This is a genomic window from Pontibacter silvestris (assembly GCF_020907275.1).
Taxonomy (GTDB): Bacteria; Bacteroidota; Bacteroidia; order Cytophagales; family Hymenobacteraceae; genus Pontibacter; species Pontibacter silvestris.
In genome coordinates this window covers 1-57,671 of the sequence record NZ_JAJJWI010000016.1, presented here as the reverse complement: position 1 = coordinate 57,671, position 57,671 = coordinate 1, and the positions used below count along the sequence as shown (strand labels likewise).

The 57,671-nt window shown below is 41.5% G+C and carries 47 protein-coding genes and 1 pseudogene (1 of these 48 running past the window's edge); 24 read left to right on the top strand and 24 right to left on the bottom strand.

The features are described from left to right. On the bottom strand, positions 1-162 hold the beginning of the coding sequence (locus LN995_RS14945) for an SDR family NAD(P)-dependent oxidoreductase (RefSeq protein ID WP_229961887.1). 546 nt of this gene lie to the left of the window's left edge; 162 of the gene's 708 nt are visible here — the first part of the coding sequence; the start codon lies at positions 160-162; its stop codon lies off the left edge, out of view. Between the two features lie 102 nt (positions 163-264). Between LN995_RS14945 and LN995_RS14940 the strand changes: the two genes are divergently transcribed. After that, positions 265-996 carry an MlaE family ABC transporter permease gene (locus LN995_RS14940; RefSeq protein ID WP_229961886.1) on the top strand — a complete coding sequence of 244 codons (732 nt, stop codon included), beginning with the start codon at positions 265-267 and terminating at the stop codon, positions 994-996. Positions 997-1,022: 26 nt separating this feature from the next. After that, on the top strand, positions 1,023-1,796 hold the full coding sequence (locus LN995_RS14935) for an ABC transporter ATP-binding protein (protein WP_229961885.1): 774 nt from the start codon (positions 1,023-1,025) through the stop codon (positions 1,794-1,796). Between the two features lie 124 nt (positions 1,797-1,920). On the opposite strand, the gene LN995_RS14930 is transcribed toward LN995_RS14935, so the two are convergent. The 4 genes from LN995_RS14930 to LN995_RS14915 all read right to left on the bottom strand — a co-directional run bounded on the left by LN995_RS14930 (position 1,921) and on the right by LN995_RS14915 (position 5,672). Next, the gene (locus LN995_RS14930) at positions 1,921-3,219 is read right to left on the bottom strand and encodes a NupC/NupG family nucleoside CNT transporter (RefSeq protein WP_229961943.1); all 1,299 of its coding nucleotides are present in this window, start codon (positions 3,217-3,219) and stop codon (positions 1,921-1,923) included. Positions 3,220-3,324: 105 nt separating this feature from the next. Next, positions 3,325-3,930: a bifunctional nuclease family protein gene (locus tag LN995_RS14925; protein WP_229961884.1), complete on the bottom strand. Its 606-nt coding sequence runs from the start codon at positions 3,928-3,930 to the stop codon at positions 3,325-3,327. 16 nt (positions 3,931-3,946) lie between these two features. After that, a complete protein-coding gene (locus tag LN995_RS14920) occupies positions 3,947-4,927 on the bottom strand; it encodes an electron transfer flavoprotein subunit alpha/FixB family protein (protein WP_229961883.1) in 981 nt (326 codons plus the stop codon). A gap of 4 nt (positions 4,928-4,931) precedes the next feature. Further along, entirely contained in the window at positions 4,932-5,672 is a 741-nt protein-coding gene (locus LN995_RS14915) for an electron transfer flavoprotein subunit beta/FixA family protein (protein WP_229961882.1), read from the bottom strand. A gap of 67 nt (positions 5,673-5,739) precedes the next feature. Here LN995_RS14915 and LN995_RS14910 point away from each other — a divergent pair, with 67 nt between their 5' ends. Continuing rightward, entirely contained in the window at positions 5,740-6,072 is a 333-nt protein-coding gene (locus LN995_RS14910; RefSeq protein ID WP_229961881.1) for a tetratricopeptide repeat protein, read from the top strand. Between the two features lie 371 nt (positions 6,073-6,443). Here the strand turns inward: LN995_RS14910 and LN995_RS14905 are convergent, their stop codons facing one another. The 6 genes from LN995_RS14905 to LN995_RS14880 all read right to left on the bottom strand — a co-directional run bounded on the left by LN995_RS14905 (position 6,444) and on the right by LN995_RS14880 (position 12,672). Continuing rightward, positions 6,444-6,743 carry an antibiotic biosynthesis monooxygenase family protein gene (locus tag LN995_RS14905; protein ID WP_229961880.1) on the bottom strand — a complete coding sequence of 100 codons (300 nt, stop codon included), beginning with the start codon at positions 6,741-6,743 and terminating at the stop codon, positions 6,444-6,446. Between the two features lie 511 nt (positions 6,744-7,254). After that, positions 7,255-7,743: an Rrf2 family transcriptional regulator gene (locus LN995_RS14900; protein ID WP_229961879.1), complete on the bottom strand. Its 489-nt coding sequence runs from the start codon at positions 7,741-7,743 to the stop codon at positions 7,255-7,257. A gap of 18 nt (positions 7,744-7,761) precedes the next feature. Continuing rightward, the gene (gene hmpA / locus LN995_RS14895) at positions 7,762-8,979 is read right to left on the bottom strand and encodes an NO-inducible flavohemoprotein (protein WP_229961878.1); all 1,218 of its coding nucleotides are present in this window, start codon (positions 8,977-8,979) and stop codon (positions 7,762-7,764) included. A gap of 319 nt (positions 8,980-9,298) precedes the next feature. After that, positions 9,299-10,594: a serine hydrolase gene (locus tag LN995_RS14890; RefSeq protein WP_229961877.1), complete on the bottom strand. Its 1,296-nt coding sequence runs from the start codon at positions 10,592-10,594 to the stop codon at positions 9,299-9,301. Positions 10,595-11,255: 661 nt separating this feature from the next. Next, on the bottom strand, positions 11,256-11,966 hold the full coding sequence (locus LN995_RS14885) for a pirin family protein (protein ID WP_229961876.1): 711 nt from the start codon (positions 11,964-11,966) through the stop codon (positions 11,256-11,258). A gap of 166 nt (positions 11,967-12,132) precedes the next feature. Further along, positions 12,133-12,672, bottom strand: a complete 540-nt coding sequence (locus LN995_RS14880; RefSeq protein WP_229961875.1) for a YceI family protein — start codon at positions 12,670-12,672, stop codon at positions 12,133-12,135. A 342-nt stretch (positions 12,673-13,014) separates the two neighbouring features. Between LN995_RS14880 and LN995_RS14875 the strand changes: the two genes are divergently transcribed. Then, positions 13,015-14,472, top strand: a complete 1,458-nt coding sequence (locus LN995_RS14875; protein ID WP_229961874.1) for an aldehyde dehydrogenase family protein — start codon at positions 13,015-13,017, stop codon at positions 14,470-14,472. Positions 14,473-14,679: 207 nt separating this feature from the next. On the opposite strand, the gene LN995_RS14870 is transcribed toward LN995_RS14875, so the two are convergent. After that, a complete protein-coding gene (locus LN995_RS14870; RefSeq protein ID WP_229961873.1) occupies positions 14,680-16,014 on the bottom strand; it encodes an NAD(P)/FAD-dependent oxidoreductase in 1,335 nt (444 codons plus the stop codon). 265 nt (positions 16,015-16,279) lie between these two features. Further along, a complete protein-coding gene (locus LN995_RS14865; RefSeq protein WP_229961872.1) occupies positions 16,280-16,717 on the bottom strand; it encodes an acyl-CoA thioesterase in 438 nt (145 codons plus the stop codon). A gap of 254 nt (positions 16,718-16,971) precedes the next feature. Between LN995_RS14865 and LN995_RS14860 the strand changes: the two genes are divergently transcribed. Next, positions 16,972-18,144: an acetamidase/formamidase family protein gene (locus LN995_RS14860; RefSeq protein WP_229961871.1), complete on the top strand. Its 1,173-nt coding sequence runs from the start codon at positions 16,972-16,974 to the stop codon at positions 18,142-18,144. A 74-nt stretch (positions 18,145-18,218) separates the two neighbouring features. On the opposite strand, the gene LN995_RS14855 is transcribed toward LN995_RS14860, so the two are convergent. Continuing rightward, positions 18,219-18,659: a nucleoside deaminase gene (locus LN995_RS14855; RefSeq protein WP_229961870.1), complete on the bottom strand. Its 441-nt coding sequence runs from the start codon at positions 18,657-18,659 to the stop codon at positions 18,219-18,221. A gap of 283 nt (positions 18,660-18,942) precedes the next feature. Here LN995_RS14855 and LN995_RS14850 point away from each other — a divergent pair, with 283 nt between their 5' ends. From LN995_RS14850 to LN995_RS14835, 4 genes are all read left to right on the top strand, one after another. Continuing rightward, complete coding sequence (locus LN995_RS14850; protein WP_229961869.1) at positions 18,943-21,192, top strand: ATP-binding protein; 2,250 nt, start codon at positions 18,943-18,945, stop codon at positions 21,190-21,192. 174 nt (positions 21,193-21,366) lie between these two features. After that, the gene (locus LN995_RS14845) at positions 21,367-21,843 is read left to right on the top strand and encodes a DinB family protein (protein ID WP_229961868.1); all 477 of its coding nucleotides are present in this window, start codon (positions 21,367-21,369) and stop codon (positions 21,841-21,843) included. Between the two features lie 1,096 nt (positions 21,844-22,939). Next, positions 22,940-23,623, top strand: coding sequence for a hypothetical protein (locus LN995_RS14840; protein ID WP_229961867.1), 684 nt, complete (start codon positions 22,940-22,942; stop codon positions 23,621-23,623). A gap of 280 nt (positions 23,624-23,903) precedes the next feature. After that, a complete protein-coding gene (locus LN995_RS14835) occupies positions 23,904-24,095 on the top strand; it encodes a cold-shock protein (protein ID WP_229961866.1) in 192 nt (63 codons plus the stop codon). 884 nt (positions 24,096-24,979) lie between these two features. Here the strand turns inward: LN995_RS14835 and LN995_RS14830 are convergent. Next, on the bottom strand, positions 24,980-25,687 hold the full coding sequence (locus LN995_RS14830; RefSeq protein ID WP_229961865.1) for a DUF2490 domain-containing protein: 708 nt from the start codon (positions 25,685-25,687) through the stop codon (positions 24,980-24,982). Between the two features lie 1,018 nt (positions 25,688-26,705). Between LN995_RS14830 and LN995_RS14825 the strand changes: the two genes are divergently transcribed. Beyond that, positions 26,706-28,019 carry an ammonium transporter gene (locus LN995_RS14825; RefSeq protein ID WP_229961864.1) on the top strand — a complete coding sequence of 438 codons (1,314 nt, stop codon included), beginning with the start codon at positions 26,706-26,708 and terminating at the stop codon, positions 28,017-28,019. Positions 28,020-28,153: 134 nt separating this feature from the next. On the opposite strand, the gene LN995_RS14820 is transcribed toward LN995_RS14825, so the two are convergent. After that, positions 28,154-29,881, bottom strand: coding sequence for a glycoside hydrolase family 15 protein (locus LN995_RS14820; RefSeq protein WP_229961863.1), 1,728 nt, complete (start codon positions 29,879-29,881; stop codon positions 28,154-28,156). Positions 29,882-29,925: 44 nt separating this feature from the next. Continuing rightward, positions 29,926-30,897, bottom strand: coding sequence for an arsenosugar biosynthesis arsenite methyltransferase ArsM (gene arsM / locus LN995_RS14815; protein ID WP_229961862.1), 972 nt, complete (start codon positions 30,895-30,897; stop codon positions 29,926-29,928). Between the two features lie 333 nt (positions 30,898-31,230). On the opposite strand from arsM, the gene LN995_RS14810 reads away from it, so the two are divergent. After that, positions 31,231-31,731, top strand: coding sequence for a hypothetical protein (locus LN995_RS14810; protein ID WP_229961861.1), 501 nt, complete (start codon positions 31,231-31,233; stop codon positions 31,729-31,731). Between the two features lie 107 nt (positions 31,732-31,838). Here LN995_RS14810 and LN995_RS14805 read toward each other — a convergent pair whose 3' ends face one another. Both LN995_RS14805 and LN995_RS14800 read right to left on the bottom strand, forming a co-directional pair. After that, positions 31,839-32,147, bottom strand: a complete 309-nt coding sequence (locus LN995_RS14805; RefSeq protein ID WP_229961860.1) for a hypothetical protein — start codon at positions 32,145-32,147, stop codon at positions 31,839-31,841. Between the two features lie 83 nt (positions 32,148-32,230). Further along, a complete protein-coding gene (locus LN995_RS14800) occupies positions 32,231-32,569 on the bottom strand; it encodes a hypothetical protein (RefSeq protein ID WP_229961859.1) in 339 nt (112 codons plus the stop codon). A gap of 408 nt (positions 32,570-32,977) precedes the next feature. Between LN995_RS14800 and LN995_RS14795 the strand changes: the two genes are divergently transcribed. After that, positions 32,978-33,853, top strand: a complete 876-nt coding sequence (locus LN995_RS14795) for a DUF6340 family protein (RefSeq protein WP_229961858.1) — start codon at positions 32,978-32,980, stop codon at positions 33,851-33,853. Between the two features lie 9 nt (positions 33,854-33,862). Here LN995_RS14795 and LN995_RS14790 read toward each other — a convergent pair whose 3' ends face one another. From LN995_RS14790 to LN995_RS14780, 3 genes are all read right to left on the bottom strand, one after another. Next, positions 33,863-34,450: a DUF3109 family protein gene (locus LN995_RS14790; protein ID WP_229961857.1), complete on the bottom strand. Its 588-nt coding sequence runs from the start codon at positions 34,448-34,450 to the stop codon at positions 33,863-33,865. Between the two features lie 221 nt (positions 34,451-34,671). Continuing rightward, complete coding sequence (locus LN995_RS14785) at positions 34,672-35,910, bottom strand: glycosyltransferase family 87 protein (protein ID WP_229961856.1); 1,239 nt, start codon at positions 35,908-35,910, stop codon at positions 34,672-34,674. A gap of 186 nt (positions 35,911-36,096) precedes the next feature. Continuing rightward, entirely contained in the window at positions 36,097-37,701 is a 1,605-nt protein-coding gene (locus LN995_RS14780; RefSeq protein ID WP_229961855.1) for an ankyrin repeat domain-containing protein, read from the bottom strand. Between the two features lie 317 nt (positions 37,702-38,018). Here LN995_RS14780 and LN995_RS14775 point away from each other — a divergent pair, with 317 nt between their 5' ends. The 3 genes from LN995_RS14775 (at position 38,019) to murA (ending at position 42,451) form a co-directional block, all read left to right on the top strand. Further along, on the top strand, positions 38,019-40,256 hold the full coding sequence (locus LN995_RS14775; RefSeq protein WP_229961854.1) for an ATP-dependent helicase: 2,238 nt from the start codon (positions 38,019-38,021) through the stop codon (positions 40,254-40,256). Between the two features lie 221 nt (positions 40,257-40,477). Then, positions 40,478-41,140, top strand: coding sequence for a DUF4290 domain-containing protein (locus LN995_RS14770; protein WP_229961853.1), 663 nt, complete (start codon positions 40,478-40,480; stop codon positions 41,138-41,140). A gap of 6 nt (positions 41,141-41,146) precedes the next feature. Next, a complete protein-coding gene (murA, locus tag LN995_RS14765; protein WP_229961852.1) occupies positions 41,147-42,451 on the top strand; it encodes a UDP-N-acetylglucosamine 1-carboxyvinyltransferase in 1,305 nt (434 codons plus the stop codon). 69 nt (positions 42,452-42,520) lie between these two features. Here murA and LN995_RS14760 read toward each other — a convergent pair whose 3' ends face one another. Continuing rightward, positions 42,521-43,696, bottom strand: coding sequence for a THUMP domain-containing class I SAM-dependent RNA methyltransferase (locus LN995_RS14760; RefSeq protein ID WP_229961851.1), 1,176 nt, complete (start codon positions 43,694-43,696; stop codon positions 42,521-42,523). 221 nt (positions 43,697-43,917) lie between these two features. Here LN995_RS14760 and LN995_RS14755 point away from each other — a divergent pair, with 221 nt between their 5' ends. The 3 genes from LN995_RS14755 to LN995_RS14745 all read left to right on the top strand — a co-directional run bounded on the left by LN995_RS14755 (position 43,918) and on the right by LN995_RS14745 (position 47,747). Next, positions 43,918-45,675 carry a sodium:solute symporter family protein gene (locus LN995_RS14755; RefSeq protein ID WP_229961850.1) on the top strand — a complete coding sequence of 586 codons (1,758 nt, stop codon included), beginning with the start codon at positions 43,918-43,920 and terminating at the stop codon, positions 45,673-45,675. A 122-nt stretch (positions 45,676-45,797) separates the two neighbouring features. After that, entirely contained in the window at positions 45,798-46,814 is a 1,017-nt protein-coding gene (gene murB, locus LN995_RS14750; protein ID WP_229961849.1) for a UDP-N-acetylmuramate dehydrogenase, read from the top strand. Positions 46,815-47,294: 480 nt separating this feature from the next. Further along, positions 47,295-47,747 carry a lipocalin family protein gene (locus LN995_RS14745; RefSeq protein ID WP_229961848.1) on the top strand — a complete coding sequence of 151 codons (453 nt, stop codon included), beginning with the start codon at positions 47,295-47,297 and terminating at the stop codon, positions 47,745-47,747. A gap of 33 nt (positions 47,748-47,780) precedes the next feature. On the opposite strand, the pseudogene LN995_RS14740 reads toward LN995_RS14745, so the two are convergent. Continuing rightward, positions 47,781-48,550 (bottom strand): annotated as a pseudogene (locus LN995_RS14740) (transposase). Between the two features lie 354 nt (positions 48,551-48,904). Between LN995_RS14740 and LN995_RS14735 the strand changes: the two are divergent. The 6 genes from LN995_RS14735 to LN995_RS14710 all read left to right on the top strand — a co-directional run bounded on the left by LN995_RS14735 (position 48,905) and on the right by LN995_RS14710 (position 57,580). Next, the gene (locus tag LN995_RS14735) at positions 48,905-49,405 is read left to right on the top strand and encodes a lipocalin family protein (protein ID WP_229961847.1); all 501 of its coding nucleotides are present in this window, start codon (positions 48,905-48,907) and stop codon (positions 49,403-49,405) included. A gap of 261 nt (positions 49,406-49,666) precedes the next feature. Then, positions 49,667-50,263: a collagen-like triple helix repeat-containing protein gene (locus tag LN995_RS14730; RefSeq protein ID WP_229961846.1), complete on the top strand. Its 597-nt coding sequence runs from the start codon at positions 49,667-49,669 to the stop codon at positions 50,261-50,263. Between the two features lie 233 nt (positions 50,264-50,496). After that, positions 50,497-53,898, top strand: a complete 3,402-nt coding sequence (locus LN995_RS14725) for a SusC/RagA family TonB-linked outer membrane protein (RefSeq protein WP_229961845.1) — start codon at positions 50,497-50,499, stop codon at positions 53,896-53,898. Between the two features lie 64 nt (positions 53,899-53,962). Then, the gene (locus LN995_RS14720) at positions 53,963-55,420 is read left to right on the top strand and encodes a RagB/SusD family nutrient uptake outer membrane protein (protein ID WP_229961844.1); all 1,458 of its coding nucleotides are present in this window, start codon (positions 53,963-53,965) and stop codon (positions 55,418-55,420) included. Positions 55,421-55,433: 13 nt separating this feature from the next. Continuing rightward, positions 55,434-56,279 carry a zinc-binding metallopeptidase gene (locus tag LN995_RS14715; protein WP_229961843.1) on the top strand — a complete coding sequence of 282 codons (846 nt, stop codon included), beginning with the start codon at positions 55,434-55,436 and terminating at the stop codon, positions 56,277-56,279. 44 nt (positions 56,280-56,323) lie between these two features. Beyond that, positions 56,324-57,580 (top strand): DUF4302 domain-containing protein, encoded by a 1,257-nt coding sequence (locus tag LN995_RS14710; protein WP_229961842.1) that lies wholly within the window; start codon positions 56,324-56,326, stop codon positions 57,578-57,580. Positions 57,581-57,671 lie beyond the last annotated feature (91 nt).

Genomic DNA, 57,671 nt, shown 5'->3' with positions numbered 1-57,671 from the left:
TTTAGAAAAAGTATAATCCTGTTCTATCTCAAGCTTTAACTTTTGTAAATCCTTTTCGTTTCGGGAACAGGTAATAATATGGAAGCCCTCCCTGGCAAATTGTTCCACAACGGCTCTTCCTATTCCTTTTGTACCACCTGTAACCAAAATGTATCGTTGCATAAACATGTATCGTTTTATATGTTTTGTTATTTTAAACGTAATATAGGTATTTAACAGTATTTTTGTTCATATACCCTTATATAACTAGCTCATTAGTCCTTTATGTTACACCACTTCGGAAAGTATTTGTTTTTTTTATTCAGCCTCGTCAGACGAGGGGAGTCTGTTAGGGTTATTATTGATAAAGCTTTTGATGAAGCTATACTTATAGGTATTAATTCTGTTTTTATAGTAGGGGTAGTGTCCTTCTTTATAGGTGCAGTAACCTGTGTTCAGGTATCTTACAACCTTGTTAGTGCCTTTATTCCCCGCTCTACTATTGGTTATATGGTTCGGGAGATGACTATACTTGAGTTTGCCCCTACCGTTATAGGAATAGTGCTTGCCGGTAAAGTTGGCTCCAGCATGGCCAGTGGTTTAGGTACCATGCAAATTACAGAACAGGTAGACGCGCTGGAGGTAATGGGAATAAACGCGGCCTCTTACCTGGTGGTACCCAGAATCTTAGCTGCCTTATTCATGTTCCCGATGCTAGTTGTTATTGCTATGTTCCTTTCTATTTTAGGAGGTTTTCTAGCAGGTACACTTACAGGCCAAATAACTGCACAGGAATATATTGCAGGTATCAGAACAGATTTTATTCCTTACAATATTGGGTTTGCCCTTATAAAGTCAATTGTTTTTGCATTCCTGATTTCCTCAATTTCCTCGTTCAGAGGGTTTAACACTTCAGGTGGAGCTTTAGAGGTAGGCGAGGCAAGCACTGGTGCCGTAACTGACAGTGTAATCGCTATATTGGTGGCAGACTTCGTACTAGCCAATCTTTTGTTGTAAGGGAGGTTAGTTTAAACAGATAGTTCATGATAGAGATACACAATATACATAAGTCATTCAACGGCAAAAAAGTGTTGGATGGTATTAGTGGCGTGTTTGAAACTGGTAAAACTAATTTATTGCTTGGAGGCAGTGGTACAGGAAAAAGTGTGCTGCTTAAATGCATCGTTGGTTTGCTAAAACCTGATATTGGCAGCGTTACTTTTGACGGTACTTTTTTTACAAACAATAAGCTGGATATCCGGCAGGAAATTCGCCGTAAAATAGGTATGCTTTTCCAGGGCTCCGCCCTCTTCGACTCTATGACTGTAGAAGAGAACATTGAGTTTCCATTAAAAATGCTCACCGACATGAGCAAAAGTGACCGTAAAGACCGTGTTAATTTTTGCCTGCAACGGGTTGGGCTGGAAAACGCAAACAGTAAAATGCCTTCTGAAATAAGCGGAGGTATGAAAAAGCGTGTAGGTATTGCCCGGGCTATTGCTCCTAATTGTACTTACCTTTTTTGCGATGAACCAAATTCAGGGCTGGATCCGCAGACTTCTCTGCTTATAGATCATCTTATTAAAGAGATAACAGAAGAATATGACATTACTACCATTATTGTAACTCACGATATGAACTCTGTAATGGAGATTGGAGATAAAATCATGTTCCTGCATAAAGGCAAGAAACTTTGGGAAGGCACCAGCGACAATATACTGGATACCGATGTAAAGGAGTTCAAGGAATTTATCTACTCAAACCGCCTGATGCGTGATGCAAAAACTGTTGAAGACGAAAGAGACGATAGAGTTTAGTTAAAAAGAATAATAGTTTCTTCACCAAACCATAAAGTTCCGGTTTACTCTTAGTCTCTAAACAAGAAGCGCCTGCTGTAGCTGTACAGCAGGCGCTTCTTGTTTAGAGACTTCAGTTTAAGTATTAGAACATATATAACACCCCAGCTACCGTTGCTGTCATCATACAAGCCAGAGAGGCTCCTAATAAGGCCAGAAAACCTAATTTAGATAAATTACCTTGCTGATCCGGGGCCATGCTTCCGATACCTCCAATTTGAATAGCGATAGAACTGAAATTAGAAAACCCACATAAAGCATATGTAGCCATTATTAATGATTTAGGGCTAAGTGTACCAGCAGCTTTCATGTTTGCAAGGTCGAGGTAAGCCACAAACTCATTAACGGCTGTCTTCTGGCCCAACAAGCTACCTACCTGTAAAGTATCCTCCCAGGGCACACCCATTATAAAGGCAAAAATACGGAAGACCTGTCCTAAAATATATTGAAAGGAAAAGCCATCGAACTGCCCGCTTGTGCTGTTAACAACAAAATCATTCAGGCCTGTCAGGCTACCAATCTTAATCAGAATGTAATTCAGTAAGGCTATTACGGCAATGAAGGCCAGTAGCATACCACCCACGTTAGCTGCCAGTTTAAGACCATCGGCAGCACCTCTGGACAGTGCATCTACTAGGTTTACCCCCAACTGCTCTTCACTTACTTCTAACTGGGTGTTGATTTTTTCCGGCTCCGTTTCGGGCACCAGTATCTTTGCCAATACAATACCTGCAGGAGCGTTCATAACAGAAGCTGTTAGCAAATGAGCCGCAAAAATTGCCTGTTGCTCTACATCGCTACCGCCTAAAAAGGCTACATAAGCTGCCAGTACTCCTCCGGCTAAAGTGGCCATTCCTCCTGTCATAAGGCACATTAACTCCGATTTAGTCATGCGGCTGATAAATGGACGCACCAGCAAAGGAGCTTCTGTCTGCCCCAGGAAAATGTTACCTGCTGCTGATAAACTCTCAGCTCCGGAAAGACGCATTCCTTTAGACATTATCCAGGCGATACCAAACACGAATTTCTGTAAAACACCAAGGTAATATAAACCTGCAGATACTGTGGAGAAGAAAATGATGGTAGGAAGAACAGAGAACGCAAATATGTAACCTAAGCCACTGTTGTTTGATGGATTAGCCAGGTTGCCAAACAAAAACTCAGCCCCGGCTTGGGAGAAACTCAATAACTTAACAAATATTTTGCTGACAAAGGCAAAGGCGTCTGCCACCAAAGGTACCTGTGTAACCAGAACTCCGAATAAAATCTGAAGGAAAACACCGAAGCCTACCAGCTTCCAATCTATCGCTTTTTTGTTCTTGGAAAATAGGAAAGCAATAGCCATAATGGCTATCAAGCCAATAAGGCCTCTAACAATATCAATCATGTTTGTGGGACAAATTTGCCAAAAGTAAAGCTAATATCTTATAAAACAAAAGTCCTGCACCTATCGGGTGCAGGACTTTAAGAAATATACTTCCTGTTAAAATCAGTTTCTTTTATTTAACTCATCTCGAATTTTGGCGGCTTTCTCATAATCTTCCTTTTCCAGAGCATCGTTCAACATTTTATTGAGTTCGTCTACTGATGTCTGACTAAGCGACTCTTTAGTTGTACCACTACCAGAAGTAGATGTTGAGCTGCTCTTAACTGTCAGGTCTTCGCTTTCCTCCTCCTCTTCCAGGTCGCTAAGTATAATGCCGGCTTCTGACAGCACACTCTCTACTGTATAAATCGGTACACCAAAACGTAGGCCTATAGCAATAGCATCTGATGGCCTTGCATCAAGCTCAAAGTCTTTCACGCCATCGGTACACATAATTTTCGAATAGAAAACCCCTTCCTTTAAATCTGAAATCACTATTTCAGAGATGCTTACATTCAACTGTTCAGCAAATGTTTTGAACAAGTCATGTGTAAGCGGGCGGTTAGGGTTAATCTTTTCGATCTGTATAGCGATAGATTGTGCCTCAAACATGCCTATTATGATAGGCAATCTTCTATTTCCTTCTCTCTCGCCCAAAACCAAGGCAAATGATCCCGTTTGGGACTGGCTGGATGAGAGTCCGAGTATCTCTAACTGAATTTTCTCCACAGTTTTATCCTTCTATCTATTTGTCTAAAGCTTTCGCAGCTTCTATTAATTTTGGAACAACTTCAAATGCATCGCCCACAATACCATAATCTGCGGCTTTGAAGAACGGTGCTTCAGAATCCTTATTAATAACGACAATAACTTTAGAAGAGTTAACCCCTGCCAGATGTTGTATGGCTCCTGATATGCCTACGGCGATGTATAAGTTAGGGCTGATGGTAGTACCTGTCTGCCCAACGTGCTCATGGTGAGGCCTCCAGTCCATATCTGAAACAGGCTTAGAGCAAGCAGTAGCCGCCCCAAGTTCTTTGGCTAAATCTTCAATAAGATGCCAGTTTTCAGGTCCTTTCAAGCCACGTCCACCAGAAACCACTACTTCAGCTTCCTGTAGTAGCACACCACCGCTGGTATCCTGCATTACGGTTTCTTTTGGCAGCAGCGCAAAGTCAGCATCTGTTAAACCTGCAGAAAAGCTTTCTACAGTAGCAGCCCCAGTACCTTCGCTGCTAATATCAAAAGAGTTCTTCTTTATCGCTACGATTTTAATATCAGATGTAAGCGCTACATCAGCAAAAGCCTTACCTGAAAACACGCCACGTGTAACGGTAAAGCCAGCACCCTCTGTTTTAGGCAGTGTGGTAACATTTGTTGCTAATGATGCATTTAATCGAACAGCCAGCTTAGCACCTACTGAAGCACCAATGTTAGAGTTAGAAAACACAACTACTTTTGCATCTTCTTTCTGCACGGCTGCGGCAATTACCTTCACATAAGCATCCGCTACAAACTGTTTCAACCGCTGCTCCCCATCGAAAAGAACTTTACTAATGCCTTGAGCTCCTAATTGGGTAAGTGCTTCTTCTTTTACATCGCCAATAGCAACGGCAGTGGCAGAGGTTCCAAGTGCTTTTGCCACCTGGTTTCCGTATGATGCAGCCTCTAGTGAGGACTTTTTGATCTCTCCGTTCAGACCTTCTACAAATACTAATACAGACATATCTTTATAGTACTTTAGCTTCGTTTCTTAACAATGTAATTAATTCTCCGGCATTTTCTGCGTCAATCATTTTAACACCACCCTTTTTCTCAGGCTTACTATAATTAACATATGCAGACTTAGCCTCAGCACCTGTTGGCTCCACCACTTGAAGAGGTTTTGTACGAGCCGTCATAATGCCGCGCATGTTTGGTATACGAGGTTCGCTCATAGGTTGCTGTGCGCTCGCAACAAAAGGTAGTTTTACTTCTACTACCTCCTTACCACCTTCAATTTCACGCTCCAGGCGGGCCGTGGTATCATCTACCATATCCAGTTTAAAAGCTGGCACTACAGATGGAATACTCAGCAACTCTCCTACCATGTTGTGTACCTGGGAGCCATTGTAGTCGATGGACTCTTTGCCCATCAGGATTATATCGTAATTATTTTCCTTCGCTACAGCAGCTATTTGCTGTGCTACAAAAAAAGCATCTTTGGGATGAGCATTTACACGTATGGCATCGTCAGCACCAATAGCAAGTGCTTTACGGATGTTAGGTTCTGTATCAGCCTCTCCTACGTTTATTACGGTTACCGAACCTCCTTTAGCTTCTTTCAATTCAATAGCTCTTGTCAGGGCATATTCATCCCATGGGTTAATGACGAATTGTACGCCATTTTTATCGAATTCTTTATTATCTGCCGCGAAATTAATCTTGGAGGTAGTATCCGGCACGTTACTTATGCAAACTAATATTTTCATAGTTAGAAATCTTAGCTTTTAAAATTTTAAATTTGTGCGAAGTTAATTAAAATATAGGCAAATCGAAATGTCTCAGAATAGATTAGAACAACTCTTACAATTCCTTAAAGAGGATCCCAACGACGCTTTTACTTTATACGCCATCGCCACAGAATATCGTAATATTGATAAACAAAAAGCGATGGAATATTATGAAAAGCTGCTTACAGAACAAGAAACTTATGTAGGTACTTACTATCATGCTGGCAAACTCTACGAAGAGCTTGGGCAGAATGAAAAAGCGGAACACATCTACAAAAAAGGAATGCAGATTAGTCGCCAAGAAGGTAACTTACATGCTTTCTCAGAACTTCAGCAGGCTTACAATAAGCTTATGGGCCTCGACTACGAAGACGATTAAGCCTTTACTCACACTGCTACATCAAAAATAGTATGCATGCAGCATATTAACAAGTTTATTTATAGAAACTCTTACAGGAGAAAAATGTTGTGTAATAATGGTAGAAATATGTAAATCTACTTTCTAAAAACTTACTTTCTGCCAGGCAAAGAGGCTGTATTAATATTCCTCTTAAAGGGGTTTTGTTTGAATATGAAACTCACACGCATAGTTTTACATGTTCGCTTCATTTATAGAATAAACTTTATCTGGCTTAATATTGACACTAGTGTACCTACGGTATATTGCCCCATTACATACACTAGTGTCAATACTCCTCTTTGATTAGCTAATTCAGCTTAAGTCAAATCATATAGAAATTAAAAAATTATTTACTCGGCGACATGTTCAAAGCCACGCACTTGTACACTACCCGGCACTAGTTTAAGTCCCTTTGGAATTCCTTTGTGCACGTCATGATACATGTGGCTTTTATACCACACCTGAAAACTCTCTTCATCGGTCCAGTAAGTCATTAACCAGATCTCATTCGGATTTTCATGTGGGCTTAACACCTGTAACTTAATGAACCCAGCCGCATTTTCTACCAAATGGGGCCTGTTTCTGAATGCTTCTTTTACTTCAGGACCCATATCGTTAGCAATAACAAAGGAGCTTATGGAAATAAACATGCCGCAGGTGTTTCTGTATTAGGTGATAGATTTACTAAAAATATAACTATTAAAAAATCATTGATCCCAGCCATGTACAAAGAGACTAAAATAAAGCCACAAAACAAAACAGCAGGTTTACTAGTCGCAGACTGGAGGTTTTACTGGAGTGCTCGTCTTTCGTTGAGTTGATGCTCCCGCTCCTTTTAGAATGTTATCCTGCAGCAGGTCCTTTTGCTCTCATTCTGTTTCTATGTCAGAACTGCTGTCTCTTTCTCAGGTATATTATCATTGTCTATCATACTCATAAAGGTCTCCAAAACCTATACCATACAAGAGGAGCCATGGCTTTGATCGCCAATACAGGGTCTGAGAAAATCCGTAAAAAGGTAGCAACGGTCATAGTCTTAGCTCCTAAGGCAGCTGTTTAGCTTCTGCTCCCCCTACAACAACATAATCGCGTCCGCAGCCATACCTAAAACAACAGTGGAAAAGGACATTTAAAAGAAAGCACAGGTAAATTGAAACAGACTTAATCTTCAGGTATGGTATCTCCAATAACCGCATCAATTGCAGGCAGAGAGGTGCTACGGTTCATGAGTTGCTGGAGCAAAGAGCCTGTCTTGCCTGCAGTCACATCCTGCAGGGAGTAGTTATCCAGGTAGGCGATAAACTCCCGGTAAGCATTGTCCAACACAAACTTCAATAGGCAACTCCCGTCCAACACACAATGTGGCGATTGGCAGTTGATCAGCCCCTCACTTTGCTCCAGAAGTTGTACTAGCTGCCCCACTTTTATGTTGGCAGCGCTCTCTCCAAGGCGCAAGCCCCCGCCCCTGCCGCGCTGGGCGGCAATTATGCCTTTGTTAGAGAGAAACTGAACCACTTTAACCAAGTGGTTGCGGGAGATACCAAATTTATCAGACAGCTCGGTAATAGTGGTGGCAGTACCTGACAGCTGCTTTTGCGCCATGTACATAGATATTCGCAAGCCAAAATCGGTGAATTGATTCAGTTTCATACCTTAATGATACAAGTCTTAGGAAAGGATCAGATTAGCTGGCCCGAACTCCTCATAATGAATAGCTTCTTTGCTTACTCCCATAGCTATTAAATCCTCAAACTGTTTTTTGATGAATGGAGCCGGGCCGCAAAGGTAGTAATCTGCATCCTGTAAAACAGCCTGCTCCTTTAACCTGCTCAGATCAACAATTCCTTCATAGTATCCTTCCACCTGCATCTGCTCATCCAGAGAATCATAGAAAATGTGCTTCTGTAGCTTTCCATGTTTTGCTCCCAAGCTGGTAAGAGGTTCTTGGAAGGCATGCACGTTCCTGTTTCTACAGCCATGCACCCAAACAACCTCTCTGTTACTTCCTGTGTCGATTAGGTACTCGAGCATGCTCAGCAGTGGTGTTACTCCTACGCCGCCGCTTATCAGTACCACTGGGGTTTCCTTGCCGGTGTCAAGCGTAAAGTCACCGGCCGGGCAGGCCACTTCTATCACATCACCCTCCTGCACCGCATCATGCAGCTTATTGCTGATCATGCCGCTCGGGTGCGGGTCTTTACCAGCTTCTTTTTTAACGGAGATGCGGTAGTATGTACCGTTAGGGGCACTGGACAAGCTGTACTGGCGGGGCTGAAACAGGTTCAGTTCCGGGAGTAAGAGCCGCACGCTCAGATATTGTCCGGGAAGGAAGTCAGCTACCTTCCCTCCGTCTGCAGGATAAAGGTAGAAAGAAGCAATCTCCACCGACTCCTGAACCTTCTGCTTCACGATGAATGGACGCCAACCAGTCCAGCCTCCTTCTTTAGCCACTGCATCACTGTATAGGTTCTTTTCAAGCCCGGCCATCAGGTCTGCCAGCTGCTGATAGGCTACGGCCCATGCCTCTATCAATTCAGGAAAAGAATCATCTCCCAACACCTCACTTATTGAAGCAAGCAAGTGCTTGCCCACAATGGCGTAGTGCTCCGGACGAATATCCAGGCTTACGTGTTTATGTCCAATCTTAGTCACGGCTGAGACTAAGACGGAAGGGTCCTCTATACGTTCGGCATAAGCCAACACAGCCATTGCCAGCGACAGTTGCTGTTTTCCGCTCCCCTGGTTGCCAAGGTTAAACACATTCTTCAGTTCAGGGTTATGGCTCAGCATACGGCTGTAAAAATGTGTGGTCAGGGCAACGCCATGCTCCCTTAGTACCGGTACTGTGCCTTTAATCAGTTCTATTTGCTCTGTTGAAATCATCATAGTAAGATTTAAAGTTGCATCAAATCTACAACTTTCAGCAGGGGCAAAAAATGACATTCATCACCCTTGGCAAAAGTTAATAATACATTCAGAGCAGAAAGATATCAAAGGTGTTAAAGAATGTTAAGCCTAAACCATTACTTACTGGTTTATTGCCAAACATTAATTACCTAAAGAGAAATGTTCAACAAAGTGAAGGTGCTGAACTTAATAATCAATGGTCGCAGGATTAAGAAGTACTTTAAAGCTGAACTATAGAAGAAACTGCTCTAACAGCAGAGAATAGCAACTTAATAGGAACATCAAAAACAGAAGTACCTTAATTGTCAACCTCTCGCAGCGAAGGGCGGGTATCATGTACATCACGCTGCTCATACTGTACCTGAAATGCTGACAAGTCTGCTTTGTATTTTCTTTCTCTTGATAATTCGTAGTTATAAATAATTTGCCCCAGGTTGTACAGAAAAGGATAGCCAATGGTATCATAGTCATACTTCCCATCGTTCACCACATCGTCACTGTTTACATACAGGGTTGCCGCTAACATGTATTCCACTTGGTTTTCAAAATCAACCACATAAGAAACATCTGTTAGGAATCCATAAGCCCAACCTACTTTATTGAACACCCGAACGTGTTCGGGCATACGGTGCGTACTGTTGCGGAAAAAGAACTTGACATAACTGTCATAAAAAAGGGCTGAGTCATACTTGGGATAAGGTGTTTCGGAAGGATACTGAGACAGGTATTGATAGATAAAGGTATAATCATCTTTGGAAAGATTGAACCTTTGCTTTTTGGGCACAGACGCAGGAACCATAACGGATTGCAGTAACTGTTGCAGATCTTCTAGTGGTAGTTTATTCTGCCGTGTAAAGTCAAAGGGAGCATTTACCAAGCTATCGCTGCTGTTGTAGTGCGCCTTTCCCAATAGTACCACCGGGCTAAAATCAATTGAGTCAGGATTGTAGGCAGGTGGTTGGTAGTATCTCGTACTTCCATCCTTATTTAAAAAGCGGATGGCATTTGTATGGCGGTTTTGCTCTGTGGTAAACCCCATGAACTGTCGGACAATTCGGGAATTCTTATAGCCTTTACCATGAAGACTACGGTTAATTCCTTGCTGTCCTACAAATTGATACAAACGGTTATAAGGGTCGTTCTCGCTAATCAGAAACGCTCGTCTGATAAAATGTGCAATGGAAGGCAATCCACTGGCGGAAGTAACATCAGTATAAAGCGGCTTCTGCCGTACATAGCTACTATCAAAAACGAGCGGCGTATGCTTATCTATTCCTTCTTTCCCAAGCGTGTTCAGCTTCTCCAAAGACAGGAAAGCTAATGGTAACTTTACTGTAGAGGCAGGGTTGAAATAAAGATTTGGATCGTAGTTAAAGTAATAATTCTGGAAAGAAGGTTTATTCTTCTTGTCGCGATTGATTTGTGTATAAATAATCTGTAACCGATACTCATCCGGGTTACTGAGCAGCCTATTAATGCTATCGTTGCCCGCGTTTGTCAAAATATCTTTTAAGAAAGCATCCGTCTTTTGTTGAGCCGCAGCAGGATTATAGATGGAAAGCAACAATAAGAGGGCCAAAATAAATCTGGTCATAAATATATGATTGTAGGCAGTTCTTACTGATATTATACTTCGAGTACCCCCTTAAGTATCAGCAAATCTTTTATAGAAAATAAGTTCTTACAGTAGAAACAAGCATCACCAAAGCATACAGAAACACCAGCCATCTAAAAAGCTTCTTCCTGTTCACAGAGTTCTTTATAAAGGGATAAAGCAGAAAGTAAGCAAGCCCAAACGCTACGAACAAGAGACTAATTGCCTTCAACATTTTATTTAATTTTATAGTCCTCTACTACCACACTCAAGTGAATTACCTTTTGTACTTTGTCAAAAGCATACCTGTTCTGATCAGGCAACGCAAGTGTTTATAATTCTCAATATATAGTAGCCAATATAGCACATTCCTATAAACTATTAAGTGAGTTTCATGTTTTTTGTAGTCTCAGCGCATCTGTCATTACTGCTAAAACAGTATGAAGACTTCCCTCTTGTTGTTCTCCATCCGCTTTTGGTAAGCTTATACTTGTACGTTTCTTCATCGTGTCAAATGATAGGAGGTGCTGCTTCAGATGAACAAAAATGACATCAGTTTATTCAGTTATTTGAGCATGCAGGATTAGATGGTTGAATTAAATTAAAACCTCCCTACAACAAAATGTAAGAACTTAAACTGCTTACATTATTCCGTAAGCTACTAATGATTAATAGGGGCTTCTATGATTAAGAAATGAGTTTCTGTTGTACAACTTATGCTAAGGCTTTCAATTTCCCAGATACCAATAGCATCACGTTTTGATAACTCATGGCCATTAACTTCTATAGAACCACTGATACAAAACACAAATGCTAATTTATTCAGAGGACTAAATCTATATTCCACCTGATGGCCCTGATCATAACATCCCAGTAAAAACTTAGCATTCTGATTAATCCAGCAATGGCTTTGACCTTCTTCGTTGCTTACTACAGTTACTAACTTATTTTTCCTTTTTTCTTCCGGAAAATACCTGCGTTGATAGCGGGGGGTAATATTTTGTAATTTAGGTTCTATCCAGATCTGAAGGAAGTTTACCTCATCCTCTCCTACATTATGCTCTTCATGCCGCAATCCTGATCCGGCACTCATAATCTGCACCCAATCTTTGCTAACTACTTCATTATATCCCATGTTATCTTTGTGGCTCATATTGCCAGCTAGCACAATGGAAACAATTTCCATGTTGGTATGCGCATGTAATCCGAACCCATTACCTGGCTCAACAAAATCATCGTTGAAGACCCTTAATAACCCAAAACCACTACGTTCAGGATCATAGTGGCTGGAAAAACTAAAGGTAAAATTGCTTTTGAGCCAGCCTATATCCTTAAGGCCTCTTTCATCAGATTTGAGAATTTTGTAGTTCATGGGCAAGATATTCACTTGTAAGTGTAGGAGCTACTTCATTGTATTTTAATCTAGCATAAATATACAGGTAAGGCAGCTAAGTTATTAATAAAGCAGTAGCTATTTCTCTAAACACACCAAGTAAAAAACGACTGCCAGAATTTAACTCTGGCAGTCGTTTAAGATATTAAGACAAGGTTTCTTTTACAAGCTGGATCTCAGCATGAAGACGAATATCATCGCTAACTACTACATTACCTGCTTCTGTAATGGCGCTCCAGCTTAAGCCAAAGTCTTTTCTGTTAATCTTTCCATCAACAGAAAAACCAGCTTTTGTCTGACCGTACGGATCAACTACAATACCGTGGAATTCTACATCAACTGTAACGGGTTTCGTAATATCTCTAATAGTTAAATCACCATGGAGTTTTGCAAAACCAGCTTCAACCTCTTCATAACTTTTACCAACAAACTTAATTTCTGAATGTGTAGCTGCATCAAAAAAGTCTGGTGACTTAAGGTGCGTGTCGCGTTGCTCGTTGTTTGTGTTGATAGAATCTACATCAGCCGTAAATACAATGCTGTTGGCAGTTTTAAATTCATCATCTTCCTCTGTAGTCACAGCTAAATTGTATTTGGTAAAATAACCAGTAACTGTAGTAATCATCAGGTGTTTAACTTTGAACTGAACTTCACTGTGTGTAGGGTCAATACTCCATTTCGCCATAGTTTCTATTATTTTAAGTTTAAGAATTTACTGGTTTATACACCACAAGTAAACCTGCCAAGGCAGAGGCCATGCGTCTAATACTATATGGTATTTATTTCTTTAAGGTTTCAATTATTTATGTAGATACATAAGAACTATATCCAAACAAATGTACAAACATATTATGTATATACATACAAAATGCTAAAAAGTTTTTTCCCATGCTTTTATAATTTTAAAAGATAACAGGCAATTCATAATCCTTTAAATTTCAAGCGCATGTATTTTTTATTGTTTAGACAAACATTAACACTGCTTTGCCTGTAAAACAAGGTAAGGTTTTTAAACACAAAATAAACTATGCAACAATATACAGATCTTAATAAACAATTTATTGCCGGAGAGTGGCTTGAGGGCTCAGCGGACCATGAGGTAGAAAATTTGAATCCTTACGACGAGTCCGTTATAAATACATTTAAGGGTGCCAGTACTGACGATGTAGACAGGGCTTTTAAAGTAGCCAAGGACGCTTCCAAATCATGGAGTGTGTCTAACCCGCTGGAAAGGCAGCAGGTAATGCTAAAAGCAGCCAATATATTAAAGGAGCGCAAAGAAGAAATAATAAACTGGATTACTAAAGAGGTTGGTGGTACTTATCTGAAAGGGGAAATAGAGTACACTCAAACTTACAATATGCTTATAGAAGCAGCCTCATTTCCGATGTGGATGCACGGATATACCATTCCGTCTGTAACGCCTGGTAAGCAAACACTGGTATATAGGAAAGCACTCGGAGTTATAGCCATGATTAGTCCGTGGAACTTCCCGCTCTACCTTTCTATGCGTACGGTTGCCCCTGCGCTGGCTGTTGGTAACAGTGTAGTAATGAAGCCCGCTTCTCAGTCGCCGGTAACCGGAGGCACATTTATTGCCAAATTATTTGAAGAAGCAGGTTTACCAGCCGGCGTAATTAATGTAGTAGTAGGTAAGTCAAGTGTAATAGGCGACCACTTCACAGCAAACCCAGAATCAAGCCTTATATCTTTTACAGGATCCACACCAGTTGGTAAGGGTATTGGTAAAATAGGCGGAGAAGGCTTAAAGAAATTAGCGCTGGAGTTAGGTGGTAACAACCCGTTCATTATTCTGGAAGATGCTGATATTGATCGTGCCGTTGACTCCACTATTTTTGGTCGGTTCATGCACCAGGGCCAGATTTGTATGTCCACTAACCGCATACTGGTTCACGAGAGTATCTATGATAAGTTCACAGAGAAATTTATTGAAAGAGCCAAAGCACTTCCTTACGGTGACCCTGCTGACAAAAACACTGTTGTTGGACCTTTAATTGATAACAAAGCAGCTAAACGCGTGGTTGAACTGGTACAACGAACAGTAGACGCCGGAGCTAAACTGGAAACCGGTGGTCAGGCCGACGGTAATGTGGTGCAGCCAACAGTCCTTTCTGGCGTAACGAAGGATATGCCCATTTTCCAGGAAGAGGTGTTTGGTCCGGCTGTAGGCATAATTAAATTTAAAGATGACGCAGAGGCCATTGAGCTGGCGAACTCTACAGAGTTCGGCTTGAGCGGTGCGCTACATACGAAAGACCTGCAGCGTGGTATCAGAATTGCCAAGCAAATTGAAACTGGTATGATCCACATCAACGACCAGTCTGTGAATGATGAGCCAAACACTCCTTTTGGTGGTGAGAAAAACTCCGGTGTCGGACGCTTCGGTGGCCAATGGATTCTGGAGGAATTAACAACGCTGCAGTGGATAAGCTATCAGGATGAATACAGAGATTATCCTTTTTAACTCCTGCTTCAGCAGATAACATAAAAAAGAACCTGACCATTAATGGCCAGGTTCTTTTTTTATGTTTGATTTGTTTTGATGTTGTCATTCTGAGACTAACTGCTTACTGTCTATCTAAGCAGAAACTAACTCCCTTTGCTGTCATGACTTTGTAAAGTTTCTGTAGTAAAGGATATTATAAGTTCAGCTAATATAATCAATGGTACGTCAGATCAAAGTTTTATGCGTCATGGTTTCTTCTACAGGTACGTTCTTCTGTGTAAATCCTACAATCAAACGGTTACCCGTATCGTAAGTAAAGTAGCTCCACAGCCAGTTCACCATTACAACAAGCCGGTTACGGAAGCCAATCACTGAGATAAGGTGAATAAACATCCAGATTACCCAAGCAAAGAAACCCTGAGTTTTTATTTCTTTGTTAAACATCTTTAGGTCTGCTACAGCATGGTTGCGACCTACAGTAGCCATAGCACCTTTGTCGCTATAGTTAAACGCTTTCAGAGGTTTACCTGACAGCATATTAACCAAGTTTTTCCCTAGAAGCCTGCCCTGCTGCATGGCGGGCTGTGCCAGCATTGGGTGCCCGTGTGGGTATTCATCTGTCACCATGGCGGCAATATCACCTATAGCAAAAATATTATCATAGCCTAAAACACGGTTATGTACATTTACCTGTAAACGATTACCTCGCAGCATACTTTCTTTGCGAATTCCATTAACAGGTGCACCAGAAACACCAGCTGCCCATATAAGCGTACGTGTAATAAGCGTTTCACCAGAATCTAATGTTACCGTATAGCCGTCATAGGACTTAACCCGGCGATTAAGCCACAGTTTCACTCCAAAGCTTTCCAGATACTCCTGTGCCTTCCGCGATGCCTCGTCAGACATACCCTTCAGCAGTTGCGGCCCGCTCTGCACCAGGTGTATATCCATCTCCTTAAAGTTAAGTTCTTTGTAATCTTTTGGCAGCACATGTTTCCGAAGCTCGCTTAAGGCCCCTGCCACCTCTACACCGGTAGGCCCTCCTCCTACTATTACATAGTCCATGAGGCTGTTCATCTGCTCATCCTCGTCGGTAAGCAATGACTTTTCAAAATTATGCAATATTGTGTTTCGTAGAGTTAGTGCATCGTCTATACTTTTAAGGGCGATGGCGTTATTCTCCATCTGCTCATCTCCAAAGTAGTTTGAGGTTGCCCCGGTTGCCATTACTACATAATCATATCTGATCAGGCCGATCGATGTTTCCACTACCTGCTTTTCTGTATCAATAAACTGCACTTCAGCCAGCCGGAAATAAAAGTTGTTTTGCTTACCAAAGATTTTCCGGAAGGGATGAATAATAGAATCAGCCTCCACACCGGCAGTAGCTACCTGGTACAGCAATGGCTGAAAGGTATGGTAGTTCTGTTTATCTATTAGTATAACCTGTACATCTGCATCTCTCAAAGATTTAGCTAACTCAATACCAGCAAACCCTCCTCCTATAATAACTACACGCGGCTTACCAGTATCTGCAATTCTTGCATAATTTACCATTATCTAAATTTCATTTTTCATCATTAAAATATCTCCACAACTTGTAAATTAGCAATATTTTTACTGCACTATCTAGCTATGGAATCTAGTACTTCTCTGTTAGTTATTTATGTACGGTTTTAGAGAATAGCTGTTTTATGTATAGCAGCTACCTCTTTAGTCTCCCTATAACGAGCAGTATATCATTCGAAATTATTTTAAGAATCATTAAGCATGAAACTCTATAAAGAAAAGCTGCAGCTAAATTCAGTTAAGAAAAAGATTATCAATCAGTAATATCTTCAAAATCATCGCTTTTTGGAAGGTGTGAAAATTTTTGTGCCAGGTCTTCCGGCAGCACTGTCAGTTTTCGTTTTACAATATCTATCCAGGCTCCGTCCACATTAACTACAGCTGCTTTTACGCCATCACCCCGGTAAATCTCATGCCGAATAGACCACCTAGAGCCATCTGGCTTGCTCTTCGTCATCTCCAGCGTAACCTTAATGATATCGTTCACGCCGATTTCCCGCAAGTAAATAAGTTCTTCACGGAAGAGTATTGGTCCAACTTTTAAGTTCTGAAACACTTTAAAATCCAGCCCGAGGCTATCTAAAACAGCTATCCTGGCTTGTGCGGCAAAATCGGCATAGGCAGAATGGCGCATGTGCATGTTTGCATCCAGATGAGACCACATTACTTTTCCTTCATATACATTATCCATGGTATCTATATTTTAAATGATATCGAAAGCTTTAATATAGGAATATCATATTTATCTATGTTAGAAAATACTTATATTGTATAGTAAGCATGTAAAGCACAACCCGTCATACGTGTGTAGAGTCATAATATGGTGATGGTTAAGTTGATATTATGTGCAGCTACATCAAATTATCAATCTTAAAAGCATAGCCTAAAAACGAACTCTCAAATACCAACATTATATAACCTGTACATTCACCTAAAACTCACCTGATGAACCTAACTAACAACAACGAAGAAAAGCATAAGTCGCGGCGTGGTTTTTTAACAAAAGCTGCCAAAGGAGGGATAGCTGCTCTTACCTTAAGCAGCGTAACAGCAAGTGCCACTGGCCTGTCAGACATAGTAGGAGATGAAAAGAGAATTTCTCCTCTCCCCTCTCGCATAAAACCTGATCATATAGTAAGATCTGTCCCTGAAAATATGGTTTGGGGTTATTATGGTGCAGATGTTCCACCTGTTTACCGGGTAAAAGACGGAGACGTAGTTGAGATTCATACAGTTAGTACAGCAGGAATCAGTAAAAATGACCCTGAGGCTTTTTTCAAAGACAACAACTTACCCATTGATCAGCATGCGCAGGAGATTATTGATATCATGAAGCATGTTCAGCCTGAGCCTTCGGGCATCAGGGGGCACATGCTTACGGGGCCTGTTTACATAGAAGGTGCTGAACCAGGAGACACTCTGGAAGTTCGTATACTTGACCTTCCGTTACGCAGCAACTATGGAGTGAACAGTGTTTGGCCAGGAGGTGGTGGCATACCTGACGCTGTTACCAGCCGGGAAACGTTTGTGTACCGCTACGATAAAAAGAAAAACACTGCCTCTTTTATGGAGGGAATTGAAATACCGCTAAAGCCCTTTATGGGTGTTATGGCACTGTCACCTCCACCAGAAATGGGACGTGTTAGTTCTATTCCTCCTGATTTCTTTGGAGGTAACCTGGATATAAAACATCTCATTAAAGGTACTACCTTATATTTACCTGTGTCGGTGCCCGGCGGGCTTTTTACAACCGGAGACTGCCATTCAGCACAAGGTAATGGCGAGGTAAGTGGCGTGGCCATAGAAGCGTCTTTGTCCTTGGTAGCAAAGTTTATCGTACATAAAGGCAAAGCGCTTAAGCAGGTGCGTGCCGAAACACCTACTCATTTTATTGCCATTGGCTTAGACCCTGACCTGGATAAGGCCATGCAAAATGCTCTTGCAGAAACGGTTAATTTTATACAAAACGAATTAGGATTCACTTTCAACCAGGCATTGTCTATTGCCAGCACAGGTGTAGACTTTGAGGTAAGCCAGGTAGTAGATAGAACGTTGGGTGTACACGCCATGATACCGAAGTCTATCTTTACCAAGAAGAAGTTTACTTACTGGTCTTAAGAGGCTTATTAAAAACCAGCCAACAGCACATTTTAGCCTACGTGCTGTTAGCTGGTTTTTATCATCAAGGTCTGTTAATCTTCTCCTATGTCCTCATTCCAAAGCGCAGGCTTTTCCTGAATAAACTGCTGCATCAGGTTATAACACTCCTCATTATCCACTACTGTTACGTCAACTCCTCTGGACTTCAGTAGTTCTTCCTCTCCCACAAAAGTCTTGTTTTCGCCAATAACTACTTTAGGAATACCATATAATAATATGGTACCAGAGCACATAGAACAAGGTGACAGTGTAGTATAGATGGTGCACTCTTTATAAACAGAAGCAGGTTGGCGTCCAGCGTTTTCCAGCGCATCCATTTCCCCATGTAGAATAACACTACCGTCCTGCACTCTTTTATTGTGTCCGCGTCCAATAATTTTGCCATTATGTACCAAAACAGATCCTATTGGAATGCCTCCTTCTGCAAATCCCTTTTTTGCTTCGTCTATAGCGGCCTGTAAAAACTCGTTCATATTTATTTTTTCTATGGTTCTGAAATCCAATATAGAAACTTAAATGTTTTATTGATAGACTAACATTATTAAAAAGACTGTTAAAACAAATGAATGTTTAACCAGAGAACAAATATCTTTGTAAAAGCTATCAAGACGACAATTTTAAAGGACATTTTCCTCCGGCTGCCGTATATAGATTGCTCTAGAGAAACCCTCTGGATATATACGGCTCCACCCTTGCATATTGGTTGCCATTTATAAGTTCCTGTTTTGTGGCAACAAAGGATTAATGAATTAAAAGATGCAAAATTATAAAAACCATAAAGTTGATTTAAGTAACTGCGACTCTGAACCTATTCATATTATTGGCCGAATTCAACCACATGGTTTTTTAATAATCTTAAACAGCTCTTCCTTAATAGTCGAGCAGCTTAGTGAAAACGTAGAATACTACCTGGGGGTAAAGCCGGAGGTACTTTTCGGAAAAACCTTAGATACTATCTGTTCTGCTGAAGAATATCAAAAACTTGAAAAACAGCTAAGAAACGATCCTATTATCTCCCCTCAACTTGTTACTATCAGAGATAAACATTTTTTTGGATTCGCGCATCTATCTGCCAATAAAATAATATTAGAATGCGAAGCATATACCCCAACTGATGAGTACGAGAGATTAGAAAATTATTGTTCTTTTTCACATTTTCAGTCAAAAATTAATACTCTTTACTCACTCGAAAGTTTATCAGAGTTGCTGGTTAATTTTGTTCAGGAGTATCTTAATTACGACCGGGTACTGCTTTATGTCTTTGACAAGGAGTGGAATGGAGAAGTTATTGCAGAGAAAACAAAGCCTGGAATCGGCTCTTATCTATACCAGCACTTTCCATCCAGTGATATTCCTGCTCCGGCCAGAGATCTACTCACCAAAAAGCCCATCAGGCAAATTCCTGATATTTCGGCTTCTGCTATTGATATAGTACCTTATGTAAACCTTGCAGATGGTGCTCCGACTAACATTATACAGTCTGAGCTTCGGAATGCTTCTGAAATTCATTTGGAATACCTTGCTAATATGGGTGTACAGGCTTCTTTGTCTATTACGCTAATGGTAAAAGGCAAGCTTTGGGGTTTGATTACATGTCACCATCAGTCACCTAAGTTTGTCGATTTTTGGAAGAGGCAGATGTGTTACATGGCATCTAAAACTTTTTCAGCTGCCGTTCTTACCAACCAGGAAAAAAGGGACCTGCAAACGCTGGCTTATTATAAGCAAATGGAGGAGGTACTTGTGGAGCAGGTTAATGCAACAGGCAGTGTTAGTAAAGGACTTTTTAAACAACATTTTACGCTGCTGGATATAACTGAAAGCCAGGGAGCGGCCATTTACATTGAAAACACCCTAACCACAACAGGCAACACGCCAGCAGCCGATCAGGTAATGGAGATAATTGAATGGCTTATTGCTAACAATAATGCCAGCATTTTCTATACCAGAGAGCTTTCTAAACACATTCCACAGGCAGATGCTTACAGACAAAATGCAAGCGGTTTGCTGGCGCTGGAAATATCGAGGTACAATAAATCATACATTCTGTTTTTTAAACCCGAAATTAAGGAAACGCGCATTTGGGCTGGTAATCCAGAAAAACCAATTGCCGGGGATGGGATGCGGGTACACCCCCGGAAATCTTTCTCAAAATGGGTGGAGGATATTAGGGGCAAATCTGTACCCTGGACAATGAATGAACTGGAAGTTACACAGTTACTGCTGAAGGACATGGTTGCCATTTTGTTAAGGAACCATGCTGATAAGCTTAAAGAACTAAACGATGAGCTTTTAACTAAATCAGAAGAACTGAAAGTAAAGAATAACAGACTGGAAGACTTTGCCTACATCATAACGCATAATCTCCGCTCGCCATTGAGTAACATTCGTGGCCTATATGCTCATTATCAGGCTAGCCCCAATCAGGAAACAGGCTCTGAAGTGATGGGCAGAATGAACCTGATGATAAATAACATGTCTGACACCATAGATGACCTTAACACGATTCTGAAAACTGCCAATGAGCAACAGCTACAACAAGAGGCAGTGTCTGTTGCAGATGTCATTAACAAAGAGAAGCAGAACATTCTTACTGAACCACAGGCTGAAATTACAACCGAGCTTTTCGTGACGCAGTTAAATATTCCGAAAGTATATATAGAGAGCATTGTACATAACCTGCTCTCCAACGCCCTAAAATATAGTTCACCTGACAGAAAACCGATCATTAAAGTAAAGACCTGGCTAGAACACGATAAGCTTTATCTAACAGTTTCTGACAACGGCTTAGGCATGAACCTTAACAAAATGGGCCATAAGCTGTTTGGCCTGTACAAAACTTTTCATCGCAACAAAGACTCTAAAGGCTTAGGTTTGTACCTTACCCGAATGCAGGTAGAGGCGCTTGGTGGGAAAATTTCAGCTGAAAGCGAACCTGACAAAGGAACAACTTTTACGGTAGAATTAAGTGCCTCTTTAGGTTGCTCTTTTAATGTTGGGCCTTGACAGCTTTTATCAATGTTACCTGGTGCAGAACATGTTTCCGCACCAGGTAAATTTAAACGTTCTTCTTTCTCTAACTACTTCAACACAGCTCTCTTACATACTCCCCCTTTACATATCATCACATCTGGTTTCATTATTCATCGTAAGCATGTCAATAAATAAGACACAACAGCTATGAAACAGGACCTGCAACTTCGAGAGCAACTTGTGAAACTAATGCGCGGCGGACAAGCCTTTTCGCCGATGGAGCACATACTAAAAGGCATTACAGTTGAAAATGCGGGAAAACAAACAAACCAGCTCCCTTACACACTATGGCAACTGATAGAACACCTCCGCATAGCACAATGGGATATCCTGGAGTTTAGCAGAAATCCAGAACACAAGTCACCTAAATGGCCAGATGAATACTGGCCAAAAGAGACAGCACCCGCCGATAAGAATGCTTTGGATAAGAGTATAAAGGCTATCTATGCCGATCTGGATGCAATAGTAAAACTTGTAGAAAACCCGGCCAATGATCTTTTTGAACCTTTTACACACGGTGATGGTCAGAACTTACTTCGGGAGGCCATGCTTGTAGCAGAACATACGGCTTATCATCTTGGGCAAATCGTTATTCTGAGAAGATTAATCGGCGATTGGGAATAAAACTGATTCGTGATAATAAATATCTGTAGCCTAAAACCAACTGCTGTATCATAGGCTAAAGAAAACCTTTAAAACTATGATAGAAAGTATACACTAATAGGATGACTGGCAATCCAAAGGATGAACGCACCCAAAGGTCAGCTTCTTAAACAAATAAAGAACAAAATGCAGGCTTTTTGATGCTGTAAAAACAGGCTCTCTGGTTGCCTTATATACCATTTTCTGAGATGCGTATGCAAACTTCTTGGTTGGCTATTTCCAAAAAACTCTCTTTTGCAGAATCTTTGGAGCATTACATGCAGCAAAAGCAATTCGAAGGGGCTAAAGATTAAGGTTTTAAAACGCTGCACTTATCAGAATCTTTAGACAGCCGGCAAGCAAGGGTAAAGCGCTTACAGGACTCAGAGTGGCAAGTAAAAATGATTGCTTTTATAAAATACCTAAAGAGTCGAAACATTGTGCTGCATTCTTTGTCTCGTTACCAATGCTTAAAATCAATGGCTGCTGCTCATAATGTAGGCTGGAACCCGCTTGCAGACAAAATTGGGGCTATTACAGAGCAAAGGTACTACTGAACATGTTAAATACGCCTATGCTCATGTAACTCTCTATCGTTTCCGTGAAATAGAAAGTATGGGAGCTTAGTTGCACCACTTAGTGAGTTCTATTACACAGCCGCCTATTTTGGCGGCTGTAGCTATTTAAAACATAGAGGCATAATAAGGCTATCTCATAAGGTAAGAGAACTACAGTACAACAGCCATTGATACCATCTTCCTTCTTCAGAAAATCAATAAAAGAGCTTTTATAAGTTAAATCAGGTCTATAAAAAGACAATAATCAGGCGATTTTAATGTTATAGTAACAGTTTAAGAAAAAAGGCAGTATTGAAACAGCAAAATTTCAACTGCCTTCATTTTTATTAGTTTTAAGTAAATAGAAAGGTTATTTTTGAAACTTATACCTTTTCTTCCAAAAGTATGGTGAAACATAAACGTTAGCAAAACCTGCTTTTATAGAGGACAATAATAGGAAGAGGAAATAATTCAGCTTACTTTTTAACTGATTACATAACTTACAAATTATTATGCTGCTTATGAAAGCACTTCTCTATCCGCTACTCTTTTTGCTTACCTTTTCAGTAACAACAGCTAAAGCGCAGCAAACAACTACAGAAGAAGGCACTACTCCCGCTCCATTAGCAAGACAATTCAATAACCTGAAAAACAACTCTAACTCCTACAGAGAAAATAACCAGGACTACAAAGTAGTAAATGTTAATGCACTGAATGCTTTCTGGACAAGTGTGCAGGAAAGCATCAAAGCTACCGCACAAGGTTTAGTAGACGATCGCAAGTCAGCTGAGCAGGAATTGACAGAGGCACGCGCAACTATAGAAAGTCAAAACCAACAAATACAGGCCTTAAAACAAGAGAACGCGCAGAAAGAGGAAGAAGTACAGAAAAGCGAACATGCTGTTAACAATCTTTCTGTATTAGGTATTGACATGCATAAGCAATTTTATGTGTTCCTTTCTATAGGTATTATTGTTGCTTTATTGATTTTGCTTGCTGTAATGATGCTACAGTATAAAAACAGCAAGAGAGTGGCTGTTGAAAAGCAGAAAGCGTTTGATGCTGTAGACGAAGAATATAATACCCATAAAAAGGCTACCCGCGAAAAAGAACTAAAGCTAAAACGCAACCTACAAACTGAAATGAATCGCATTGAGGAACTGAATCAGGAAATAGCTACCCTTAAAAAGCAACCGAGATACTAGTATTTCAGAACAGTTTATTATTTACAACCTCTGTTTAAGGGTAAGGCATTACAAAGCTTTGTCTTGTTCTAAAACTTGTTTGCAGCTTTAAAAGCTACTAATACAGCTGTTTAGCTAATTATTTTTTAACAGCAGCTTTTTTTATTCTGTCTCATAAAAAAATTATTTTAAGTAAGTAGTAGCTAATGATTCTTTTATTTTCTATATTCATATAAAATTTTATAAATTTGTGAACATTTTTACATCTTCAAACGTCTAAGGTGTATAACAAAAAAACATTATGAATAAAGGAACAGTAAAATTCTTCAATGACCAAAAAGGTTTCGGCTTTATCAAAGAAGAAGGATCAAATCAGGAGTACTTTGTACACGTTTCTGGTTTAGTAAATGAGATTAGAGAAGGTGACCAAGTTACTTTTGATGTAGTAGAAGGAAAAAGAGGACTAAACGCAGTGAATGTTAAGCTAGTTTAGTTTAGCTATACAAGTAATCACAGAAAAAGCCTTGCACATTGTGTAAGGCTTTTTCTGTTAATAAGGGGGGCTCTAGTTGAATGCTTCCTCAAGCTTAATTTGTGTTGCTTTCCGGTACCACCTCTCTCCTTTGCACCAAAGTTTAAGTTTCTCCTGAAATGTAACGGCAAATAAAGCCATCAACTTCTTTTATTAAAATCTAGTAATGTAGTGCTACTCTTTTACATCTACAGCATTGCAACGTAACTAATAATCACCGCTTCAGTATTTAATCCAGAGCCTGGTTTTTAAGCCAATTACCTCACCTACTGCATTACACATTCTTTAAGCACTCATGTTATTCTTCAATACATTTAGTAAATCAAGATTTTATCATCATTACATATTTAACATAATAAACACACTATAAAATAACAGGAAGCTTTTTGCTACTTTGTTCAGGCTAAGGTTTATGTAAATAAAAGTCCCAAAACATTTCAATAAATATTAAAACGACTCTCTACTCCAAAGAAAGAGACAGCACTTTCATCAGTCTTTTTGTGTGTAAGAACCTGATGCAATTTTAAGAGTAAAGGAGAAGACTGATTTTATATTGAAGAAAGCTTCATAAATCATAAAAAAGATCTAGATTATATCGAATTATTTACAACCAGGCTAATCAGCCACATCTTCTTTAGTAGAAAACATAAAATAAATGTTTAATTACATTTATAAATATAGATAAGTTTAAAACCTATAAGTTATAGTTTATTTATAGTGTAAGCCTGTAAAACAAATCATATCAGATATTAAAACTTACAGGCAATTACAAAACCAAGTTTGCTAATAGTGAAGCTGATGATTAGAGACAAAAGTTCTAGGCCATGTGAGGCAGAAGCAAAAGATCATAATTCCAGCAAATGATTGAAAGTAAATCTGAGTACATTCCAGTACTGGTACTTGTCCGGGTCTGTTTGTACTATCCTGTTGATGTAAGATAGCTTAAGGTACATTTTCTGGAAAGGCTGATATCTTATACCAAGGCTGAGGCGATTCTGGTTAAAGAACATCTTTTCCGCAGGAGTGGCATATGGCTCATCCCATAGTATAACAGCGAGATTACCTTTTTCGCCTTCTTTTTCCTTAAAGTTGTAAATCAATTGTAGCTGATATCTTGTTCTGAGGGTAAGGCTGTGGTCTTCCAGCAGTTCATCGCCGGCTGTATTTCGAATGAACTGCTGCTCTACACGAATGCGCTGCTCTATCTGAAACTTATTTTTAACCAGTAAAAGCTCTACCTGTTCGTGCGGGCGCCACTCAGGCACCCAAAGCTCTGCATCAGCTTCATATTCTGTGTTATAAGCTAAACCAACACCAAGATGTAGTGTACTGGTAATTTGTTTAGAAATAGTTGTACGAGCCAACACCTGGTTCTGCCTGTCAGGAGAAAAGGTCCTGCGATTTTCAGCTTCTGTTGTTAACAGCCACTTTTCGCTTAAGGTAAGTTCATTATTATACTTTATCCAATAAGCAGACCTATGCTTACCACCAGATTGTGCTTTTAAAGTGTAGGCAGTTAGCCATAAGAGCAGTACCGCCACAAAATATCTCATACCTTTACTCCTTCATAGGTTATCGACTTGTTTACGGTATGTTCAACAAGCAGTTATTACGAAAAACTACAGAAGGATAAATTAGCGATACTGATAGCCTAGCTATTCCCTTAGGTTGCGTACCAAATTAAGCATAGGGAGTTAGGTATATTCAATAAGTGTAAACTATATTTCATCGGAAAGAGAGGAGTACCCGAAGATCCTGAATCAGGAGAAATAGGTAATAAGGTACCCCATTATGCTGTAGCTAAAATTTTTCTGCCAATCATTTGATGTGAAAACGGAAACCTTCTGCTCAGAACAGCACTTCTCTAAAACATTATCTCTAGCCTCTGACACAACCTCTACCCTTTCCTGCCCCTGGTTTAGATTCAAGGGACATAACGGTTCAGATACTTTATCAAAAATATCATATCCTGTAAGCATCAAACCTAAGGATACCGCTATAAACACATTATTAAAATAAATATTTATTCTGAGAAAGCTTTAATTATACTTAATAGATAGCTTAAATACAGCAGGATGAGTTAATAATGATTGTTTTCAAGTTGTTGTACCCAAAAGTTCACTTTCACAACCCGGAATAAAGGCACATTCAGCACTAGGTCATTCTTTTCATAGTTAAAAGATTACTGGAATGTTCAACCTTGTTAATCCTTTCATAAGCCTAAACTTACTTACACAAATCCTATGCCAAAATGGAACCTTTTCTAAAGGCAGCTAATAGGCGTTATTCTATCTGTATCAGGTGTTCGACATCATACATAATATGTTCGCATCCGAACAGAACATGCCAGACATACAAGAGCATGCATAGGGTTGATCTACTAGCATTGCCATCCTTCAGCTCACACTACTAAGAATAATAAATTTTGAACGACAAGAAAACATAATCTTGTAAAAATGATTACATTATCACTATATTATAAGAAAATTTTCAAGAATTATCTTAATTGATTTTACAATTCCACATAAGCATACTATTTTCAAGGCTCGTCTTTCACCTAATACAAAACCAATGGTTAAAACTTTATCGCGTATTCCGTTTCTGTTATTACTACTGGTAGTTGTCCTGACTATCATTATACCTTCTGTTCCGTCTTCAGTTGGTGCCCATGAAATTAGTGCAGCAGACACAGCCTGGATGCTGACAGCCACAGCACTTGTTTTAATTATGACGCCCGGCCTTGCTTTCTTTTACGGCGGTATGGTTAATAAAAAGAATGTTATTTCGACTATGCTACAGAGCTTTATCTGTATGGCTATAGTTGCCGTTATCTGGGTGGTTTTCGGTTTTAGCCTTGCATTCGGCGAGTCTATCGGTGGCTTTTTTGGTAATCCTGCTACTTTCTTTATGATGCAGGGAGTAATAGACGGAGCACCATGGCCCGGGGCACCAACTATTCCGTTGCTGCTGTTTGCTATGTTCCAGTTAAAATTTGCCATCATTACTCCTGCTCTCATTACAGGTGCTTTTGCTGAGCGTATCAACTTTAAGTCTTACATTCTGTTCATTTGCCTGTTTCTGATATTTATTTATGCTCCGCTGGCTCATGCAACCTGGCATCCAGATGGGATATTAATGAACTTTGGCGTCTTGGATTTTGCAGGAGGAACAGTTGTTCATATGTCAGCAGGTTGGGCTGCACTGGCGTCTGCCCTGTTTTTAAAGAAGCGGTACGACACAAACCACCACCCCGCCCACATCACTTATGTAATGTTAGGCACAGGCTTACTTTGGTTCGGCTGGTTTGGCTTTAATGCTGGTTCTGCTTTAGGCTCCGGCGACTTAGCTGTTATTGCACTTGGTACTACCACAACTGCTAGCGCCGCTGCGGCACTAGCCTGGATTTTCTTTGATGCTGTAAAAGGTAAAAAGCCATCTGCTTTGGGAACCTGTATTGGTGCTGTGGTAGGTTTAGTGGCTATTACGCCAGCTGCAGGTTTTGTTACCATCCCTCATTCTATCGCTATTGGTGTAATTGCATCTGTAATAAGTAACCTAGTGGTTGACTGGCGTACAAGAACCTCCTTGGACGACACCCTGGATGTATTCCCATGCCATGGTGTAGGTGGTATGGTGGGTATGCTTTTAACAGGCGTATTTGCCAGCCAAGCTATAAACAGTGCCAATGAGACAGGCAATGGTCTTGTTTTCGGGGAGACAAAGTTATTTCTAGTACATCTGGCTGCTTTAGTGGGAGTTTCAGTATTCGCTTTTTTTGGTTCTATGTTACTGCTTAAGATTACGGATATGATCTCGAAGCTTCGTGTAACAGAAGAAGAAGAGGTACTTGGCTTAGACCTTAGTCAGCACGACGAATCGTTGTAACTGTAAATAAGAAGGGAAGCCTTAATTAAGGCTTCCCTTCTTATTTACAGTTACAACTTTTATGCACGAACGCTTAAGGAGCAGCTTTGGAGTTTCTCATTGAAAGTAAGTAAAGCCATCAACCGCTCCCTCCACTACTTCTTGTCCTTTTCCTGCTGCCGGGCATTCTTATAATCTATTACAGCACCAATAAGAGAGGCGTGCACAAATGTCTGTGGAATATTACCGAGATACGCTCCTGTTTCCGGATCCCCTTCCTCTGGCATCAGTCCCACATCATTCATAAATCTGAGTGCTGCCTGCATTACTTTTCCGAACTTATCCCAATCGCGGCGCATTACCCAATACTGTGCTACCCAAAAAGTACCTGCCAGAAAAGCGCCTTCTCTACTGGAACCATGTTCTAATAAGTGCCGGCGAAATAAATTGTTCTGACAATAATCCCGCTCCAGCACTGCTATCGTTTTCAACATTTCCGGGGCATCAGCAGCAGTATAAGCCCAGGTAGGGAAAAGCATAGCGCTTACATCTACAAACTCTGCTCCGGCATAGGCTGCATAAGCACCATCTTTTGTCAGACAATTCTTATGCACATAGTCTCGGATAGCTTTGGCTGCATTAAGCCATCTCTCCTTCTGTGCCTTATCATCTGTCTGTTGAGAGATAAACTCAAGGCTTACGGCAGCCACCACTTTACTGGAGGTATAATGCTTCTGCTCTGTTTCTTCCCACAGCCCGTGATCAGGCTTGTGCCAGTGCAAAGCGAGAAAATCAGCCAAGCGGGAGATAACACCCCAATGCTCACGTGTGTCGTACGTGCTATAAATTAGCTTGGCCGCCAAAAGAACATTGCTGATGGCATCTAACTGCAGTTGATTATTAGCATCATTACCAATCCGAACAGGTTTGCTATTCGCATAACCTGCCAGATTGATAATTTCTTCTCCGGGGGCAGGAGTAAAGCCCAGCGTAAAAAACGGAACCACCGGCTCATCTACCTCATGCATAGCTCCACATATAAAGTCCAGGAGCTTTCGTTCCTCTACACCGTCACTACCTGCACGTGTAAGAGCACTTACAATCATAGAAGCATCACGCAGCCACACGTATCGGTAATCATAGTTTCGGTCTCCACCTAATACTTCAGGCAACGAAGTAGTGCCTGCCGCTATAATACCACCATTTTCGGCACAAGTCATTAGACGTAGCACACGCAGCGAGTTTCGTACCTCCATTTCATAAGGACCGTGGTACTTAATATGGCCAGATACTTCTTCCCAATGTTTCTGAGTTTGTTGTTTTGCCTGCTCTATTACCTCTTGCGTCATTTCCAGTTGTATATCGCTCAGCACAAACCAAGAAGCCTCACCTTCAGGCACATTACATTCTATGGTATTATCTTTTATACTGATAGGATGCGAAGCATAGAGAAATTGTTGCCCGTTAATACTTATCACATTATTTTTCTGCACCAGGTTTACCTCGCTTCTGGCATAATCTGGTTTTGGAGTTAGCCGTAGCACAGTAGATTCAGGAGCTACTGAAAGCGTACGGCAGATACCTGTAAAAGCAGCCCCCATGGGCATCCAGTCTTCTATCATTAGCTTACCTGCAGAACCTGTAAAATGAGTTTTAAGAACAGTACTGTCACTCACATACTCCCTCTCAGCAAAAACAAGAGTTTTGGAAAGCACTTTCCAGCTTCCTCCTTTCACTAAATCCAGCAGACTGGCAAAAACAGAGGGATAGTCGAAGCGACGGGGGCAATACCAAATAATACTTCCGTTCTTAGAAACATAAGCACAGGTGCGTCTGTCACCGATAATAGCCAGATCACGAAGGGGTATAGTTTTATCTTCCATTAAGTTCCCCGTTCTGTTGCCAGGTAAACCACTGGCCTGGCTTGCTAGCAGCACCCTCCCCCATCGTAGTGATAAGTAGATTTTGTAACATATATGTCTGAGCGGTTTAAAGCTTGCAGGGCTTTGGCTGTTTTATCGCAAACAGCAAGCGGCTGGTTATGTAGCAGGGTGTGCCCCTTTCCATCATCAAACAAGGCTTCTTCTCCAAAATAAATGGCATGCTTGCCCGTAAATACACAAGGCCCATCTTCCGGCATTGGATCTTTGATAGCACATATTTCTACACTTTCAATGTAAATCATTTTATTAGTATCGTATTGGCCGGGAGCCAACACTCTATAAGGGCGCTTGGCACGAACCTCTACTGTACCAAAGCCAATACCAGTAATAAAGTCAATGTACTGCTGCAAGGGCATAGCCCCACTCAGGCACAAAGCCCGTAACTGATCATCCTGCAATAAGCTTTCAGGCATTACACTCTCACTTACCGGATCAGAAAGCACCAATCGACCATGCGGCTTTAATACTCTGTACATTTCTGCTAACGCCCTATTCAATTCATCAGGCTTAAAGATATTAAAGAGGCAGTTTTGTGCAGCTACATCAATGATGTTATCTTCTACGGGCAGGCTCAGTGCATCGCCCTCTCTTAGCTCCACAAAGTTCCGGTGCAGCCAGGCATTCTCTGATTCCGCTTCTAAAAGATTATCAGCGCATGCTTTAAGCATACGTTCCACTGGGTCTACACCAATAACTGCTCCCTTGCGACGGCAGAAGTAGGCAAACTGCAGTAGCTCCATTCCCCCTCCTACGCCAACATAAAGCACTGTCGGGTCGTGGCCCAGGTCCCGCAGGTTTACCGTAGAGCCACAACCATAATTCATTTCCAGCATTTTAGATGGCAACTTCAGCTCTGGCAGTTGCCAGGCAGGTGTGGTCGTGCAGCAAAGTCCTTTTTGGGGATTAACAGCAGCCTCATCATATACTTGTTTGGCTGCCTCTAAGTAATTGCTCATATAAGAATGTATAAGTTAGATGATAGGTAATCCAGAAACTTGATCCATAATGTTAAAGCCACTCAACTATTGCTTTTCACCTCTTTTCAGGAGAGCAGCAAGTAATGAAAACTGTGCAAGTTCAGGTTCGACTAGACTAGGTACGGGCAACTCTGTTCACAGGATTATTTTTTCAAAAGATGCCGCAACTCAATAATTAACAATCCTTATGAGAAAATGTTTATAATGCAACATGCCTTAAACTTGTTAATGTCAATTCTCTGACATAGCCTTAACTAAACTTAACCCTCAATAAAAAGTATAAGACAAACAAACTAAAGTAAAAACAGGAACATGAACAAAAACTATATAGCAGAATACGAAGACAGATCAGTTTCAGTAACGGCCCGTGTAGCTGGTGCGGTGGGAAGAGGTTTGGTGGCTGGTTTGCTGGGAACCGCCGCTATGACGGTAGCACAAATGATAGAAATGAAATTGAGCGGCCGTGGCTCAAGCGATACACCTTACCAAGCGGTGAAGAAGGTGTTTGGTATTAAAGCAGAAAGTGACGAAGACAAAGAAACGATAACAAACTTTACACACTTTGCCTACGGCACTGCCTGGGGAGTGCCTCGTGCCTTGCTTGCAGAATTTGGCGCGACTGGCGTAGCTGGTACGCTTGCTCATTTCGGTGCTGTATGGGGAACAGAAATAACAGTACTACCTTCTATGGATGTAGAGGAACCTATTACGACATGGAAACCCAAAGCTATTAGTGAAGATGCTTTGATGCATGGCATCTATGCCACAGCAACAGGGCTGGTAGCTGATGCATTAACAAAAAGCTCCAGGTAGAAAGAAAGGCTTTCTGGTTTGTCTAAAGAACAGGAGCCTTATAGCCTCAGGTTTTAGTATTGCCTCAGTGACAGGTGCATAAATTCTCTGGTAGTTCAGAAGAAATACTACTCAAAAACTACTGCTACTGCAAAGGGTTCTTCTGAAGACGTTGAAGCAAGGGTAACCGTAAGATGATCATAAAAGACAAACTTCTTATGCACCGCAATTTCTCGGTTGTCTGAATCATTTATTGCTGTTAAAATCTCGCTAAAAACAGGAATATCCTTTTCATCCAGCACTGTCAGCTTTATATTGTCCGGGTTACCTTCCTGTACAATAACTTTATGGATGTTAATATTTCTTCTGTCCTGAGTTCCTTCTAGTAATAAAGAAGTATTTAAATGAGAAAGTACGATTGTTTCTATGTGATTCATCAGGTAATAGTATTTAAAAGGCTAAAGGCAAAGCATCTGTTTTTTAACATATACTTTGCCTTTTATACAATTGCTACTTACAGCTAACTGTGTTTATCGAGGTTTTTACCTAAGTCTTCTACCTGCTTCATAAACCCCTCAATATTCTCGTCAGAATATGTTCCATAAGCATCAGAAATGCTACCTTTTGACCCGGAACTAGTTTCTACCAGGTAAAGAATAGCCATATCATCTGGGTTGCTTTCTCCCTCAAAGCGGTAAAAGTTAACAATACGCACCTCATTCGGAGCATAGCGCTCTTTATCATCCATGGAGCAAAGATAATGTCCATCTTCTGACACTTTAAAATCAATTAAGTATCCATCTTTACGGGCCTGTGAAAGCGCGTTCACCATGGAGGTTAGTTCAACTTTATCTTGCATAACTGTATATTTTAGCTCTAAGTTTAGTATAGCCTATACGCAAAAAAGAACAAAAAGGCAGGCGTTGCAGGCATACTTTAACAATTCCGGAGGCTATTCCGCTGTTACAGTAAATCAAAATGTATAAATTAAAAGCCTTAAAGGCAATATAATGCTGTATAAACTACGCTTTTGTAGAGTAACTTACCTCTTAATATAAATGATATAGCTCGTTTAAATTCCTTTAAATCAAGCTGCAGTTTACCCGTTAGACGAGGTTTAAAAAAGGTAAATTCATGTATGAAAGCATCATCGTGTATAAGCAAAATAGCCTATATTGTACAAACTTCTATGGTGTATGCTTCAATAAGAAAACTTTGCCTGCCTTGCTTTTCAGCAAGTACATTTTTGATAAGCTGTACCTCAAATGTGCTTATTCAAACTTCTCAGCCTGCCGCTGTGCCTGTTACGGATGACCAGTGGAAGGTAGCGGTACTGAATAGGCTTAATGCTGATTTGCTTCCCTATCAAAAGGACAGAAAGGTAGACGTATTTCGGAAAGGAGCAGAAAGTGCTTTACAGGGAGTTATAGACGCAGTATTGGACGACTCTACTTTCGTACTTGTAATGGCAGACAGTCTATATAAAATGAGTAAGCCGGGCCAGGAGCAATTACTTACAGAACAGCAGGTACAAGAGCTTTATGCATCACGACCATACCATTTACTTTTAACCCTTGATAATTTCGATGCCTTTCTGGAGAAGGATGTAGAACGAAATGAAGATGAAAATGGGGCTATATCAAAAACAGCTCATTATGCGCTTTATGTCAAATCCAAATGGACTCTTTACGACAGCACAGGCACAGTCCTGGATCAGGTTGAACTGGAAGACAATGAGTACTACCAGTCCCGTGAAGTAGTTAGTGGCTTATTAGCTATAGGACCTGCCATTAGTAATGCAGGAGAAACCATTAAGAAACTTGCTCAATATACAGGTTACGACTACTGGCAACGCTTTTATCCGCAACAGATTAATAAGGAACGTAACATTTATGTTACCAAAATATTAGCTCCTGCTGCCCTTTTAATGCAGCAAGAAAAATGGGCACAGGCTACAGAACTTCTTTTGCCAATAGCCACTGATACGCACTCTAAGGATTGCATCAAGGCCGCATATAATTTGGCTGTTGCTTATGAAGGAATGGGTAAACCTAAAGAAGCTGCCCATTGGGCAGCACTTTCGGAAAGTAAAGGCGACAAAAAAGCTAAACTTCTGCTGGCAGAACTGCTTGTCTACAAATAAAACTTGAGCTTAAACCTGAGGTTTGTCAGTATTCAGCTCTTCCTCCATCACCTGCTCTAATTCGCTATACCAACTTTCCCCATACTTCCGGATAAGCGGCTCTTTCAGGAACTGGTATACTCTAACGCCCAGGTCTTCGCCAAAGCTACAGGCCGTATTACAGATGTGCCAGCGGTCGTAGTTCAGGGCCTCAAAGCCATCGTACTTCGTAACACGGATGGGGTAAAGATGGCATGAGATAGGCTTCTTCCAGTCGATTGCGCCGTCTATGTAAGCCTGCTCTATAGCACATTTCAGCATATTCTTTTCATCATACACAGCATAAGCACACTCCCGATTGTTGATAGTAGGCGTCGAGTAATCTCCCTCCCAGTCTTTGATATAAAGGCCTTGCTCTTCTACCGCCTGCTTACCGGCACCCGTCATGTAGGGCTTAATTTTTTCGTAATGCTGTTCCAGTAATGGCAACTCTTCTTCTTCCAGCGGAGCACCCAAATCCCCTTCTACACAGCAGGCTCCTTTGCACTTCTCAAGATTACAAACAAAAAATTTATCGCGGACATCGTCACTAATGACGGTATTCTGAAGAACTATCATGTACCTATTTTTTAAAGGAGACAAAGGTAGGTATAAAATAGTTTAAAAGTACCCCCCGCTGTATTTGCTCCCTTAACTTACAGCAAAGCAGATGAATGAAACCAAGGCAGGAAAAGATGTTTCACCTTAATGGTTAACGCCACAGCGGCTCAAAATACAAAAAGAAGAACCTTCTGCTTCTGAAGTAAAAAGAAGAGTTCAGCAACTTAATAAGACCTTTTTTAGGTTATATTGTTAGCTGATGTATCGTTCAATGCAATAGATTTCCATTTGGGACCTTCTTTGAAATAAAGATAAATAACAGCTGCAATAAGAACCAAGTTACTAAGCCCCAGTACTCCCCACTGGTCAAACTGGTTTGCCAGTTTCTTACCTAGCAAGTCAGAAGAGTTTCCCTCATAAAGGAAGATGAGTACAACAAAGCCTGCCGTAAGTATATAATTCTTTCGGGTAGATAAAAAACCGGCTAATATCACAATAAGAGGAAGCGACAGTAAAAAATGCTCTGTATCTGTAACAACCAGATTAGGCACAACAGCCATCAAAATAAAAACGCTTATCAGAAACGTTCTTTCTTTATAATGTGTAGGCTTAGTAGACCTGGAAGCCATTTTATTACTGCCCCAGAAGAATAACACATATAGAATACCTGCCAGGGCAATGACATAATTCTGAATACTGCCTTGTTTTACAGGATACAGGTAATATTGTATCAGATACTCAATTGTGTTGTAACTTGTGAGATAGCTGGAGTGGTCAAGCATTGATTTTACCCAATCCTGATGTAGCTGTAGATTTTTGTCTATACCTAAGAAAAAAGCAGGAGTTAATATGAACACAAACACAGAAAAAGCCAGCCCCAACAGCGGACCCACTTTTCTGTAAGCCACTAAAGGCAGCATTAACAGGAGGAAGTAAGGTTTAGTAACAATAACGAGCGCAAACAGAAAGCCTGCCAGGAAAAATCTGGATTTTAAGGTAAAAAGCACCCCCATACTTACCAATAGCACAAGGATTACATTGATATTACCTAAATGAAGCTCCCGAAACAGATGATTAAGAATACAAATCAAGATGAGGCAAAGCAGACCACTTTTCCCTTTTACCTCAAACAAATAATTATTTACTATTCGATAAAGCAGAATGATCGCGCTTATCGTGCAAACTGATAGGAGAAAAAAATGAATAACACGCGCTACATCAAAACTAACAATTGTGTAAGGAACAAACAAAAGCAGTGTAAAGGGAGAGTACTTATAAAACCCTGTCGATAAGCCAAATGGAAGCCCATAAACTTGTTTACCTTGCGTTAGTGCCTCAGCAGCAGAATAATACACTTTAAAGTCATTCAGCTTAAGACGGTCATTTATATTTTCGACAATAAAAATGGTTAGGCATATCAATATACCAAATAAAATAAACCATTTGACATTATCTGGCTTGGCAATGAGCTTGTTCATATAAAACGCTACAGAAAAGTTTAAAAGAGCGATGCTTTGTACAACTTAAAACCAGAAAATTAAGGAAAATACAGATTAATGCTTCTTTGAAATTTGAGACCAGACTAAGCAACTCTTCCAAACCCACTCCTGCCTCAATCACTTTATGTAATATGAGCACAAAATATATTTAACATAATATTAACACTACTGCCGTTTTGGAGAGCCAGCGGCCATTAGTATGTTCTCAACGTTTTCGTGATTTGTAAAATCTATAGCAGCTTTACCTGTATTATCTTTAACAGTTGCATCGGCACCACCTTGCAGTAAAGCAAGAATGATTTCAAAGTTAGCATTTATCTCACAGGCAAGCATCAGTGGCGTTTTACCATCATTATTCTGCACATTAGGGTCAGCTCCGGCAGCTAATAACTTCTCCAGGTCCAGGATACCAATGTGCTGCCCTATAGTTGCCTGAAGCGCCTGGGCAAGCACCGTATTTCCATTTTTGTCCTGGATGTTAGGATTGGCACCATAGTGAAGCAAAGTATCAATTAACTGTATCTGCTCCTGTTCAAAGAACTCGGTTTTAATTCTGGTACTGGATACAATATAATGTAAGGCAGACTTACCATCATTATCCTGCGCATTTACATCGGCTCCTTCACGAAGAAGCAGGCTGGCTGTCTGCAAGCGCACCAAAGGCTTGTAAGGTTCTCCATAATCTTCCAGAAGCATGGGAACATAAATAGTATGCATCAACGGAGTGCGACCTTTTAAGTCTGCCTGGTAATCATCGGGTACGGCTACGGTATTCACATCTGCCCCTGCTGCCAGGGCACGTTTCATCATATCCGGATTACGATGAATAGAGGCAGCCGCCAGTTTCTGATCTGTCGTTTGATTAATATAAGTTAACTGCTCATAAGCCAAAGGACTTCCTTTAGATACTGCCTTACGGTACAATTTACGAGCCTCTTCTATCTTTACCTCACCCAGAGTACCCTCTTCATATAATAGCCCTAAGGTATAGAGTGCTTCCCGGTCTCCGGCCTCAACTCCTTTCTTCAGAAGGGCTTCCGCTTTTTTATAGTCTTTTGCCACGCCTTTACCCTCTATGTACATGTTGGCCATATAGCAATAAGTTACTATATCTCCTTTTTCTGCTGCACGGTTCAGGTAGTTCATAGCCAGTCCCATGTCCTGCAGAGCACCGTAACCGGTATAATACATGCTGCCAAGTATACGGTTGCAGAAAGCATCTCCGTCCACAGCCTTCTCTCTTATTTCTATAGCTGCCGTACGCATATGCTGTGTAAAGCGGCGCATTTCATCATCACTGTTGATCACCATAAGTTCAGCCAGGCCCAGGTGCCCTAACAGGCTGCCTTCATCTACAGCTTTCTGGAAGTAGTATCGGGCTGAATCGGTATTGGCCGCAAAATACTTAGAGGCATTCTGTATTTCTTTAACAGTGTCTATCTGAACAGTGTCGTACTTTAGCTGGCGGTACTGGTGCATACGCCCCATAAAGTAATAAGCATCATTATCACCCTCAGTAACTGCCTCCTGAAATTTGGCATACGCTTCTTTAAACTGAAGACTTATGTACAGGTTTAACCCCACTTGTGTAGCAGGAGTACGCCATATAAGCTTAGTATTAAGGGCATTAGTTGCCGTATCAGCAACAGTGCCCTTTGTTGATACGATTTTTACAGAATCTCTCTTACCACCGTTTTGAGATGCATTAGTTTGTGCTGCACTAACCTGGTACATTACTATTAAGCTCAACAGCAATAGCATTCTTTTCATGGTAGTAATTCTTAAGGGTAAATTTGGTACATTCATATTAGCTTCTTTCTGCTTTCATGAAGCTTAAAGAATTGCAAAATAACTAATTTGGAGGCTGTAAATCAAAAGCAGCACCGTGTGTACAAGCAAATGCGACTATTTTCAGATTAATTCCTGCCCTGGCACTAAACGCTTTGCAGCTGGTTCTTGTTCATCTGGTAGTAAAACTACTTTAAACATTGGTGCAGTTGTCGTGCCAAAAGTTTAAACCTGGTTCAGAAAACGAAATTGTATTTGTAAATTGCGATGGATTTAAAGATGCACGCGGAAGAGAAGAAATGGATTACTTAAATTTATTAAACGAGTCGCAGCGCGGCGCGGTGCTTCACACGCAAGGACCAGCCATGATTATTGCGGGTGCGGGCTCAGGCAAAACAAGAGTTCTTACTTACAGGATAGCTTACCTCATTAGCCAGGGAGTTGATCCTTTTAATATACTGGCCCTTACTTTTACGAACAAGGCAGCAAAAGAAATGCGCCATCGTATCGAGAAAGTAATAGGCAATGAGGCGAAGAATATATGGATGGGTACCTTTCACTCGGTGTTCTCCCGCATACTTCGTGCTGAGGCAGAGAAAATAGGCTATCCTAAGAGCTTTACAATTTACGATACCGACGACTCTAAAACACTGATCCGGAATATTGTAAAGGAGATGAACCTAGACGATAAGCTGTACAAGCCCAATGTGGTGCTCGGCCGGATTTCCTCTGCCAAAAACAAGCTGATTTCTGTAAAGCAGTATCTGAACGACCCTGTAATACAAGCCGATGACGATGCCGCTATGCGTCCGAAGATAGGCAAGATTTATGAAACCTATCAAAACCGCTGCTTCCGTGCCGGAGCCATGGACTTCGACGATTTGCTGTTCAACACCAACGTGCTCTTTAAAGACCACCCGGACGCGCTGAACAAATACCAGAACATTTTTAAATATGTAATGGTGGATGAGTATCAGGATACCAACTACTCGCAGTACCTGATAACACGAAAGCTGGCTGCTCAAAACCGTAACCTGGTAGTAGTAGGCGATGATGCTCAGTCTATTTATGCCTTCCGTGGTGCTGATATCCAGAACATTCTAAACTTTGAACAGGATTACCCAGAGTTAGAAGTTTTTAAGCTGGAGCAGAATTACAGGTCTACCCAAAACATTGTGCACGCTGCTAATTCTGTTATTAAGAACAACCAGGCACAGCTTCGCAAAGATGTTTTCACTGATAACGAACAAGGGCCATTAATAGAGGTCATTAAAGCCAATTCTGATAACGAAGAAGGTAAGCTGGTGGCCACTACTATTTTCGAAGAGAAGATGGGAAACCACCTCTCCTACGACGACTTCGCCATTCTTTACCGCACAAATGCCCAGTCGCGTGCGATGGAAGAGGCACTGCGCCGTATGAACATCAAGTACAAGATTATCGGGGGCTTGTCGTTCTATCAGCGTAAGGAGATAAAAGACCTTATTGCTTACCTGCGCCTTACCGTAAACCCTAACGATGAACAGGCACTTCGGCGTGTCATTAACTATCCGAAGCGGGGTATTGGCGAAACAACTGAGCAAAAGATTTTTGTACTGGCTAACGAAACCAATCATGCTGTTTGGGAAGTGGTGCAGAACGCAGGTCAGTTTTTAGGTAACCGTGTAGGAACGGCTATTGAGAACTTCTCTATTATGATTCGTGATTTTGCACGTATTGCTGATAACACCGATGCTTTTGAAGTAGCCAAGCACGTTGCCAAACATTCCGGAATAGTAGATGATTTGTACCAGGATAAAACCGTAGAGGGACTGGCACGTTATGAAAATATACAGGAACTGCTGAATGGTATTAAAGAATATGTCGATGACCCGGAAAGAGAAGACAAAAGCCTCTCTGCTTTCTTACAGGATATTGCTTTGATAACAGATGCTGACACCAAAGAAGACGCAGACGGCGAATTTGTAACTCTTATGACCATACACTCTGCCAAAGGACTGGAGTTTAAGAACGTGTTCATAGTGGGTATGGAAGAGAACCTCTTCCCTAGCCAGATGATGCTCAACTCCCGGGCAGACCTGGAGGAAGAACGTCGCTTATTCTACGTGGCTATCACAAGGGCAGAAAAAAAACTCTACCTGACCTATGCCACCAGCCGCTACCAATGGGGAAACCTGCGCTCCTGCGAAAAGAGTCGTTTTCTGGATGAAATTGATCCGAAATATCTAAACTTTAAATATGGTGAGGCTACTGCTACCGGAAGCGTGTTTGACCGCGTGGTGCAGCGCAAGAGCAGCTTAGTCACGCCTCCGGCCCGCAAGCAAGTTGCAGCGAACTATACGCCGCCAGCCGATTTCAAACCAAGTGATACATCTGCCCTGGCTGCCGGCATGAAAGTAGAGCACCCTAAGTTTGGCTTTGGTGTGGTAGCCAAAATGGATACACAGGGCAACAGTACCAAAGCTATCATCAACTTTGATGAAGTAGGCGAAAAAACACTTTTGTTAAGTTTTGCAAAGTTGCGCATTCATAGCTAAGCAGTAATTAGAAATTAAAGGCTTGCACGTGCTTTAATTAAGCAGCAGCTGTATATATTATTAAAACGTAGACACAACAATACCAGAGAGTTAGCAAAAGCGTATTTGTTCACATCCAATATAATTGGTAAGCCGTAGTTCTAAATTTGTAACAGCACGCAGTGCATAGTATTTTTAATTTCTAATTTTAATACGTAATTCGTAATTCTTAAAACGATATAATGGAAGCTAGTACCACCTTTAAACAAGACCTGCTGCTGCGTGAGTATGGCAGAAACGTGCAGGACCTTGTAAATTATATACTTACTGTAGAAGACAGAGCAGAACGCACTCGTCTGTCTCAGTTACTCATTAACCTGATGTCGAAGCTGAACCCGCAGTTGCGCGACACCCAGGACTACCAGCAGAAGTTGTGGAACCACCTGTACGTAATGTCCGGCTCAAAACTAGACGTTGATGCCCCATACCCGCTAAGCGCTATGGAGTATCTGAACGATAAGCCGCAGAAAATGATGTACCCGCTGGATACACCAAACTTTAAGCACTACGGTAAGAACGTTGAACTGCTGGTACAGCGTGCCACAGAACTGGAAGATCCGAAAGAACGTGAAGCAGCCATAATATCCATAGGTAAGCTAATGAAAACGCTGTACAAGTCTTACAACAAAGAGAGCATTACTGATGATGTTATTCTAGGTGATATCCACCAGGTATCGAAAGGTCAGTTGAATATGGACTTAGGCTATATCGAGAGCAACAACCTCTTCGAGTCCAGTGGTAGTGGCAGAAATCAGCAGGATAACAACAGCCGCTCACAGCAACAAAACCGTGGCGATAACCGCGGCAGAAAAAATACAAGATCCTCCAATACAAGAAATAAATAATACTGAATGGCTTCTTTTGAAGTAATTGGCGGCAACAGATTAAAAGGCGATATCATCCCTCAGGGAGCTAAAAACGAGGCGTTACAGGTACTTTGTGCCGTATTAATGACCTCAGAACCTGTTACCATTTCTAATCTCCCGGACATTGTTGATGTAAACAAGTCTATTGAACTGCTTCGCAACCTGGGTGTTAAAGTATCACGCACAGCCCCGGACACTTACACGTTTCAGGCTGACAACATCAATTTAGACTATCTGGAAACAGAGTCTTTTGTAAAACTCGGTCGCTCCATACGTGGTTCTGTGATGATTGCAGGGCCTATGCTGGCCCGCTTTGGTATGTGTAAACTGCCAAAACCTGGTGGCGATAAAATTGGCCGCCGCCGCATGGATACTCACTTTGTTGGCTTGCAAAAGCTGGGCGCAACATTCTCCTACGATTCTCATGATAGCTTCTTTCATATTGAAGCAAAGCAGTTGAAAGGAACTTATATGCTACTGGATGAGGCGTCTGTAACAGGTACTGCTAATATTTTGATGGCGGCTGTACTGGCAGAAGGAACAACTACTATTTATAATGCAGCCTGCGAACCTTATGTACAGCAACTCTGCCGTATGCTAAACCGCATGGGTGCCCGCATTAGCGGTGTCGGCTCAAACCTGCTGATAATAGAAGGTGTGGAGAAGTTAAGTGGTACAGAACACCGCCTGTTGCCAGACATGATTGAAATTGGTTCTTTTATTGGCCTGGCAGGCATGACTGGCTCTGAGATAACAATTAAAAATTGCCAGATTTCTGAGCTTGGCCTGATACCAGAGACTTTCCAGAGGTTAGGTATTCAGATGGAGTTCAGAGGCGATGATATTTTTATTCCTGCCCAGGATCATTATGAAATTGACACATACATTGATGGTAGCATACTAAACGTTTCAGACCATACCTGGCCTGGCCTGACGCCAGACTTACTTAGTGTGGCATTAGTGGTGGCTACACAGGCAAAAGGAACTGCCCTGATTCATCAGAAAATGTTTGAAAGCCGCCTTTTCTTCGTTGATAAATTAATTGACATGGGTGCGCAGATTATACTTTGCGACCCGCACCGCGCAACCGTTATTGGTCAGAACAAACAGATACCGCTTCGTGGCATCCGTATGACTTCTCCTGACATTCGTGCTGGTGTGGCTCTTCTTATTGCTGCCTTGTCTGCCGATGGAACAAGTATTATTGATAATGTGGAGCAGATAGACCGTGGCTACCAGAATATTGATGGCCGCCTGAATACGCTGGGTGCGCAGATCAGAAGAATTTAAAGAATCAAAAAGCAGAGAGAGCACTCCATTAGGTGCTCTCTCTGCTTTTTAAGGGTACCCTTCAGTAAACTAGCTAGCCTCAGTTCTACGACTTCCTCTGTATAGTTCAAACTTTAACAGCCTGCATTCAATAGCGCCGTTGTAAAGCGGTATTCGACGAGAAGTGCGGAGACCTATACTTTTAGCTGCTTCCAGATTACCAGTAAAAACAAATGCATCATAGCCCTGGTAGTTATTCTTTAGGGTATCTCCAATGTTTTTATAGAGCAGAAGAATGTCATCAGAAACAATACGTTCATTATAAGGTGGGTTCATCACCAGCACTCCCTGCTCAGAAGGTGCATTCGTTTTAAAGAAGTCAGCTTCCTTTACCTGTATGACATGTTCTAAACCGGCATTTTCAATATTGTTGAAGGCTGCATCTACATAATCAGCATCTATATCGAAACCAGTAATTTCGGCCTGAGGTTTATCTTTCGCTTTAGCTTCCGCTGTTTTCCATACCATCTCAAACAGGCTCTCATCATAGTCTTTCCACTTCTCAAAACCATAGGGGTCCCGGCGGTATAAGCCTGGTGCAATGTTCTGCGCCATCATGGCAGCTTCAATCAGAAAGGTACCCGAGCCACACATAGGGTCAATAAAAGTAGATTTCTTATCCCAACCTGATAGACTGATAATGCCGGCTGCCAATACTTCATTCAGCGGTGCCACGTTTGTCTGCAGACGATAACCTCGCCGGTGTAAGGAGTCTCCTGATGAATCCAGAGAAAGTGTAACCATGTTCTCATGCATGTGCAGGTTAAGGCGCACATCCGGCCGTACACGGTCTACAGATGGCCTCTCCCCTGTTGCTTTGCGGAACTGGTCTACAATCGCATCTTTTGTAAGTTGAGCAACATATAACGAATGCTCGAAAGTAGAATGGCTAACGACCGCATCAATGGCGAAAGTCTGATCTATATCCAGAAAATCTGCCCAGTTCGTTTTCTGCACCTGCTCATACAGGTCTTTTTCGTCACGAGCTTTAAAGTTTCGAATCGGTTTTAGAATACGAATAGCAGTACGACACCACAGGTTAGCTTCATACAACTGACGCAGGGTACCGGAGCAAGACACGGCACGGTTGTTAACTTTAATAAACTCCATGTCCAATGCACGCAGCTCCTCTGCCAGTACCTCCTCTAAACCTGCCAGCGTAGTGGCTATAATATTGAAATTGCCGTTCGGATTCTGTTTTGCCATAAAGTGTGTTATTAAGCTGCAAAGGTAGTCAAATGGCTTACGAGTTCCGAATTCAAAAAATGAATAGCACCCTCCGCCCTACATCAAGATAATTGTTGCCAGTAATTTTGATTTGCCTGCCTTAAAGTGAAAGATTCGTTTTCAACTATACATCCCATTGCTTAATTTGTGACTTGATATTCAACACCAAAAACCCTCTTATCACTCTATAAACTTACTTCATGCACCTCGACCTCATCGACTGGATTGTTATTGCTGTGTTTGGAATTTTAATACTTGTAATTGGTATTAGCTACACAGGGAAAGCCAGCGGCAGCCTGGCAAACTATTTCCTGGGCGGCCGTAACCTGCCCTGGTGGATTGCAGGTACCTCTATGGTGGCAACTACTTTTGCCGCCGATACTCCTTTAGCTGTTACAGAACTGGTAGCCCAAAGCGGTATAGCCGGGAACTGGCTGTGGTGGAATATGCTACTTGGAGGCTTGCTTACCACTTTCTTTTTTGCCAGGCTTTGGCGCCGCGCTGGCATTATTACCGACCTGGAGTTTATCGAGATGCGGTACTCTGGTAAAGCGGCTTCTTTCCTTCGTGGTTTCAGATCCATTTACCTGGGCATCTTTATGAACAGCCTTATTATAGGATGGGTTAATGTGGCTCTGATGTCTATTATTGAGGTGTTTTTTGAAGTGCCTAAGTCAGAACAGTTACTTTATGTAGGTCTTGCCATGGTAGTGGTCGTAGCTTACTCTTCACTTTCAGGCTTGCTTGGCGTAGCTATTACCGATGTAGTACAGTTTACCATTGCTATTATCGGTTGTATAGTACTGGCGGTGCTGGTCGTAAACTCGGAACAGGTTGGTGGCATAACCGGCCTGAAGGAAAAGCTCCCAGGCTGGTCTCTCAATTATTTCCCTAATATTGGTGCTGATACAAGCGCTGCTGGCATTGCTGAGACGCTAATCCTATCTGTTGGGGCGTTTCTGGCATACACAACAATGCAATGGTGGGCCAGCTGGTACCCTGGCAATGAGCCTGGTGGCGGAGGCTATATAGCCCAGCGTATGATGAGTACGAAAGATGAAAAACACGCACTTTACGCCACTCTTTTCTTCCAGATTGCCCATTACTGCCTGCGCCCTTGGCCGTGGATCCTGGTAGCTTTAAGTGCTGTCGTATTATATCCTGACTTACCAGAAGCAGATAAAAGACTGGGATTTGTGATGGCCATGAAAGATTTTCTACCTCCCGGCTTAAAGGGGCTTTTACTGATAGCCTTCTTTGCTGCCTACATGAGCACCATTTCTACACAACTAAACTGGGGAGCCAGCTACATTATTAATGATCTGTATGCCCGCTTTATCAAACCTGATGCAGGTCAGAAGCAGTTGGTAAATGCTTCACGGCTTACGACGCTCCTGCTCATGGTTTTTTCTTTGGCAGTTACTACCCAGATTAACTCTATATCCGGTGTGTGGGCCTTTATAATGGAAGCAGGTGCAGGGTTAGGGCTGGTTTTAATATTGCGCTGGTACTGGTGGCGTATTAACGCCTGGAGTGAAATTGTAGCCACTATTGCTCCTTTTATAGCTTATGGCACGTCAAAGTATGTACTTGGGTGGGAATTCCCCGATAGTTTCTTCCTTACAGTGGGGTTTACTACGCTAGCCTGGTTAATGGCAACCTATGTAACTGCCCCCGTTCCTCTTGCAAAGCTACAGGCTTTTTATGAAAAAATTAAACCAGAGGGAGCATGGCGACCAATACGAAAGTCACTGGATTTGCCACAACCAAAATCAAAGGTGTATCACTTGCTGGTTGCCTGGGCTGCAGCCGTGGTAATGGTGTACTCTTCTCTTTTTCTTATTGGTGATCTTATTTTCCAGAACTACAGTCGCTTTGCAATATGGCTGGCAGTGGCAGTAGTTGCCCTGCTGGTAATGGTTACCGTTTCCAAACGAATCAAGTTCTTCGAAGATTAAGTAGCTAAGAGTTAATGATGTTTTCTTTCTTTTAGGAATAGTGAACTCTTCAGCATTTATTTTCCATGCTGTACCTGTTAACTTTTAACTTCCCAAGCTACCTTTGCTGTAAATTACCACTTATGAAACTGCAATCTGATATTTCGCTTAAACTTTATAATACTTTTGGCATAGATGTAAAAGCCAGCTTTTTTGCACGCTTCAACAATGTGCAGGAACTCCAGGAACTGCTGCAACAGCCAGAGGTAAAGCAGGAGCAGATATTAGTATTAGGAGGAGGCAGTAATTTGCTTTTCACGAAAGACTTTGATGGTGTAGCGCTGCAAAACGGCATCAAAGGAATAGAAGTACTGCGTCAAAACGAGGAGTATGTGTATGTAAAAGCTGGCGGCGGCGAAATATGGCATGAGTTTGTGCTTCGCATGCTGGAACAAAACCTCGGAGGTGTAGAAAACCTTTCTTTGATACCAGGCACAGTGGGAGCTGCTCCTTTGCAAAACATTGGTGCCTATGGTGTAGAACTAAAAGATGTGTTTTATGAGTTAGAGGCTGTAGAAATTAGTTCTGCCCAAACCCGCATATTTAGTAAAGAAGAATGCCAGTTCGGGTATCGCGAAAGTGTGTTTAAAAACGAGTTAAAGGGGCAGTACATTGTAACTTCCGTAACGTTTAAGCTACACAGAAAACATAATCTGAATATATCTTACGGAGCTATAAAAAGTATCTTAGACGAAATGCAGGTAAAACAGCCCTCTATACAAGATGTTAGTGCTGCCGTTTGCCAGATCCGTAGCAGCAAGTTACCAGACCCCAAACAGATTGGCAATGCAGGCAGCTTCTTTAAAAACCCGGAAATACCAATAGCTTTATTTAAGGCGCTTAAAGAACAATATCCCGAAATTCCTGCTTATCCCGTTTCTGACATCTCTGTAAAAGTACCTGCAGGCTGGCTGATTGAGCAATGCGGCTGGAAAGGAAAAGTAATCGAAAACTATGGGGTTCATAAAAACCAGGCGCTGGTGCTGGTAAACTATGGTGGTGCTTCAGGCGCTGACATCCAAAAGCTTGCTTGTACCATTATTGACTCTGTAGAGGAGACATTTGGAATCAGGTTACACCCAGAAGTGAATATTATTTAAAACTAAACTCTTTAAGATATAGAAGCTTTTATATGCTTACTGCATACCTTTCTGGTTTAAACCTTCACAACAACTAGCCCTTATTGCCTGTTACCATCCCTCTGAGGAGAGGAAACTTTCCAGAATTGTGGAATTATCCATCTCTGGAGGGATAAATTCTTTTTATCAGAAGACATAAACCAGACTTAGTAAATCATAACTTACTTAACTGTTTAGTATTGCTGCTGTATCTCTGTGAAATATTCTGCTCTTTAAATACACTATAATACAATTGTTTATATATATAATTTACTTTATTTTATATCTGGCAACGTACCTAGGCTATATTTTAGATTTATTTTCATAATTTGCGTATTAGAAGCCTTTTTTAAGAAGAATCTTTAGAACTTGAAAAGCCTAAAAAAATTTAAAACAAAACCTTCGTTTTTACAGTACTTGCATCTATATAAAACATTTTGAATTTTTAATATAAAACAAATCATGTTAAACCTTAGACTACTTTCGTTCTTTTTCCTGTCCTTACTGACCCTGACTTTTATTAGCTGTAGTGATGACGATAATGATGAAGACACTGTTGAGCCATCAAGAGTTGAATTACTTACTGCTGCCATCTGGAATGGAAATAAAATAACAAGTGAAAACCCTATTGCAACTCCTTTACTTCCAAGCGCGGAGTCTATCACAATTAAGTTTAATGAAGACGGAACATATGTAGCTACTTTTGAATATGATAACACGCCTTACGAGGTGCCAGGAAACTGGGAGTTAACTGATGATACTATTGTTCTGAACTTAGGTTTAGGAGACTATATGTTTAGGGAAGCAGATATAACGGAGCTGACTTCAACTAACCTTACTTTAAAAGGTGATGTTGCAGTTGACTTTCAGGGAGAAGAACTTCTGGTTCCAATTGAGCTATACTTAGTCAGATAGGAAAAGCTCTTAATAAATAACTCAAGTTGCGAATTACAAGCACTTGTGTATCGTGTATGCGAAAAGGAATAAGACGATTTTCAGGAGGAAGCCTTGGGGAGTGACGGCATGGATGGCTTGTGGGAAGGCGTTTTCGATGCCGCTGAAGGCCTCTTCAACCCTTTTCCTCATCGTCTGCTTGACGAAGGCCAAGGCCGGGCTGTCTTTGCGGTGGCTGTTACTCTTGCGCTGCGGCAGCAGGGCCACCTGCTCGCACTCCAGGTAGAGGCCCTCCAACACATAGTTGGTGTAGGCGCTGTCGGCGTAGAGGCTGCTTCCCTCGGGCAAGTCCACGCTCATGGCTTCGAAGGCTTTGGCGTCGTGCACGCTCCCGGCCACGATGAAATACTCCACCGGCAGGCCATCAGCAGTGGTGAATACTTCTACTTTAAAGCCGTAGAAGTATTCCCGCTTGGAGGCGTTGTAGCCTCTGTAGGTGCTACGGGGAAACTGTCAATGACGTACTCACTCGAGGTGCTGAGCTCCTTGAGGCCCTGGCCCAGGGCCAGAAAGATGGAAGCGACCGTCTGGCTCAAGCGATGGAGCATGCGGTTGAAGTTGCTCTTGTGCGGCATCCGGCAGCGGTGATGCTGCTGCATATAGCTACGGGCCGTGGTCATGTTGCTGCCGAAGTAGCGGGCAGCCAGGAGGGCGGTGGTGATGACCTCCGCGTCGTTGAGCTTGCGCTTGGCAGCTGGCTTTTGGCCTGCAAGCTTTAGGTAATCATCAATAAAACAGTAAATTGCTATCGTGAAGTCAGTCATGGTAAGTCAGGGTTAAAGTTTGGTAGCTTTATTCCTTAACAATCCTGGATGGCTTCATCGTTTATAAATCGCAACTTGAGTTAAATACTAAAAAAGAAAAGTCCCCTGATACAGGGGACTTTTCTTTTTTAGTCAGTTCTTTATACATAGATAAGCATCATAGATAAATATTTTTCACCTCATTAATTCAGATGAAAAAATAACACTTTTGAAAACCATCGATGAATCATAAATTATTTTCGATGAAAGGTTCAATTTTATCTTCATAAAAATATCTATATTTTTAGTTTATAATACACAATTATTCACACTAAATTTGCCTCATCCAATAACATAAACCAAATCTAAAAAACTATGAAAAAGTTAAATTTTATTGCGTTCCTTTTAGCTGCCCTTTTCACGCTAACCTTCACAAGCTGCAAGGATGATGATGAAGATTCTCCTGCTCCATCTGAACGTATGACCATGTTAACCGCAGAACAATGGACTGGTAAAGCTCTTGTGATTAAGGATGAGGCTTATACCGAAGCTCTTGATAAAGCTTTATTAGAGGAAACAGGGCGTGGGCTTGAGTACTACTTTGACGTTACCTCATGGAAATTCAAATTTAACAGCAACGGTACTGGTGAATCAAGTATGACCATGTTTGGAGAAGAAGACTCTGAAACGGGTAACTGGGAATTTACCAACAATGAACAAAAGATTAAGTTTAAAGGAGAAGATGGAGAAGAAGATATAGTAACCATCAAAAAGTTAACATCTACTGAGCTGTATTTGGAATTTGAGGTAGACTATGAAGATGCTGAACTTGAAGAGCTATTAGGGAGTACATTGGAAATCCATTATGAAAGATAGCAAGCTTAGTTCATACATAAGTCTTCCTTTTGAAACAGCAAAGGCTCCTGCTAAGGAGCCTTTGCTGTTTCAATTGTTCTCTCTGTATAGTGAAAGATGCAAACTCAGTTTTAACCATCGTCGATATACTTTAAGGCATACTACTTATAACCTATTTGCAAAAATTAACATAATACTATAATTAATTTCATATTTTTTCTATCTTACACGTATAAGATTTCATTTCTCATCATATCATAACCAATTCAAATATCTTAGAACATGAAAAAGCTCTTACAATTTTTCCTGATTTTGGCTGTTGCATTTGGCCATGTTGCATGTGAAGGCGACGAAGGCCCTCCAGGACCACAAGGTGAACAGGGTGAACAAGGTCCCCAAGGGGAACAAGGAGAACCAGGGGAGTCAAGTACAGCACAGGCATATGACTTTAACTGGACTTTTGAACCAGATGAGGATGGCTACTATTATTACGGATTTAATTTTGCAGAAATTCAGGATGCTGATGTTACTGTTTCTAATTCTGATATAATTCTTGTGTACTGGAATCCTTACGAGAGTTTAAATTTAGGAACAGATATATGGATGCCTTTACCACAAACAATGTTCCTTCAGGACGGAATATTATCTGTAAGCTATCTTTATACTACTGAATTTCTAGAAATAGATTTAAATGCAGGTTTTGATTTAGCCACTACTCCAAGTGTAACGGACAATCAAAGATTTAGAATGGTTGTGATTCCTGGTGAGTTGCTAAATGGAAGAACAGCCGGTGCTCCTGTAGATTACAAGAATTATGAAGAAGTGGTTAAATACTTTAATATCTCAGAAGACAATGTGAAGAAAATTCAGCTTCAATGAGCTTTAATTAAATAAAGATTAACTCATACAACAACAAACCCGGCAAGTCTCCACTTGCCGGGTTTGTTGCTTAACAGACGATTTAAAAGTTTAAAATAATACCCTCAATTTACTAATTAGGCACAACTTGTCTTTAAATTTTAAAACCCGGTTAATTGCAAGAAGAAATAATTTAATTATATTTAGAATGCTTTACCTATTAATAATCAGAGACAAACGCAGCCATATAATATATGAATGGAAACCTTTACGAGAAGAAAAAGAAGAAGCTTAAAGCCTTACTGGTACTGATTACATTAACTGGTTCTGTGTTCTCTATACCTACTAAAGCATACAGTACAACTTTTAGTAGTTTAAGACAAGATAATATTCTAACCCGAGGTACAGTAAAAGTACAGGATAGCAGCGGGGAAGTTGTAACCATGCCAGGTATAACCATTTTGGAAAAAGGAACAGGCAACGGCACCGTAACAGATGAAAACGGTAATTTCCAGCTCAGGGTAGCACCAGGTGCTGTGCTGGTGTTTTCCATGATCGGGTATGAAACGCAGGAGGAAAATGTAGCGGACAGATCAACCATTAATGTCACTTTATTAGAGAGCTCCAGTGAACTCAGAGAAGTAGTAGTAACAGGTTATCAGACTATTGACCGCAAAATGTTTACAGGTTCTGCTGCCTTACTTACCGGCGAAGACGCTAAACGGGAAGGCATAACAGATGTAAGCCGTATGCTGGAAGGCCGTGTGGCAGGGGTAACAGTACAGAACGTATCAGGTACATTTGGTGCGGCACCTAAAATAAGGGTACGTGGAGCCACCTCCATTACAGGTGATAATAAGCCGCTGTGGGTAGTCGATGGCATTATTCTGGAAGATGTGGTAAACGTGTCTAATGAGCAGTTATCTACCGGCGATCCGGCCACTTTAATTGGCTCTTCTGTGGCCGGTCTTAACCCCAACGACATCGAGAGCTTCCAGATTCTGAAAGATGCCTCGGCCACGGCTATGTATGGAGCAAGAGCCATGAATGGTGTGGTGGTAATTACGACAAAAAAAGGACGCATAGGCAAACCTTTAATATCCTACACTGGCAATTACTCTACTTACCTGAAGCCCTCCTACAGCAACTTCGACATTATGAATTCTGCAGATCAGATGTCGGTGTACTCGGAGCTTTACCGCAAAGGCTGGCTAAATTACTCTGACGTTGCCCGAAACCAGAACGGCGGCATTTTCACTAAGATGTCTGACCTGATTACAGCTTACGATGAAACATCCGGTACTTTTGGCATTCAGAACACACCTGAGGCAAGGGCAGCTTTCCTGGAACGTTATGCCAGAGCCAACACCGATTGGTTCGATATCCTTTTCAAAAACTCTTTCATGCAGGAACACTCCTTAAGTATATCCTCAGGTACTGAAAAAACACAACTTTACTTTTCTACCAGCTACCTGAACGATAACGGCTGGACAGTGGCTGATAATGTGCAACGCTTTACAGGTAATGCCCGGGCAAATTTCAATGTATCCGATAAGGTATCTTTTGGCCTGATTACGCAAGGTTCTATCCGTGACCAGCAGGCACCCGGCACCGTTGGCCGTGTCAGCAATCCGGTTTCAGGCCAGTATGATCGTGACTTTGATATTAACCCCTTTAACTATGCTCTTAACACCAGCCGTACATTAACAGCTTATGACGAAGATGGTAACCTAGAATACTTCAGAAGAAATTATGCTCCTTTCAACATTCTGGATGAACTGGAAAATAACAGCCTTGATATTTCAGTACTGGACTTAAAGTTACAGGGAGACTTTAATTATAAAATTACGAAAGATATCAAGTATGGCTTTTCAGGTGCCATCAGGTATGTTAATACAAACCAGGAGCACAAGGTAACAGAGAACTCTAACATGGCTATGGCTTACCGTGCCGATGACGATGCCACCATACGACAGAACAACAAGTTCCTATACCGCAACCCCGACAACCCGGAAGCAGAACCTGTTGTCGTGCTGCCGTACGGCGGTTTCTACAACACCAACGACGATAACCTGACCAGTTACTACTTCCGCAACAACCTGGAGTGGGATAAGACATTAAATGACACACATATCCTGCGGCTTTTCGCTTCGCAGGAGCTTCGTTACGCAGACCGCCAGAACAAAACCTTTACTGGCTATGGTTACCAGTACGACAAAGGCGGTGTGCCTTACATCGATCCTAACATTATCAAGCAAGGAGTAGAAGGCAACTTCAACTACTACAGCATGCGCATGGGCTACGACCGTTACCTGGCTTACATGGTCAACGGCGCTTACTCCTACAACAGAAAGTACAACCTGAATGGTACCATTCGCTACGATGGTTCTAACCTATTGGGAGAGTCCCGTTCAGCACGTTGGCTACCCACCTGGAACGTTAGCGGCTCGTGGAACATCGATACAGAGCCATTTATGCAGAACCAATACGTAGTTAACCGCTTAACATTACGAGCTACCTACGGCCTTACAGCCAGCATGGGCAATGCCACCAACTCCAGTTTGGTTTTGCAAACAGGCAGCACCAGGAGGCCTTACCTTACAGAAGTAGAATCTATGATTTACATTCAGGCATTAGAGAACTCTGAACTGACCTGGGAAAAGCAATATGAAACAAATGTTGGTGTTGATGCTGGTTTGTTTAATGAAAGAATTCAATTGACAGTGGATGGCTACGTCCGAAAAGGCTTTGACCTGATTGGCCCTATCAGAACATCGGGCATAGGTGGTGAGGCTGAAAAAATAGCCAACTACGCTGATATGGAGTCTCATGGGCTGGAGGTAACCTTAGGAGGCAGAATCGTGCAGAACAGCGACCTGAATGTAAGAACACAGTTTACGTTCGGCTATAACAAAGGCAAAATAACTAACCTACAAAGTAATCCCGATATCTGGTCTTTGGTGATACCGGAAGGAGGACCAAAACAAGGCTATTCTTACCGGGGCCTGTTCTCCATTCCTTTTGAAGGGCTTGATCCGGAAACAGGTTCTCCTTTGTTTATCAATGAAAGCGGAGAGGTAAGTGGTAATGTATACCTGCAGGACGACGAAACGCAATATTTAAAATATGAAGGCCCGGTTGACCCTGTTGTTACCGGAGGCTGGTTTAACTCTGTTCAGTATAAAAACTTTTCACTTTCTGCTTTGGTAAGCTATAGTGGCGGGAACAAAATCAGGCTTAACCCGGCTTTTAAGAGCAGTTATACTGATTTGGATGCCATGCCCAACTCTTTCTTAAGCCGCTGGACATTACCAGGAGATGAAGCATACACAAATGTTCCATCAATTTATGACTTGTTAACTGAGAACTCAGTAGCAGGTACTTACCCACTCAACAATTACAACTACTCTTCAGCACGTGTAGCAGATGGTGATTTTGTTCGTTTAAAGCAGGTTTCCTTATCTTATAATCTGCCTTCTAACCGTGTACAGGCAATAGGTTTAAGCAGCCTATCCCTTAGTTTTGTAGCGAACAACATGTGGCTGATTTATGCTGATGACAGATTGAATGGTCAGGATCCTGAGTTCTTCAACTCCGGTGGTGTGGCAATGCCTATCCCCCGCCAGTTTACCTTATCACTAAAAGTTGGGTTTTAAAATTTAATGATAAAATCCTGTAAAAAGAGACTTGAAGAAGCTTTGTTAAATTTCAAGACCTAAAATGAAACAAAAAAAATTACCTTATATATTCCTTTGCAGCATGGTTACATTAGCAAGCTGCAATGATTTTCTGGAACAACCTGTAGACCAACGCGCCACCCTTAACTCTGTAGAAAAAGTAAGTGAGCTGTTGGTTACTGCCTATCCGGAAGCAGACTATGCAACTTTTACGGAGTCTATTTCTGACCTGGCAATGGACAAAACCAGTGGCAGTGTAGTTGTTGAAGAAGAGAACCAGAATCCCTACTTCTTTCAGGATGTACCAAGCAGAAATGAAGGCTCACCTACAAACTACTGGTATGCCTGTTATGCTGCCATAGCCGCTGCCAATCAGGCATTGGAAGCCATTGAGAACGCACCTAACCCTGAAGACTACAGCGCCCAAAAAGGCGAAGCTTTAGTAGCCAGAGCTTATGCTCATTTTATGCTGGTCACGCTTTTTTCAAAGGTTTATGATCCGGCTACTGCCTCATCTGACCCTGGTATCCCTTACGTTACCGAGCCCGAAAAAGTAGTAATGGGGCAGTATGACCGCAAAACAGTTACCTATGTATATGAGCAGATTGAAAAAGATCTTACCCAAGGCCTGCCTTTAATCAACAATAATGCTTATACCGTACCTAAATACCATTTCAATACAGCTGCAGCACATGCTTTTGCAACGAGATTTTATCTTTTTAAACAAGAGTATCAGAAAGTAATAGATCATGCTAACCAAGCTTTCCCCGGAGGCGAGATTGAGTCAAGTTTACGCCCCTGGGTAGATGTTTACAGTAACTTAACGGCTAACGAGGGGCTGGCAATTTATACGCAGGCAACACAGCGGGCCAATCTTTTACTGACAGAGACCACTTCAACCTGGGCTCGTTATTATGCCAGCTATCGTTATGGCTTGGCCACTCCCATTGTTAATTACCTGTTCAGAAGTGCTAATGTAACAGGTAGCTCCTGGGTTTTTCCGCTCTATACCCAAGGCGACAATAACTGGCTCATCCTTAAATTCAGGGAGCACTTTGTGCGCACCGACATAAACGCTGATATTGGACTTGCTTACACTATTTTCCCTTTGTTTACGGCAGAAGAGGTATTGTTTAACCGTGCAGAGGCTTACATAGAACTGGGCAACTACAGAGCGGCCAGAGCAGACCTAAATACCTATGCCAGTGCCCGTATCGCTAACTATGATCCTGTAGCAGATGCTGTTACTACCTCTAAAATCAGATCATTTTATGGTATCTCAGACACAAAAGAAGGATTAATAGCAACTTTACTTGATTTTAAAGCCGCAGAATTTGTACAGGAGGGCATGCGGTGGTTCGACATTATACGACATGATATTACAGTAGAGCATCCGACAGCCTCAGGACAAGTGCTTACATTACCCCCTGGTGATCCGCGCCGGGTATTCCAGATTCCTCAGGAAGTGGTACTGGCCGGCATAGAACAAAATCCTCGCTAATAAAACAGACGCCATGAATAAAAGATACATAAAACTCCTGCTCCTGTTTGTTGTTGTAAGCACCTTTACCGCTTGCTCCAAAGAGGATGATGTAGATATTTCAAACTTAAACCTGAAGGGCGACACCTGGGTGAGTGGTCCGACAGATAATTGGTTATATGAGAACTTTGTTGTGCCTTACAACATCGAAGTAAAGTACCGATTCGACCGTTATGAACTTGCCCTTAACAAAGTGCTAGTGCCGCCCAGAGAAGATAAAGTTATCCCGGTTATGGAAACTATAAAACAAACCTGGGTTGCACCTTATGAACAGGAAGCCGGAGATGCCTTTATTAAAACACTTTCGCCAAAACAGTTTGTGCTGGTGGGTAGCGCAGAGTACAACGATAATGGAACCATAACACTTGGTACTGCAGAGGGAGGCCGTAAAATAGTTCTTTATGTGGTTAATAATTTTGATAAGCAGGATGAAAGCCAGGTAAAGCAGATGCTTCATACCATTCACCACGAGTTCGGGCACATCCTGCATCAGACTGTTATGTATCCGCAGGACTACAAAACGATTACCACCGGTTACACCGCCAGCTGGAACGATTTTTCACTGGAAGATGCCAGGTCAAGGGGATACATTACCCAGTATGCCCGAAGTAACCCGGATGATGACTTTGTAGAAATGGTTTCTATTATGCTGATAGAAGGTAAAACTGGTTTTGATGCCATTGTGAACAGCACGCCAGCTTCTGCACAAGCCCTGCTAAGGCAGAAAGAGCAAATTATTGTGGGCTACTTTGAAGAAGCCTGGAATATTGACTTCTACAGTTTACAGGCCAGGACACAAACCGCTATCAATGCACTTTAAAAAGACAGAACGAGGCGCAAGTGCCTATTTTTAAAATAAACAACATGAGGAAGATATTATTACTGGGTTTACTGATTTTATCGTTTCTTTCTGCTTGTAAAGACGAAGAGGAAGAACTGATACAGGGGCAGAGGCCTGACAAACGCTTAAATGAAACATTAACTGCTTATAAAGCACAGCTAACAAGTGCAGAATATGGATGGAAAGCTCTCCTGCTTCCGGCAGGTGGAGCTGGTTATAATTTCCTGTTTAGTTTTGGTGAAGATGACAGAGTAAGCATGTACAGCGACATTAATGCCAGCACAGCCGCTAATGCTATGTCCAGCACCTATCGCTTAAAAGGCATGCAGCGCCCCTCCCTGCTGTTCGACACCTACTCTTACATACACATACTGTCTGACCCGGATGCCACTATAAGCGGAGGAGACTGGGGCCAGGGCCAATATTCAGATTTTGAATTTACAATAGAATCTGCCACTGCTGATTCTATTAGCTTGGAAGGTATTTATAATGGCAGTAAACTTATTCTAACCCGAGCCACTCAGGAAGATGCGGCAAATTTTATTGATAGAATTGCTGCTAACGCCAATGCTCTTGAAAACATTAACAGCTTTACTACTTACTTTAAAAGGGTTTCTGTTGGAGATAAGTCTTTTGATGTTGATGTTAATACAGATATCAGGCTTATTACATTTTCTTACTATGAAGGCAACATTATACAAACTTTTACTACCAGATACTATTTAACAGAAGATGGTTTGGTACTTTTAGAGCCATTTGTACATGAGAGCGAGACTATAACCTCTCTAAACTCCCTGACATATAATACTGCAGAACAAAGAATTGATTTAGTGATAAATGGAGTCTCAGGTTCGATACAGGAGTCAACCAAGCCAGCCATAGTAGATGCACAGGCACCAAGAAGATTTTACAACGGAGCAACATACTGGGTATCAACAAATGGCTTTACAAAAGAAGGAGTCACGGATGCTTTTATGGTAAGATCAATACAAAACTTTGATGTTATTACACTATATATTCAGGTAAAAGGTCTGTTATTCTGGACAATTGACGGTAATTATTTCGGTCCAACTTTCAATGCTGAACTCACTAATGATGGAAGAATTATATTTACAGAAACAGGTGAATTCAGGCCTACACCAGAAGAGGCAGCCCCAATGGTAACAGCAACTAGCAACCAACTTTTTATACCGGAAGGATATTATGTTATACAAACCGGAACCAACAGCTATGACCTTGTAAGTGCAAAGGATGCAAAAGCCTGGATCAGCTTTCAATAAAATCAATCCATAAAACAACAAAGGCTCCCTAAACAGGAGCCTTTGTTGTTTTATGGATGCCAGAACAAGGCAGTATCTCAAGAACTGTGTA

Excerpts from the sequence above, each read along its gene's own strand:
- LN995_RS14825 (WP_229961864.1), top strand. The coding sequence starts at position 26,706 with ATGGTTAAAACTTTATCGCGTATTCCGTTTCTGTTATTACTACTGGTA.
- LN995_RS14725 (WP_229961845.1), top strand. The coding sequence starts at position 50,497 with ATGAATGGAAACCTTTACGAGAAGAAAAAGAAGAAGCTTAAAGCCTTA.
- LN995_RS14785 (WP_229961856.1), bottom strand. The coding sequence starts at position 35,910 with ATGAACAAGCTCATTGCCAAGCCAGATAATGTCAAATGGTTTATTTTA.
- LN995_RS14820 (WP_229961863.1), bottom strand. The coding sequence starts at position 29,881 with ATGGAAGATAAAACTATACCCCTTCGTGATCTGGCTATTATCGGTGAC.
- LN995_RS14900 (WP_229961879.1), bottom strand. The coding sequence starts at position 7,743 with ATGAAACTGAATCAATTCACCGATTTTGGCTTGCGAATATCTATGTAC.
- hmpA (WP_229961878.1), bottom strand. The coding sequence starts at position 8,979 with ATGATGATTTCAACAGAGCAAATAGAACTGATTAAAGGCACAGTACCG.
- LN995_RS14745 (WP_229961848.1), top strand. The coding sequence starts at position 47,295 with ATGTTAAACCTTAGACTACTTTCGTTCTTTTTCCTGTCCTTACTGACC.
- LN995_RS14830 (WP_229961865.1), bottom strand. The coding sequence starts at position 25,687 with ATGAGATATTTTGTGGCGGTACTGCTCTTATGGCTAACTGCCTACACT.
- LN995_RS14715 (WP_229961843.1), top strand. The coding sequence starts at position 55,434 with ATGAATAAAAGATACATAAAACTCCTGCTCCTGTTTGTTGTTGTAAGC.
- LN995_RS14710 (WP_229961842.1), top strand. The coding sequence starts at position 56,324 with ATGAGGAAGATATTATTACTGGGTTTACTGATTTTATCGTTTCTTTCT.
- LN995_RS14775 (WP_229961854.1), top strand. The coding sequence starts at position 38,019 with ATGGATTACTTAAATTTATTAAACGAGTCGCAGCGCGGCGCGGTGCTT.
- LN995_RS14870 (WP_229961873.1), bottom strand. The coding sequence starts at position 16,014 with ATGGTAAATTATGCAAGAATTGCAGATACTGGTAAGCCGCGTGTAGTT.
- LN995_RS14935 (WP_229961885.1), top strand. The coding sequence starts at position 1,023 with ATGATAGAGATACACAATATACATAAGTCATTCAACGGCAAAAAAGTG.
- LN995_RS14755 (WP_229961850.1), top strand. The coding sequence starts at position 43,918 with ATGCACCTCGACCTCATCGACTGGATTGTTATTGCTGTGTTTGGAATT.
- LN995_RS14770 (WP_229961853.1), top strand. The coding sequence starts at position 40,478 with ATGGAAGCTAGTACCACCTTTAAACAAGACCTGCTGCTGCGTGAGTAT.
- LN995_RS14875 (WP_229961874.1), top strand. The coding sequence starts at position 13,015 with ATGCAACAATATACAGATCTTAATAAACAATTTATTGCCGGAGAGTGG.
- LN995_RS14840 (WP_229961867.1), top strand. The coding sequence starts at position 22,940 with ATGAAAGCACTTCTCTATCCGCTACTCTTTTTGCTTACCTTTTCAGTA.
- LN995_RS14790 (WP_229961857.1), bottom strand. The coding sequence starts at position 34,450 with ATGATAGTTCTTCAGAATACCGTCATTAGTGACGATGTCCGCGATAAA.
- LN995_RS14915 (WP_229961882.1), bottom strand. The coding sequence starts at position 5,672 with ATGAAAATATTAGTTTGCATAAGTAACGTGCCGGATACTACCTCCAAG.
- LN995_RS14860 (WP_229961871.1), top strand. The coding sequence starts at position 16,972 with ATGAACCTAACTAACAACAACGAAGAAAAGCATAAGTCGCGGCGTGGT.
- LN995_RS14760 (WP_229961851.1), bottom strand. The coding sequence starts at position 43,696 with ATGGCAAAACAGAATCCGAACGGCAATTTCAATATTATAGCCACTACG.
- LN995_RS14940 (WP_229961886.1), top strand. The coding sequence starts at position 265 with ATGTTACACCACTTCGGAAAGTATTTGTTTTTTTTATTCAGCCTCGTC.
- LN995_RS14810 (WP_229961861.1), top strand. The coding sequence starts at position 31,231 with ATGAACAAAAACTATATAGCAGAATACGAAGACAGATCAGTTTCAGTA.
- murB (WP_229961849.1), top strand. The coding sequence starts at position 45,798 with ATGAAACTGCAATCTGATATTTCGCTTAAACTTTATAATACTTTTGGC.
- LN995_RS14910 (WP_229961881.1), top strand. The coding sequence starts at position 5,740 with ATGTCTCAGAATAGATTAGAACAACTCTTACAATTCCTTAAAGAGGAT.
- LN995_RS14835 (WP_229961866.1), top strand. The coding sequence starts at position 23,904 with ATGAATAAAGGAACAGTAAAATTCTTCAATGACCAAAAAGGTTTCGGC.
- LN995_RS14800 (WP_229961859.1), bottom strand. The coding sequence starts at position 32,569 with ATGCAAGATAAAGTTGAACTAACCTCCATGGTGAACGCGCTTTCACAG.
- LN995_RS14890 (WP_229961877.1), bottom strand. The coding sequence starts at position 10,594 with ATGACCAGATTTATTTTGGCCCTCTTATTGTTGCTTTCCATCTATAAT.
- LN995_RS14855 (WP_229961870.1), bottom strand. The coding sequence starts at position 18,659 with ATGAACGAGTTTTTACAGGCCGCTATAGACGAAGCAAAAAAGGGATTT.
- LN995_RS14865 (WP_229961872.1), bottom strand. The coding sequence starts at position 16,717 with ATGGATAATGTATATGAAGGAAAAGTAATGTGGTCTCATCTGGATGCA.
- LN995_RS14920 (WP_229961883.1), bottom strand. The coding sequence starts at position 4,927 with ATGTCTGTATTAGTATTTGTAGAAGGTCTGAACGGAGAGATCAAAAAG.
- murA (WP_229961852.1), top strand. The coding sequence starts at position 41,147 with ATGGCTTCTTTTGAAGTAATTGGCGGCAACAGATTAAAAGGCGATATC.
- LN995_RS14735 (WP_229961847.1), top strand. The coding sequence starts at position 48,905 with ATGAAAAAGTTAAATTTTATTGCGTTCCTTTTAGCTGCCCTTTTCACG.
- LN995_RS14885 (WP_229961876.1), bottom strand. The coding sequence starts at position 11,966 with ATGAACTACAAAATTCTCAAATCTGATGAAAGAGGCCTTAAGGATATA.
- LN995_RS14805 (WP_229961860.1), bottom strand. The coding sequence starts at position 32,147 with ATGAATCACATAGAAACAATCGTACTTTCTCATTTAAATACTTCTTTA.
- LN995_RS14845 (WP_229961868.1), top strand. The coding sequence starts at position 21,367 with ATGAAACAGGACCTGCAACTTCGAGAGCAACTTGTGAAACTAATGCGC.
- LN995_RS14880 (WP_229961875.1), bottom strand. The coding sequence starts at position 12,672 with ATGGCGAAATGGAGTATTGACCCTACACACAGTGAAGTTCAGTTCAAA.
- LN995_RS14780 (WP_229961855.1), bottom strand. The coding sequence starts at position 37,701 with ATGAAAAGAATGCTATTGCTGTTGAGCTTAATAGTAATGTACCAGGTT.
- LN995_RS14720 (WP_229961844.1), top strand. The coding sequence starts at position 53,963 with ATGAAACAAAAAAAATTACCTTATATATTCCTTTGCAGCATGGTTACA.
- arsM (WP_229961862.1), bottom strand. The coding sequence starts at position 30,897 with ATGAGCAATTACTTAGAGGCAGCCAAACAAGTATATGATGAGGCTGCT.
- LN995_RS14730 (WP_229961846.1), top strand. The coding sequence starts at position 49,667 with ATGAAAAAGCTCTTACAATTTTTCCTGATTTTGGCTGTTGCATTTGGC.
- LN995_RS14850 (WP_229961869.1), top strand. The coding sequence starts at position 18,943 with ATGCAAAATTATAAAAACCATAAAGTTGATTTAAGTAACTGCGACTCT.
- LN995_RS14905 (WP_229961880.1), bottom strand. The coding sequence starts at position 6,743 with ATGTTTATTTCCATAAGCTCCTTTGTTATTGCTAACGATATGGGTCCT.